We start from the raw sequence: 57,671 nt of genomic DNA, 5'->3' as shown, positions 1-57,671 counted from the left end.
TTCAGATCTACGTTGTAGAAAACGGTTGGTTCCGACGGTGTTAAACCCCATATAGTGGCCTCATTCTTTTGGATGTGCATGTAAGACAATGCAGTTTTTTTACATATCTACATTGCAGATTGGCATGAGGAGCAATCCACACCCAAGAAACGCACAATCTGAAAACTATTAAAGGGAGACATAGTCGTCGGCCTTCGCCGATTGTTTGTTGGACCAGCGCACTCTGAAAGAGTTGGTGTAATGTTATATTATTAAGTTATCGACAACGTTTTGGCCAATGCGAGGTGCAAATGTCAAAAGAATTACTAAAAGAATGGATTGAAGACGGTTGGCTCAAGGGCAACCAATCCACAATAGAAAAAATACTTCCCGCATACTTCTCCGTACCGGACTTTTCGAACAAAGAGAGTTTTCCTAAATCCGATTTTGCGGAACTCGTCAGTCTTTTTAGACGAATAACCGGGCCGGGTCAGATCAATCTAAAAAACCTGATTGAGGATCCTCCTTGGTTTGCAGCGAAGTTCCTTCTAACGTCCCGCTCCCCTGAAAACGCAGGCCCAATTAAGATCGACGTCATGCTTTTGGCCAAGTTCGAGGATGGTGTGATGACGGAACATCACACTGCATTTGACTACTTTTCCCTTTTTTCACAACTGGGGCAACTGCCACCTAACGCCATGGAACACTGCCTTGCTGGGGAACGCCTAACTTGGATTTGATTGGAAATCGGCGGCATCAAGACATGCGCAAATCGGGAAAACGGCATGAAAAACAATTGACTTGCGAAATTCAGCTTGAGAACCATTCCTTGGGCGCCAAGACTATGGACATAGGCGCTCATGGTGCATGCATCGAAGCCAGCCTCAATGTTCACAGAGCGGTCTTTCAGAGCGAAATTCGAATAATCCTCCCTGGGCCTATATCTCGAAAAGCAAAAATCGTTTGGAGTTCCGGCACGCGAATGGGGTTAAATTTTGCCATTCCCCTTAGGACGTCGCAGCTTGAGGCTCTCCTCAGAAAGTGATCCTTCGCAGCCACAACTCGTGTTGAAGCAAAGAAAATACAAAAAAGCCGCCCCTTTCAGGGCGGCTTCCTTGTTTCAACTTAGCGCGTCGGCCTTAGCCGATGATCGCGTTCAGGGTAGCGCTTGGGCGCATTACTTTGGCTTTCAGCTCCACCGATGGGCGGAAGTAACCGCCAATGTCGGCTGCTGGGCCTTGGGCCGCTGCGAGCTCGGCAAGGATGGCCTCTTCGCCCTCGGCCAATGCTTTGGCCACACCAGCGAATTCGGCTGCCAAATCATCGTCGTCAGACTGCGCTGCCACCGCGTCGGCCCAGTAGCGAGCAAACCAGTAGTGGCTGTCGCGGCTGTCTGGCTGACCAACTTTGCGCGATGGCGAACGGTTGTCGTCCAGAATGCCTTGCGTGGCGGCTTCGGCTGCAACACCCAGAACACCGGCTTTGGCGTTGCCATTGACGTCCGCGAGGAAGTTCAGGCTTTCCCCAAGGGCACAGAATTCACCCATGGAGTCCCAGCGCAGGTGGTTTTCTTCGACTAGCTGCTGCACGTGTTTCGGTGCGGAGCCACCGGCACCGGTTTCAAACAGGCCGCCACCTTTCATCAACTTCACGATGGAGAGCATTTTGGCAGAGGTGCCCAGCTCAAGGATCGGGAAGAGGTCGGTCAGGTAGTCGCGCAGCACGTTGCCGGTGATGGCGATGCTGTCGTTGCCTGCGGTGATGGTCTTCAAGGACTGAGCCGTGGCTTCACGCGGTGCGAGGGTCATGAACAGATCCGCTTTGCCAGCCGCTTCAAGCGCGGGCTGAACGTATTTGATCAGCTCCGCATCGTGGGCGCGGTTTGCGTCCAGCCAGAAGATCGCCTCGGAACCGGTCAAACGCTGACGGTCCAGTGCCAATTCGATCCAGTTCTCGATCGGCGCCTGCTTCACGGTGCACGACCGCCAGATGTCACCTGTTTCCACGTTGTGGCTGTGTAGCGTCTCACCATTGGCCAGAACGATGCGGATAGTGCCATTGGCAGGCGCTTCAAACGTCGTCGGATGAGAACCGTATTCCTCAGCTTTCTGCGCCATCAGGCCAACGTTGGCGACCGACCCGGCGGTGGTCACGTCAAGCGCGCCATTGGCTTTGAAGAAGTTGATGGATTCATCATAAACGGTGGCATAGCAGCGATCGGGGATCACACAGTTGGTGTCACCCTTGTTGCCAGCTGCGTCCCAGCCTTTGCCGCCTGCGCGGATCACGGCTGGCATCGAGGCGTCGATGATCACATCGGATGGTACGTGCAGGTTAGTGATACCTTTGTCGCTGTCGACCATGTACATGCCGGGACGGTCCGCGGTCACGGCGTCGATGGCGGCCATGATGTCGGCGTTGCCAGAGACCCGGTCCAACAAGTCACCCATGCCGGAATTGGGGTTCACACCCAGATCGGCCATTTCTGTGCCGAATTTTTCGAACACTGGCGCCAGCCATGCTTTGACAGCGTGACCAAAGATGATCGGGTCGGAGACCTTCATCATCGTGGCCTTCATGTGCAGCGAGAACATGGTGCCGTCGGCTTTGGTGTCTTCAATCGCGTCTGCCAGAAAGGCGCCCAGCGCTTTGGCGGACATGAAAGTCGCATCAGCAATGGTGCCAACTTCCAGCGGGTAGCTGTCTTTCAGAACCGTCACGGCGCCATCGGCGGCCACAAATTCGATCTTCGCGTCACCAGCTTGATCTGCCGAAATGGTGGCGGACACTTCGTTGGCGTAAAAATCATTACCCGGCATGGACGACACTTTGGTTTTGCTCGCGCTGTCCCATGTGCCCATCGAATGCGGGTTGTTCTGGGCAAAGTTTTTCACGGCACGGGCAGAACGACGATCAGAGTTGCCTTCGCGCAAAACAGGGTTCACAGCCGACCCTTTGATGGTGTCAAAACGGGCGCGGATCGCCTTTTCTTCGTCTGTCTTGGGCTCTTCTGGATAGGACGGAATGGCGTAACCCTGCGCCTGAAGCTCTTCAACCGCGCCAACCAACTGCGGCACCGATGCCGAGATGTTGGGCAGCTTGATGACGTTGGCGTCAGGTGTCTTCACCAATTCACCCAGCGCGGCCAGATCGTCGGACTGACGCTGCTCTGCGGTCAGGTTTTCTGGGAAGGTCGCGATGATGCGGCCGGCCAGCGAAATATCAGGGGTTCCGACAGTGATACCAGCTGCAGACACAAACTTGCGAATGATCGGCAAAAACGACGCCGAGGCCAGCTCGGGCGCTTCGTCTACAATGGTATACAATATGTCTGGGGTCTTGTTCTCTGCCATTTTCTCACAACCTTTTTTCGGGTTCGGGGTGTCTGGTATCGGGTCGTTCACAGGCGATGTCCGCCGGAATTCTCGTCAAATCCTTCTCCGCCACCGCAACAGAAAGCCCTGCACGGCAGCAACGTGCAGGGTTCCTATAGGCCTCAAAACGGCAAAGATCAATTCTTCGCGTCGCCTTCTTGGAGCGCATTTTGCCGCGCCGCCGCAACAAAGCTTTCCAAGGTCTCGATTTGAGACGTCGACAGGCGCAATCCGAGCTTGGAACGCCGCCAGACAATGTCCTCGGCGCTGGCCGCGTATTCCCGCTCTATCAGCCAAGTGACCTCGGCCTCCGTCAGGGTGGCGCCAAAACCAAGGCCCAGATCTTTTTCGCTCTGTGCCGCCCCCAAAATCTCGCGCGCCTCGATGCCGTAGGCACGAACCAACCGTTTGGCCCAAGCCGCGCTCAAAAATCCGTAGTCCGCTCGTAAAGACGCAATCACCAGGTCAACATCCGCAACCGCAAAATCGCCGCCGGGCATCGCAACCCCGGCGGTCCAAGCGCCCGACGCCTGCGCAAAAAACGGCGTAAGCTTCGCCATCGCTGCCTCAGCCAGTTTTCGATAGGTGGTGATTTTGCCGCCAAACACGTTCAGAACCGGCGCGCGGTCGCCGTCCAGCTTAAGCACATAGTCCCGCGTCGCGGCTGTGGCCGACGTGGCTCCATCATCATAAAGTGGCCGCACACCGCTATAGCGCCAGACCACATCATTCATTGTGACAGGGCGTTTGAAGTATTGCGATGCAAACTCGCAAAGATAGAGCGCCTCTTCATCTGTGCATTCCGGACGCACATCAGCATCAAGGTGCTCTTTGTCGGTGGTGCCAATCAGCGTGAAATCTTCCTGATACGGAATGGCAAAAATAATCCGGCCATCCGTGCCTTGGAAAAAATAGCAACGGTCATGATCAAAAAGGCGTTTCGTCACAATGTGGCTACCGCGCACAAGGCGAACACCGGCGCTGGCGTTCTGGCCCATCACGCCTTCGATCACATCCGCCACCCACGGCCCGGCCGCATTCACCAGCGCACGCGCATATCGTGTCGACCGCTCGGCGGTGTCCATATTTTCTGTCTCAACCCGCCATAGATCGCCTTCCCGCCGCGCCGAAACCACCTTGGTACGTGTGCGAATGGTGGCACCGCGCGCCTCCGCGTCCCGCGCGTTCAGGACCACAAGACGGCTGTCCTCGACCCAACAGTCGCTGTATTCAAAGGCGCGGCTGAACTTATCCTGCAACGGCACACCGGCCTCATCGTCAGACAAATCCACCGACCGTGTACCGGGCAAAATCTCACGCCCGCCCAAGTGGTCGTACATGAACAGCCCAAGCCGGATCAGCCATGCCGGCCTGCGCCCCTTCATCCACGGCATCACAACGCTCAGCAACCGCGAGGTCGGCGTTTCGTTGTCAAACCGCATCTCGCGGTGCATCGGCAAAACGAACCGCATTGGCCAGCTAATATGCGGCATCGCCCGCAACAGCGTCTCGCGCTCGATCAACGCCTCCCGCACAAGACGCACCTCAAAGTATTCTAGGTAGCGCAGCCCACCGTGAAACAATTTGGTGGATGCACTGGATGTGGCTGTCGCCAGATCGTGCATCTCCGCAAGTTCCACCGACAAACCACGGCCCGCTGCATCCCGCGCGATACCGCATCCGTTGATGCCGCCACCAATTACAAAAATATCTACTGTTTGTTGATTACCTGAAGCCATACGAACACTCACGAACATTATCGAGCACACTCGAATAGAGTTTTCCACTGCCAGTCAAGGGCTGAATGCCCAAAGGCCCTTATTCAGCGACCAGTCTCATCACCGGCTTCGACCGCTTTCGAAAGGACCCACGCCCAAAATCGTGAGCCCGCCCGCTCTTGGTTTCAATATGTGGCCCGTGACTGCCTGTTGACCGGATGACAGAGCGATATATGCAAATCGCCAAGGCTTTTTCGTTACGGAATGCCCCCATCGCTTTGACGCATTTCCCTTGCAAACCGTCGATGCTCTGGCAAACACTCATGCAATATTTCCGCACCCTAACAGGACCGCGCCTATGCACTCGTCATTTCGCGAACACGACATCCTCGAAATTGCCCGCACCCAGGGCAAAGTCACCGTTGACGCCCTGGCCCTGCATTTTGACGTCACTGTGCAAACCATTCGCCGCGATTTGACACAACTGGCCAATGCGGGGCTTTTGGAACGGGTGCACGGCGGCGCAATGCTGCCCTCGGGCGTGCGCAACATCGCCTATGAGGAACGCCGCCGCGTCAATGCCGAAGCCAAAGACGCTATGGCTGCTGCCGCCGCCCAAGACATTCCAAACGGCTCTTCGCTTTTTGTGAACATCGGCACCAGCACCGAGGCGCTCGCTCAGGCACTCTTGGGCCATGATGGCCTTCTGGTGGTGACGAACAATCTCAACGTGGCCCGCATTCTGTCCGCCAATGAGCGCTGCGAAGTGCTGCTAACCGGTGGACGCCCCCGCCCTGAGGACGGCGGCCTTGTCGGACAGGTCGCGGCACAAATGGTCAACGGGTTTGCGTTTGACTACGCCATTCTCGGATGCTCCGCATTGACCGAAACAGCAGAGGCGTTTGACTTCGACATTGACGAAATTACCGTCAGCCAAGCGGCCATGTCACGCGCCAACGCTGTTTGGTTGCTGGCGGATCAGTCCAAATATCAGCGCCACGCACCGGTCCGGATCGCAGGCCCCGAGGCCTTTGACCGATTGTATACGGATGCCATCTCCGAACCCCTCGCGACCCAATGTGCGCTTTGCGACACGAAAGTGTGCCTGTGCCCCTAGTCCCGCAGTCACCTACCCAAACGCGCGGGCAGGACTAAACTTCTCCGCAACATCGCGCGTGATTTCTTTGCGTATCAAGAACCGGCGCGCGGTGGGGCCGTAAACTTCCAACGCCCCAAGATTGGCCAAAAGCTCCGGAAACAGGGCCGCTACCTCTGCTCTTTCTGCCGGTGCCAGCGCATTTAAAGCCATCGGTCCGGGATAAAAGCTCTCGCTGGGTGCATTTTCCGCAATGATGATTTCATGGCTCTCAAACATCAGGTGATAGTACGTTACCGACTTGATGCCCCGCGCCACCCGAAACCCCGGCCCGCCATCTCGTGCCAGATGGATTGCGCGCGCCAAAGCTGGGCTTTCGCCGGAATGTGTCGTCACTATCCCGTGCTGTGGCGAAACGATCAGATCACGCTCGTTGCCAAGACTGCCCGCCCGAATACGCACCGGTTGCAGCTTCGGGTTTTCGGCCAAGTCGGCCTGCGTCAAATGCCGTCGTCCGACCCAAAGTACAGGCTGCATCCCATTGTCCAGCGTCTGCACCAGATCCCCGACATTCAAATTCTCGATGGGCACATCCCCCGAAGGCGTGCGAATGCGCGTACCCCCCGCAAAGCAAGGAATGCCCATGCTCACCAAAGTAGGTATGCTCAACGTGGCAGGAGCAATCCCGTTGAGCTGAATCCCCTCGCCGCCCGGAAAGGTCAAAACAGCGTTGCCGTTTCCATCGTCGAGGACGGTCACATCGCCCACAGTCACAGGATTCCCCGAAGCATTGGTCAGCCCGGTCACATCCAGTTGGTCATGCTCGGTGCCGTCCATCCGGAAATCATCAACAACGTCATATCCGCCGTTGTTGGCTATCACAAAAACGTCGTCCCCAGCGCCGCCCTTGAGAACATCACTCCCGGCACCACCGCCCAGCGTGTCATTGCCTGCATCCGCAATCAGAGTGTCGTCGCCACTCCCGCCACCAAGCACATCATCGCCATCACCGCCGTAAATCAGGTCCTGGCCACTGCCGCCGTCGACGGTGTCATGGCCGGCACCGGCATCGACCAAATCGTTGCCCTGGCCGGCGACTATGCTGTCCGCGCCCTCACCACCATAAATCGAGTCATGCCCGTCACCACCCAAAAGTGTATCGTCATCACTTTCGCCGTATATCTCGTCATCGCCTGCCCCTGCATCGACGTAATCTTGACCGTCCCCCGCCCACACCCGGTCATCACCGCCGCTGCCGAGAAACGTATCATCGCCGTCCAGCATCGAGGTAACAGCAGTCCAGTTGCTGGCGCTGGCATCAACGATATCGTCATTGCGTGTGGTTTCCGTCTGCTCGATGCTTGAAAAGTTGCCCGCCGCGCCGCCGATAGAATAGGTGCCATAGGTGTCACCTTCATAGGTAACAACCGCGCCTTCGCCGGTGCCTTCATCCTGAAACTGAATGATGTCCCACCAGCCTTCGCCATGCACATCGGTCGTTTCGTCCGAGTCATGCACGACAAACAGGTCGTTGCCGTCGCCGCCGACCAAAGTATCTGAGCCAAGGCCACCGGTCAGAGTATCTGCGCCCCGGCCACCACTGATATAGTCGTCGCCAGACCCGCCGATGATGGAGTCATCTCCGCCGCGCCCTTCGAGGGTTAAGCCGCGACTGTTGCCTGACGCGTCGATATTGTCCCCGTTGTCCGTACCTATGATATGTTCGATTTCTTGAAACACGCCCGAGGTCGACGTGTCTTGAAAAGCAAAACTACCAGCTTCATCGCCGGAAAACGTAACGTTTACGCCGCTGTTCGTGGCCCAGTTTCCAAACCCTACGATGTCCCAGTCGACAAAACCTTCACCGCCGGTGATATCGGCATAATCGTGGTCATCGGTGACCCAAAATTGGTCGTACCCGTCACCACCGTCCATGGTGTCCCGCCCACCGGCGCCTGCCATCCAGTCGTCGCCTTCACCACCGATGATCTGGTCGTCTCCGGACCCTCCGATTATCGAGTCATCACCGGCGCCGCCTTCAATGAGATTGTTTCCACTGCCGAAAGACCACGATCCTATCTGATCGTTGCCATCTTCGCCGCGGATCGTGTCATTGCCGTCGCCGAAAACCACAGTGTCGTCGCCGGAACCTGCAGAAATGCGGTCGTCGCCCGTCTGGTTGTACAGGTTCTGGTCTGAGTCATGGATGACGTCGCGATCGGTCGTGCCCGTCAGGTCGTCGTTTCCAGTTGAGCCTTTTATCGCCTCAGTGAAACTGGTGACCGTTCCGGCTTCCCATGGTGGAAACCCGGTATCATCGTCGGGCACAAAATAGGTATCTCCGGCGTATTCATAAAACACGCCACTTACTGTGCCCAAAGTGGTTGGATAATTTACCGACCCGCTTCCTAAGGGAAAATCTGAGTCCGTATAAATAGGACATGTCTCGGAACCGCCAGAGATACCATCGCTGGCCCCCAAGCCATCCCCGTTTTCGTCCCAATACAGGCTATAGCCGGTCAGTGTCGCCAATTGTCCCACTCCTTTTGGAACGCGGTAAAGCAACGACTGTTAACAAAGCCCCAAGGGCAATCCTCGGCACTCGAAATAGTGCAACGAATTCGATTCAAAGATAAATTGGCGATCCCTGAAGGACTCGAACCCTCAACCTGCTGATTAGAAGTCAGCTGCTCTATCCAGTTGAGCTAAGGGACCGCTTGGCCTGTTCCTAAATCAAGCTGTCAGTTTTGCCCAGAGGCTTTTGCCATACTGAGAACACGCAATGCCACCGCGTTGCTACGACCTCATCCGCACAGAATAAACGGAACGACTAGGGAACCCCGGCCAGATCACCATGCGCTCCCGATCACCATGCAGGTGGCGCTCTTGTCCATCGCGTGCCGGCCTAAACCGCAGCAATACCGGCCGAAACATCAAGAAATCCCATCATAGTTTTCAAACTGCCTTCTTGACGCGCGGAATTTTGTAGTCAACGCTTATTTTATGGTCAGTTTGAGAACAAACATCACAACACTGCTCATGCTCCTGCCCCTTTCGGGACCGGCCCATGCCGCGCAGGACATCACAAAAACCATTGCCGGCTGCACAGGGCGCTTTTCTGCCGAAATGGAGCATTCATGGCTAATAAGCGACGACCGCGCAGAGGCCTTTCAAGGTGAGCGCCAAACATTTGTCCACCTGCTGGACGCCGCCATGCAAACCGATCATCGCGCGATCCTTGGTCACAGAATTGACGTCAAACACGCACACGCGTCGCTGCTAACCGTGGCAAGCTTTAGCCACGACACTTCCCGCGCGCGGGCCGCGCGGCTTCTGGCTGACGGATATCTGGACAGCTGTCGCAGTTTGATTTTGGGCGGCTAACCCAGCCCCGGAGTCGCGATCCATTAAAATTTGAGCAAAATCTAGACTCTTGTCTGTTTTTTGGGCGCTAACTTCGATTTCCGGCCATTCATTTCGCCGCGATGTTTACGCAGTGCGCACCTCTGCCCCTATGGTGAGCACGGGATGAAAACCCACTAGAAAACGTGCGACGGATCCGGCCTAGGAACCATTGGTCCATCGCACGCCGCAATAAATTGCGTGGGCGGAATATGGGGGAGTTTGAAATGCTTCGCAAGACCGCTGCGCGTCGTAAGAAGGGATCTACGATGTCACTTAAACTACTTGGCGCCACGACCGCGTTGATGATGACCGCAGCCATGCCCGCTCTGGCTGATTGTCCAGTAAAAGTAGGTGTTTTGCACTCTCTGTCAGGCACTATGGCCATCTCCGAAACCACTCTGAAAGACACTATGGAGCTGCTGATCGAAGAGCAGAACGCCAAGGGTGGCGTTTTGGGTTGTGAGATCGAAGCTGTTGTTGTCGACCCGGCCTCAGACTGGCCGCTGTTCGCTGAAAAAGCGCGCGAGCTTCTGACAGTGCACGACGTTGACGTGATCTTCGGCAACTGGACGTCCGTGTCGCGCAAATCCGTGCTGCCAGTGATCGAAGAGCTCAACGGCCTGCTGTTCTACCCTGTGCAGTACGAAGGCGAGGAAAGCTCCAAAAACGTCTTCTATACCGGTGCCGCACCTAACCAACAGGCGATCCCGGCAACCGACTACTTCCTCGAAGAGCTGGAAGTTGAGAAATTCGCGCTGCTGGGTACCGACTATGTGTACCCACGGACAACAAACAACATTCTCGAAAGCTACCTGCAGCAAAAAGGTATCGCCGCTGACGATATCTTCGTGAACTACACCCCTTTTGGCCACTCTGACTGGTCCAAGATCGTTGCTGACGTTGTGGCGCTTGGCGCAGACGGCAAAAAAGTCGGCGTGATCTCCACGATCAACGGCGACGCAAACGTTGGCTTCTACAAAGAGCTGGCTGCTGCCGGTATCTCTGCGGACGACATTCCAGTTGTGGCCTTCTCGGTTGGTGAAGAAGAACTCTCCGGTCTGGACACCTCCAACCTCGTGGGTCACCTCGCAGCATGGAACTACTTCCAGTCTGCAGAATCCGACGCCAACGACACCTTCATCGCCGCTTGGAAAGCCAAGATGGGCGAAGAGCGCGTGACCAACGATCCAATGGAAGCCCACTTCATCGGCTTTAACATGTGGGTGAACGCCGCGACTGCAGCCGGTTCCACCGAAGTTGATGCAGTGCGCACCGCGATGTACGGCCAAGAGTACCCGAACCTGACCGGTGGCACCGCGACAATGCTGCCAAACCACCACCTGTCCAAGCCGGTTCTGATCGGTGAAATTCAGGAAGACGGTCAGTTCGACATCATCTCCCAAACCACCGAAGTTCCGGGCGATGCTTGGACAGACTTCCTGCCGGAATCTGCGGTTCTGGTCTCGGATTGGAAAGAACTGGGTTGCGGCATGTACAACACCGAAACCAAATCCTGCGTTCAGATCAAATCCAACTACTGATCTGACCAGCTGACATTTCCGGGCGCATCACTGCGGTGCGCCCGGACCCTGCCAAAGACCCTCTCAGGACATCAGAATATGCTGACCCTATGCCGCCTTCTGGTCGCTTGCATGGCGCTCTGCCTGCACGCTCTCCCGGCAACATCCCAGACTGCCGACGCCCCTATCCAGATGCTCTTGCAAGAGCACGGCGAGATCCTCAAAAAGTCCTCGCGCAAAACTATCGGGCCCGCCATCACCGCGCTTGCCGACAGCGGCCTTGAGGATGCACAAGTGGTTCTGGAACGCTGGCAAACCAAGGACATGTGGTTCAGCAAAGAAACCGGCCTCTTCGTCTTTGCACAAAAGGCAGACAGCAAGACGCTCACGCTTTTTGACGTCGCAGGCAACGCCGCCCTCGGCGACGCCCCCAAGAAAGAATTCAAACAACTCAAACCCAATTCCGGCATCCGCGGCCTGATTGGCGCAGCTCTGGTGCAGTTCCAACTCAACAGTCCCGACATCGCCACCCGCGCCACCGCGCTCACCGCGATCGAACGCGACGCCGAGGCCTCCCATTTGCTGGCCCTGCGCGGCTCGATCGAGGGCGAAACCGACGCGGATCTCAAAGGCCAGAAACAACGTCTCGAACGGCTTCTGACCATTCGCTTCTCTGAGGACGACGTCGACCGCATTGTCGCAATCAACGGCTTTGCCGGAGACCTTGGCGTCGACGTCCGCGCCGCGCTGAACCCGCTGGTTGCCACAGCCCTCGACGCAGCGGCCACCCTCCCCGAAGGCGCCATGCCGGTCGACCTGCCTCCGCAAGACGCCTATGCATTTCTCGTCGGCAAAGGCCTCGCGCCCGCGCACGTCTCGTCGGACACCATCCACGACACGCTGATCGCCAACATCAATGGCACCGAGGTCGCAGGCGTTCAGGTGGCCTCTCTGGACACAGACGCCGCCCGCCTCGCGGCCTACACAACGCTGGTCAAGCAGGGCGACGCCGCCCCTGCGGTCACCGACGCCGACATCACAGCAACCTTGGCGCAGTTCCAGTTCTTCCAGACCTACACCAACGCGCCGATCGCCGTGGCTTTGGCGGCACAGACCGTGCTGGACGGAATTGAAACCAGCGTGGCCTTGAACCAAGCCGCTGACCTCGCGCTCGACGCGATTTCTCTCGCGTCGATCTATTTTCTCGCCGCCATCGGCCTCGCCATCACCTTTGGCGTTATGGGCGTGATCAACATGGCGCACGGCGAATTCATCATGATGGGCGCCTATACAGGCTATGTGGTGCAGCTTGTTGTGCCCGACTACACGCTCTCCATCATCATCGCGATCCCCGCCGCCTTTGCTGTGACTTTCGCTGCCGGTGTCGCCATGGAACGGCTGGTGATCCGCTGGCTCTACCACCGCCCGCTGGAAACCCTTTTGGCCACGTTCGGCGTTTCTATCGCCCTGCAGCAACTGGCGAAAAACATCTTCGGCACGCAGGCGCGTCCGCTTACCGCTCCGGGATGGCTCGACGGGTCGTGGATCATCAACGACGTCGTTTCGATCAGCTACATCCGCATCGCGATCTTTGTGTTGGCTCTGCTGTTCCTCGGCATGTTCCTCTTCGTGATGAACCGCACCCGCCTCGGGCTAGAGGTCCGCGCCGTCACGCAGAACCCGCGCATGGCGTCCTCGATGGGCATCAACCCTGACCGCATCAACATGCTGACTTTTGGCTTCGGTTCCGGCATCGCCGGTATCGCGGGCGTCGCCATTGGCCTCTATGCCAAGGTCACCTCTGAAATGGGCACGGACTATATCGTGCAGTCCTTCATGACGGTGGTTGTTGGTGGCGTTGGCAACATCTGGGGCACGCTTCTTGGGGCCACAATGGTCGGCTCACTGCAAAAGGGCATCGAGTGGCTGAACCCGTCAAATACACTTGCGGCACAGACCTACATGATCCTCTTCATCATCTTCTTCATTCAGTTCCGGCCCCGAGGTATCATCGCCCTCAAAGGCCGCGCGGCGGAGGCTTAAATGTCTGATCTTGCACTCACCCCGCCTCGCAAGTCCTTTGTGGCCCGCTACCCGGCGGTGCTGATTTTCCTGGCAACACTTGCGATCTTTACGGTTGGAGTGACCGTGCTGGCCGAAGGCTTCGGCATCGGCGTCATCTCCACGTCTTTTGTGAAAACCTTGGGCAAAACGCTCTGCCTCTGCATGGTCGCACTCGCGATGGATCTTGTCTGGGGCTACTGCGGTATCTTGTCTCTCGGGCACATGGCGTTCTTTGGCATCGGCGGCTACGCCATCGGCATGTGGCTGATGTATGCGCGCACCGAAATCATCGTCACCGCCTCTCTCGCCAATGCCCCACTGCCGCCCACACCGGCCGAAGTCTCCGACGGCATTGCGTCGCAGATTTTTGGGGTCGTTGGCGCATCCGAGTTTCCGCCAATCTGGGCCCTCGCCCATTCGTTCCCGCTGCAACTCGCCGCCGTCGTGATTGTTCCCGGCCTTCTGGCCTTTGTGTTTGGCTGGCTCGCCTTCCGCAGCCGTGTCACTGGTGTCTACTTGTCCATTCTGACCCAAGCTATGACACTCGCCCTCTCGCTGTTCCTCTTTCAAAACGACAGCGGATTGCGTGGCAACAACGGCCTGTCGGGGCTGCAAAACCTGCCCGGACTGGACCACGTGCCGCAATCCACGATTTCCATTGTGTTCTTATGGGCATCCGCCCTCGCACTCGCGCTGGCCTTTGTTCTGTGCTCATGGGTCATTTCCGGCAAATTCGGCTCTGTGATCCGCGCCATCCGCGACGACGAGGCGCGCGTGCGTTTCCTTGGCTATTCGGTTGAGGCCTACAAGCTCTTCATATTCACCTTCACCGCGATCATCGCGGGCGTCGCAGGCGCGCTGTATTACCCACAAGCGGGCATCATCAACCCCGCCGAAATCGCGCCTATCGCCTCGATCTACCTCGCGGTTTGGGTCGCCATCGGCGGGCGCGGCAAGCTCTACGGCGCAGTTATCGGCGCAGCTTTTGTCTCGCTCTTGTCCACATGGTTCACCGGCGGCCAAGCCCCCGACATCAATCTCGGCATCTACACCATCCAATGGGTCAACTGGTGGACGATCCTTCTGGGCATCTCGTTCGTGGCCGTCACAATCTTTGCGCCACGCGGCATTGGCGGACTGTTTGATCTGATCTCCGAGCGTCGCGCGCCCGACCGCCACGGCGCAGCTCTCGGGCCAGGCGCAGGCGCGCTGCAGGAAAAGGAGGCCGACCAATGAGCACGCTTCTCGAAGTCTCTGGTGTTTCGGTGTCCTTTGACGGGTTCAAGGCCATCAACAACCTCGCCTTTCAGATCGGCCCTTCAGAAATGCGCGCCGTGATCGGCCCCAACGGGGCTGGCAAGACCACATTTATGGACATCATCACGGGCAAAACCAAACCGGACGAAGGTCGTGTCTTATGGGGCGAGAAATCGGTCTCACTCCTGTCCATGACCGAAAGCCGCATCGCGCAGGCAGGCGTTGGGCGCAAATTCCAACGCCCCACAGTTTTCGAAGACCAAACCGTCGCGGAAAACCTCATGCTCGCGCTAAAAAATGACCGTTCGCCGTTTGCGGTTCTGGGGTTTCGCCCGAAACAACACGATCACGACAAGGTCGCCGAAATCGCGGATCAGATCGGCCTCTCTGCCGCGCTCTACCGCAAATCCGGAGAGCTGTCTCACGGGCAAAAACAGTGGCTCGAAATTGGCATGTTGCTGTCGCAGGACCCCAAACTTCTGCTGGTGGACGAACCCGCCGCAGGCATGAGCCCGTCTGAGCGCGAACACACCACGGAGCTGCTTGTCGAAGCCGCCAAGACCCGCGCGGTGGTGGTTGTGGAACATGATATGGAATTTGTCCGTCGTCTGGATTGCCGGGTGACAGTGCTTCACGAAGGCTCGGTGCTGGCCGAAGGCTCGCTTGACCACGTGACCAGCGATGAACGCGTAATCGAGGTGTACCTTGGCCGATAATCTCCTTCAGATCGACGACTTGACGCTGCACTACGGCGGTAGTCAAATCCTCAACGGCGTCTCGCTTGCTGCCAACATCGGCGAGGTTGTCTGCGTCATGGGCACCAATGGCGTTGGCAAAACCAGCTTGCTTAAGGCGCTCTCGGGCACGCACGCCCACAGCGGCGGCGGCTACCAGTTTGACGGCGAAACCATCGCCAAAGCCTCCGCCCACGGACTTGCCCAAAACGGTGTCGCATACGTGCCGCAGGGGCGTGAAATCTTTCCGTTTCTGACCGTGAAGGAAAACTTGGAGACCGGTTTTGCCTGCCTGCCGCGTTCTGATCATAAAATTCCGGACGAAATCTTCGACCTTTTCCCGATCCTCAAGGATTTCCTCGCCCGCCGCGGCGGCGATCTGTCCGGCGGGCAGCAACAGCAACTCGCCATCGCCCGCGCGCTCATCACCCGCCCCAAACTCTTGCTGCTGGATGAACCAACCGAGGGCATCCAGCCCAACATCATCAAACAAATCGGTGACGTCATCCGCCACCTGCGCGGCCAAGGCGAGATGTGCATCATTCTGGTCGAACAGTTCTTTGATTTTGCCTACGACCTTGGCGACCGCTTTGTGGTGATGGATCGCGGCACAGTCAAACTCACCGGCACCGCGCAAACCATCGCCAAAGACGCTTTGCGTGACGCGGTCTCCGTCTAACGGTTTTTCACCCGCGCCCCCAACGAACCATCAATTGACCCGCTCAAATTTGGATGATGCGGGTCAACCTCTGTGGGCTTGGGCAGCTTGGCGAACGCCCTGTTCACCATGATCCAGCTCACAGCCGCAAAGATCATCCCGCCAGCGGCCTGCCCCAACAACACACCTGACGCTCCCGCTATCTGCCCGCCAAGCAGCGCAAACGGCCAGGTGCCCAACGTGTGTCGCCCCCAATTCACCCAGGTTGAATAAATCGGATACCCGAGGTTGTTGAAACTCGCATTGCCAACAAAAATCAAACCGTTGAACACCGACGCCAGCGCCAGTGGTCCACAAAACAAATAGATCAGCGTTCGCGTCTCGCCTTGCGCCTGAAACAGGTCCGCAATCGGCGCACGCAACGCAAACAAGACAACCGTCATCAGCACCACATAGATCGCCGTGAACTTTAGGCCCGCCAAATACGCCCCGCGAACGCGATCAGTTTTTCCAGCCCCAAAATTCTGCCCGATGATTGGACCAATCGCACCCGACAGTGCAAAGATCACCGAAAAGGCAACCGGCATCAGCCGCCCGATCACGGCCATGCCCGCCACGGCGTCGGTGCCGAATTGCGCGATTTCGCGGACAATAATCGCGTTGCCGACCGGTGTCGCCACATTGGTCAACACCGCCGGCACCGCAATGGCGCGAACCGCTTGAAAATCATCCCTGACCTGCCCCACCGAAGGCCGCGCGAACCCGCCATAGGTCCGGATGGCAGGCAAAAGCGCAAAGATCATCATCGCAATGCGCGCCACCACCGAAGCAATAGCCGCCCCGTCGAGCCCCAGACCAACCGCGAATATCAGGATCGGGTCCAGCACCGCATTGACCACGCCCCCATACAATGTCGCCTGCATCGCGCGCCGCGCATCGCCAAACGCGCGCAACACCGCCATACCGGTCATCGCAAGCGCCATCACCCACATGGTCGGCAGGATGAACCAGACGTAGCGCGCCGACAGCCGCAGGACTTCTCCTTGTGCGCCCAACGCCTCCAAGATGGCCTCGACGTTCCACAGGATCACGCCTGGCAGCAACAGCCCTACCACCACACCCACAGTCGCCACGCTTGTCGCGTATTTTCTGGCTTGACTGTCCCGCCCGGCACCGATTTCACGCGCCACCAAAGAGCCTGCCGCAATCGACAGCCCTACATTGATAGAATTGGTGAAAAACAACAGCGACGCCGCATACCCTACAGCCGCCGCCAATGCGTCGTTGCCCAGCATCGCAATGAACGCCATATCGACAAAATCGACGGCGAAAATGGCCATCAAGCCGATGCTGGTCGTCAACGACATACGCGTGACGTGCCGCATCAGGCTGCCTTCAAGGAAGACCGCCGACTTGCCGCCCTGCGCACTCACGTTTTGTCCGCTTCCTGCTCGGCGTCCAGATCTTCCCGCGACGGTGGCGTCCACCCCCGATCGGTCCGCACATGAAACGCTTTGCCATTGCCCGACAGAATATCGTCGCGCTGGCTGGCCACCTCTTTTAGTTTCTCCAGATACTCTTCGTTCTCATACGCCGGAATTTTCGGATCATATACCGACGCGAGCGTCAGAAGCGTGGCTTTGTCATCATCCACAAAAGCCTGCGCCAACATCTCTGCATCAAAGGCATGCATCCCCAGTTCCTCATATGCTGACCGACCGGCCCGCACCGCGCTATCGAACGTATCGCGTACAATGTGCGTGGCGCCTGCGGCATAAAGTTCATAGACATGGTGCCGGTCCACGGCCCGTGCCACGATGCCCAATTTGGGGTGCTCGTGGCGTACGTGCCGCACAAGTTCGGTTGCCGCATCCCGCTGGTCAATTGCAACGACCAGCAACCGCGCCTCACGAAGTCCCGCGGCATGCAGCAAATCCGGCCGCGTCGCGTCCCCAAAGAACACTTTCACACCAAAACGGCGCAACCTTTCCAACTGAACCGAGGAGTGGTCCAATACCGTTGTCGAATAACCGGCGGCCCGCATCATCCGGTTAACGACCCCGCCAAAACGGCCATGCCCTGCGATGATGATCTGGCCGGTTTCGTCAATTTCGTCCGGCTCCTGCTCCGTTTCCCCCGCCATGCGTGGCAGGATCACTTTTTCATGAAAAATGAACAGCAAAGGCGTCAGCATCATCGACAGTGCCACAACCAGCAACAGCTGGTCCGCGACCACGGGCGGCAGCACATTGTTGGCAACCGTAAAGGACAACAAGACAAACCCAAATTCACCCGCCTGCGCCAATCCGAGGCCAAACAGGTATTTGTCACCACCCTTCAATTTGAAAATCCGCGCCAACCCGAACAGCACGGCCGACTTTATCGCCATCAAACCAAGGGTCAGACCCAGAAAGGTGCCAAAACTGCCAAAGAGCAGACCAAAATTCACCGCCGCACCAACAGTCATAAAGAACAATCCCAGCAGCAGCCCCCTGAACGGGTCGATGTCGCTTTCAAGTTCATGCCGGTATTCGCTGTTGGCCAGAACAACGCCCGCAAGAAAAGTGCCCAATGCAGGCGACAATCCGACCAACGTCATCAACAGCGCGATGCCGATCACAAACAGCAATGCGGTGGCGACAAACAACTCTCGCAGATTGGCCATCTCCACGAAACGGAACACTGGTGTCGTAAGATAAGCCCCGCCCATGATCACTCCAGCAATTGCTGCTATCGTAGCCAGCGCCGCCTGCCATGCCGGCAAGTTTTCCACCAGATTGATGTTCATGCCATGACCGCCGCCATGGTCCTCCCCGTGTGTCTCTCCATGCGCGGCCTCGGCCACACTTTCGGCGCCATGTCCCGCCACAACATGCCCGCCGACATCCGCCAACTCCGGCAGCGCCAAAAGCGGGATCAACGCCAACATCGGAATGACAGCGATGTCCTGAAACAGCAGCACCGAGAAACTCGCCTGCCCACCGTCGGATTTCATCAGACCCTTTTCGTTGAGCGTCTGCAGCACGATCGCCGTCGAAGACAGCGCCAGCACCAGACCACAGGCTAACGCGACAGACCACGACAGGCCAAAGACCATCGCCACGCCCATCACCAGCGCTGTGGTCACGCCAACCTGCAAGCCCCCCAACCCCAACAGCCGATGGCGCATTTGCCAGAGCATTTTGGGTTCCAGTTCAAGCCCGACAAGAAACAGCATCATCACCACGCCAAACTCGGCAAAATGCTGGATTGCAACAACATCCACTTGTAGCGCGGCAAGGATCGGGCTGATGGCCACGCCGGCGATCAGATAGCCAAGCACGGATCCTAATCCCAAGCGCGACGCGATGGGGACAGCCACCACTCCGGCAGCCAGAAATACGAACGCAAGAACCAGAAAATCAGTCATTGAGCAGGGCTCCCTTCGGGCCGACGCGATACCGACGCGATACTGTCGTGATACAGACAGCCCTCAGCCTCGGCTTTGTCCAAATCAATCCGGTCATCGCGCAACCCGCTCAACAGGTCCGCAAACCCCTGCGCATGGGCCGCCGGATCTGCCCTCAAAGCATCGTAAAACACGTAAGGCGCCGCAAATCGCATCTTGCAAAGTCGTGCAGTTTGCTCGAACGGCGTCAGAAATGTGCGCAGCGGAAAGTGTTGATAGCCGCCCTCGGAATAAGCGTCCTGAGGTCCCGCGGCCGTCACCGCCAGCATCATCCATTTGCCGCAAAGCTTGTCGCCATCCTTGCCGTAAGCAAACCCATGTTCCAGCGTCAAATCGATCCACTCTTTCAGCAAAGACGGCGCTGAATACCAAAACACCGGAAACTGAAACAGGACCACATCGTGATCAATCAGGCGACGTTGCTCCCGATCAATGTTCACATTATGGCGCGGATATTCAGCGTAAAGGTCGACACGTGTCACCCCCTCAACCGGCTGTGACGCATCCCACATCGCCTTGTTTGTATGGGAGAACCTGTGCCCGGGATGGGCGTAATAGTGAATAACCTTAGCCATAAAACCTCCCAATGTTCACGTCGGGGCCATAGCCCCGCCCATTGGTCTCATGGCCCAACCACAAAACCTGCCCGCTTCTTTTTTGATAAGCGGCACGGGCTTTTGGAGCAAGCAAATCAGGTGCGCAGACCACCCTGCGCACCCGCATAGATCTGTCAGGCGTCGATGATATTGTGCTCGGGCCCATAGGGGAATCCGGTGATGTTTTCCGCACCACTGTCCCCGACCACCAAAATGTCATGCTCGCGATAACCGCCTGCCCCTGGCGTGCCTTCGGGCACCCAGATCATCGGCTCAATCGACACGACCATGCCCGGCTCGAGCGCTGTGTCGATGTCCTCGCGCAGCTCAAGTCCTGCCTCGCGGCCATAGTAATGGCTGAGAACACCAAACGAATGCCCATAGCCAAACGAGCGGTATTGCAGCAGACCTTCGCTTTCAAAGAACCGGTTAATCTCCTGCGTGATCCCCGAGCAGGTCGCACCGGGTTTGATCAGGCTCAGACCCAACTCATGCGCCGCCACGTTGGCCTCCCAGAGGCGCAAAGATGCAGCATCGGGAGCACCGCAAAACAAAGTACGCTCCAGCGCCGTATAGTAGCCGGAGATCATCGGAAACGTGTTCAGGGACAGGATATCGCCCTTTTCAAGCGCACGCTTTGTCACCGGATTGTGGGCGCCGTCAGTGTTGAGACCGGATTGAAACCAAACCCAGGTGTCACGGTATTCCGCATCAGGATAGGCCCGGGCAATCTCGACCTCCATCGCGTCACGCCCCGCCATTGCTATTTCGATTTCGGTTGCACCCTCGCGGATCGCCGCATGAATGGCCGCACCACCAACGTCAGCCGTCCGCGCGCCACCTTTGATCAACGTGATTTCCTCTTCGGACTTCACCATGCGGGCTTGCATGGTGGCAGGCGCGATGTCCACCAACTCAGGCGCACCAAGGAGATCTAGTGCAAGATCCCTCTGCGCAAGCGTCAGATGGTCATTCTCAACGCCAATCCGGCGCGCATTGCCAACCAAAGACGCCACAGCCCGCCAATAGTTATTCCGCTGCCAATCCGTGTAAATTACATTGTTTTCCACCGATCGCCGCCACGGTTGACCCGCGTCAATGTTGGCGGAAACCGTCGTGCAGTCGTCCATCGTAACGACGCAGCCATAAGGCCGTCCAAAAGAGCAATACAGAAAGCCCGAGTAGTAGGCGATATTGTGCATCGACGTCAGCAGAACAGCAGGAATGTCCCGCGCTTGCATGATCGCACGCAGCGCCGCCAAACGGCGGGCGTATTCCGCCTTGCTGAACGGCAAAGGCGCTTTGTCGCCATTGGGGCGGTTAAAAAACTCTGGGCGGTTTGAAAGGTCAGTCATCTTAGTCACTCCTGTCCGGGTAGAACAGGTCACCCGGCCACAAAGTCCCGGCGTTCAGGACAAGGCGGCCTCGGCAAGCGAGGACCCTGCAGCCCGTGTGTCCACGACGCCATCGCGGACGGCCTGCATATCAGAACGGCTAAAACATCACTCGCAGTTGGTCAAGTCGGGCTCATACCGCGCAACCGCTCAGACCGGCGGCGCAGAATTTCGACCGTCGCCAACAACAGGATTGAAATGCCCACAAGGATCGTCGCCACCGCAAGAATGGTTGGGCTGATCTGCTCGCGCAGGCCAGTAAACATCTGCCACGGCAGCGTCTTTTGGCTGGCCGACCCGACAAACAACACCACAACCACTTCGTCAAACGAGGTAATGAAAGCAAACAGCCCGCCCGAGATCACACCCGGCAAAATCAGCGGCATTTGCACGCGGAAGAACGTCGTGACCGGATTGGCGCCCATATTGGCCGCGGCCCGCGTCAGCGAATGGTCAAAGCCCACAAGCGTAGCTGTGACCGTGATGATCACAAAGGGAATGCCCAACACAGCATGCGCCAACACCACTTTGACATAGCCGACAAAGGTCTTTGGCAAACCCAGTGTGCCTTCCAGCCAATTGCCGATGTCGCTGTAGAAAAAGAACATACCGGTGGCCGAAATGATCAGCGGCACGATCATCGGTGAAATCAGAATGGCCATGATCGCCCGACGTCCGGGCACATGGCTCTGGCTCAGGCCGATTGCGGCCAAGGTACCAAGGCTGACCGAAATCACCGTCGCAATCGGCGCAATGATCAGCGAGTTTTTGAAACTGCGCTGCCATTCATTGTTGGTGAAGAAGTCACGATAGTGCTTGAGCGAATAGCCTTCGGGATCAAACCGCAGCATTTCCGGCGTAAAGGTAAAGAAATCTTCGGCATTGAACGACAGCGGCATCACAACAAGGATAGGCGTGATCAGGAAGACAAAAATCGACCCGCAAATCACACGGAACGTATAGTGCCACAGCACTTGTCGCCCTGACAGATAGGGCAACAGCTTGGCGCGATACCGTCCTTCGTAAAGCCAGTAGGTTATCCAATGAAAGAACCAACCTGACAGGGCACCGATGATTGCCCCGGGCAAGCCTGCGAAAAAGAATCCAAGGGCTGCGACGCCGACAATAGCAATCCATTTTGCCATCTGCTCATTCTTGAGACCCAGAATGAAGACAGCCCCCATCGCCGCCACAATCACGGCGCCGATCAGTATCCCAAGGGACGCAGAGCCGTTGGCCGTGCCAACGAACAGCCCCAGCAGCGCGCCGAAGGCCGCCGTGGTTGGCAAAACAAAAGACAAAGGTTTGCGGGAAATTGGAGTGAGTGATGCCATCTGTCTTATCCCAACTTCACATTGTCGATGCCGACGATCTTGTCGTAGGCCCAATAGAGGATCAGCACGACCGCAAGCAGGATCGTCCCCAACGCAGCCGCCAGACCCCAGTTCAACGAACTAGAGATGTGATAGGCAATGCGGTTCGAAATAAAGACACCTTTGGTGCCGCCCACGATTTCCGGCGTGATGTAATAGCCGATCGAGAGAATGAAAACGAGGATCGAACCCGCGCCGATGCCCGGCACCGAAAGCGGGAAATACACCCGCCAGAATGCGGTCCAGTTGGTCGCACCCATCGATTTGGCCGCCCGCAAATACGTCGGCTGGATGGTGCGCATTACCGAATACATCGGAAGGATCATGAAGGGCAACAGGATGTGCGTCATCGCAATGATCGTGCCGGTCTGGTTGTTGATCAACACAAGCCGCGAGGCGTCAGAAACCATTCCCAGCCACACAAGCACGTCATTGATCACGCCTTGTTGTTGCAGCATCACTTTCCACGCCGACGTCCGCACCAGAAGCGACGTCCAGAACGGCAACAAAACCAAGATCATCAGCATGTTGGCAGAGCGCGCGGGCAGGTTCGCCAGCAGCCACGCCGCCGGATAGGCCAGTGCGATACAGGAACAGGTGATGATCATCGACATGATCAACGTGCGCTTAAACAGCGTGATCAGAATGCGTTTGTCCTCAGGCTGCGCTTGCGCCCCGTCTGGCGTGCGCTGCATGTCGATGGCGTTCAGGAAATAGCCGTTGGTGATCGCGACCGAATGCGTTTTGATCACTGACCACGTTTCATGCTCGCCCCACTTCTTGTCGATCTCAATCAACTGGTCTTTGAACGGCCCGTCAGTTGCTGGATCAAGCTTTTTAATCTGTCGCCCGGATTTGCGAAACAGCGACGACATGCCCGTTTTTTCATAGTTCATTCGCGTCCCAAGACGCGTGTGCCTTTTGGCGTCGATGGCAATGACCATGTCCGCCACGAAGGCTGCATAAAGCGGCTCGTCCGGCAACTCTCCGGTCGACGCATCCCAGGCCTGCAGTTCGACAACCGTCAATGGGAGCGTTTGCTCAACCATGCCGTTTTCAACAGACCGAAACAGCATCGAGCCAATCGGAATAATAAAAGAGACGAGGACGAAAATCAGAAGCGGCGCAATCAGCGCCATCGCACGCATTTTTTGAACCCGCAAGGACCGCGCCAGGCTGCGTTTCAACGGTGTGCCATCTGCGGCCAACACCGGACCCGCCTTTGCCGTATCCGGCTGCGTTGCGTCGCTCATATTCCTGATCCCGTCGGTTGTTTGCTCGGTGGTTTTTCCACCGTTTTGGGGTCTGAGGGGGCGAGGCCCGCCCCCTCAGGAAGTCATAGACAGGCGATTATTTCGCCAACCACGCCTGGAATTTGGCGTCGATGTCGTCACGGTAGTCAGCCCAGAACTCGTAGTTGTAGAGGAACGTGTTCTTTGCGTTTTCCGGATCGGTTGGCATGTGTGGTGCCATTTCGATGCCCATGTCGGCGTGCTTGCCAACCAGCGGAGCAGACGACTTACGTGCAGGACCGTACGAGATGTACTTGGCCTGATCCGCCAGACGCTGGGTGTCTGTTGCAAACATGATGTAGTCCAGAGCCTGTGCTTTACGCTCATCGGACAGACCGGCAGGAATAATCCAACCATCAAGGTCAAACACCTGCGCGTCCCAAAGCATGGCAACTGGCTGTTTCTGCTCTTCGATGACCGAGAACAGACGACCGTTGTAGGTCGAGCCCATCACAACTTCACCATCAGCCAGCAGCTGAGGTGTGTCAGCACCAGCAGACCACCAGATCACGTCGTCTTTGATGGTGTCGAGTTTCGCCAGCGCTTTGTCCTGACCTTCTGGGGTCGCCAGAACGTCATAAACGTCGCTTTTTGCAACGCCGTCACACAGCAAAGCCCATTCCATGTTGTTGATTGGACGCTTTTCCAGCGAACGCTTGCCAGGATAGGCGTCGGTGTCAAAAACGGCACAGATTTCGGTCGGCGCAGTGTCACCCACCAGATCGGTGCGATAGCCAAACGCGGTCGAGTAAACGATCTGCGGAATGAAGCAATCAGAGACCAGCAGGTCACCGAAGTCTTCGGACGCAGGCGTGCCATCAGGTGCGGCCGCCAGCATTGTGTCGGCGTCGATTTCCATCGCCAGGCCTTCGTCACACAGACGGATCGCGTCCGCTGCAACAACGTCCACAACGTCCCATGTTACGTTGCCGGCTTCGTCCATCGCGCGCAGCTTGGCCACGGCTTCAGCGGAGCTGTCATCGTTGATGATGCTAACGCCGGTTTTTGCCGTATAGGGCTCGTGATACGCACGCAGCTGCGATTTGGAATATGCACCGCCCCAAGACACGATGGTCATTTCCTGGGCCATAGCGGCAGGGGCCACCAGTGCTGTTGTGACGACAAGAGCTGTCAGTTTGGTTTTCATTTCATACACTCCTTATTGAACTCTTTGATTGATTGATTGGTTTTTCCGGATCTTGCGCCCGGGTTTTCAAGTGCCAACGCCTTATGCGTCCAGCGCACGGCAATCCTGCGGCAACCAGCCGATTTCGATGTCTTGCCCAGCCTGAAGCTTGATGGCATCCGGCGCGTTTCGCGTTTTGACGACGAAGTCATCATTGCCGGCAACCGACAGGCGGAAACGGAAAATGTCGCCCATATAGATGAACTCAATCACCTTGGCCTTCAGCGTATGCGCTTTAGGGTTCAGGCGATCTTTGTTGAACTCAACACGCTCGGGGCGGATCGACACTTTGGTCCGTTCTCCCACCTTGGAAACGTTGATCGGCTTGGCGTCTATTTCATCGCCATTGTCCAGTTTAATCACACAGGTATCGCCGCTGATTGACGTCACCACGCCTTCGAGCGTGTTGTTTTCGCCAATGAACTGCGCAACGAAACTGTTTTCCGGCTCTTCATAAAGCTGATCAGGCGGTGCCAGCTGCTGAATGCGGCCATCGTCAAACACCGCCACGCGGTCCGACATGGTCAAAGCTTCGGTTTGATCGTGTGTCACATAAACTGTGGTGATGCCCAACTCATGCGCGAGACGCGTGATCTCAAACTGCATGTGTTCGCGCAGCTGTTTGTCCAGCGCGCCAAGCGGTTCGTCCATCAGAACCAGTTCGGGTTCAAACACCAACGCGCGCGCCAACGCGATCCGTTGCTGTTGCCCGCCCGAAAGCTGTGCCGGTCTACGCCCGCCAAATTCGCCCATCTGCACCATGTCCAGAGCGCGTTTAACTTTGGCTTCACGCTCAGACTTGCCCAGCTTGCGAACTTCCAATGGAAACGAAAGATTCTCTGCCACCGTCATGTGCGGGAACAAAGCATAGTTCTGAAAAACCATGCCAATTCCGCGCTTGTGTGGTGGGATGTTGTTGATGGACGTGCCACCCAACAGGATCTCTCCGTGAGTGGCAGTCTCAAAGCCGGCCAACATCATAAGGCAGGTGGTTTTGCCAGACCCCGACGGGCCCAACATTGTCAGAAACTCACCCCTCGGCAGGGAAAGGTTCAGGTCCTTCACAACGAGAATTTCGCCGTCGTATGATTTTTGCACACGTTTGAATTCGACAAACGCATCGTGGTTTCCCGTTTCGGCCACGGTATCTCCCTGTCTTCCCATATCGCAGCGAGTTGATCTCGCTGTCGCAGTTGACTGCCCCATTAGAAGGGACTGCAAACGACTTTAGCAAGGCCGAAAGCGACCAATGGGTAACAGAAACGCCATGTGGCCGTATATTGCTTTAGCCCCCAACCAGCTTCTGCATGTGCCACGCAAGGCTTTGATTACTGGACAAAACGGGTTTTCCCAACCTGTCCTGAACAGTTTTCAACGCCTCAAAAGTACGCAGGTTTGTGCAACTAATGAACACACCTTCAACACCAGAATCGCTACCCAAGCGGGTGGCGGCCTCCACAACAGATTCGTTTGAGATGCGCACAACCTTGGATTCTTCCGCCACGCCAAAACTGCCAAAGACCGGCATTTCGACTCCTTCGCCGGCAAAAGCGGCGCGCAATGGGGCGCTGACTTCCTCAATGTAAGGCGACAAAAGCGCCACTCTCGAAATGCCAAAATTCTGGGCGCAGGCCACTGCGGCCCGCAATGGATTCGTGACTGCAGCCGTGTCGCAACCCTGCCGAACCAACTCCTCGACTTTTTGCGACCCAATCACCGAGCTCGCGGAGGTGCATCCATACCCCACCACGCCAAACTGTCGCGCCTTCGGCAAGAGATCCGCCGCCACGCGCAGATCTGCGGCCATCGCCGACAAGTTTTCTGTTGTCACTTCCGCCGCACTCCGGATGCGCGATGCAAAAAGCGGGCTCTTGTGACCAGAAAAGTACCTCTGAAACTCCGGTTCGATTGTTTCGTCCGTTTGCAAGACGATCAATCCCATCGGCGGCGCGGAGGGATCATCATCTTCGAGCGTGTAAGGCAAATGACTCATAACTCTGGCAACTCCCGTTTGGCCCGCGGCGAAAGATACCGCGCGCCGGTGTTGGTGATCACAATGTCTTCTTCATGCACCAGGATCTTGTTGCCAACGGCAATGCCTGGTTCAAGCGTAAGCACCATACCGACCTCCAATACCGTGTGATCCGACGGGATCAAGGACGGCCACTCCGTCAATGACATACCAAGTCCATGCCCCAATCGCCCGGCGTCCGTGCCTCCACCGACCGCGACCACGTCGTTCATGGCGTGAAACACCTCCGCCGCCGTCACGCCGGGCTTGGCCATCGCAAACGCGGCATCCGAAGCATCAATCAATCGGGCATGTGCGTCTTTCACGGAAGGTGTTGCCGGTCCGATCGACCAATTGCGATCAAAGTCTGAAAAATACCCATCCCAGACCACGCCCGTGTCCAGCATCAACACATCGCCCGCTTGCAGTGGCGCATCTGTGGCCGGTGAAATGACATCGCCGTAGCCGCCCTGTTCTGCCCCGCCCGCAAGATAGGACACCCAATCGGCACCTTCCTCCAGACACAACATTTGAAACCGTCGGTAAACTTCTTCTAGCGGCACACCTGCCTGCGCAATCTCGGACACGCGGCCAAATGCCCGCCCGGCAATCGCGCAAGCGGTCTCGATCTTGCCAATCTCCGCATCAGATTTCACCATCCGCAAAGCACGCAAAACACCGCTGTCCCCGACAATGTCGCGCCCACCAATGTCGGATTGCATACGACGCAGATCCGCCAAGGGCATGCGCAAATGGGTTTCATGTCCGTCCGGCAAGCCAATTTGACCGCCCTCCGGCACCACTTCGCGCAAAGCTTCCGCAAGCAAACTCACTCCATCATCGCGCAAATCCGGCGCGGACCATGTTCTAATGTCGTCAATCCAAGTCTGCCCCATCAACGCCGCACCGATCGAGGGGATCACGGCAATCGGTTTACCGCTCGCGGGCACAATCAGGAACCAAGGGCGCGTCGGGCTCTCCCAAAACCGCGTGAGATAGCCGGTGAAATACCGCACCTCTGGCTCGCTGGTCACCAACAAAGCCGCAAGCCCGGCCTTGGCCATTTTGGCCTGTGCCTTTGCACAGCGGGCTTCGAATTCTGCTACTGGAAACCCCCGCCCGTTCAATCTGGCACCTCCGAGAGGAAACACAACACGCGGCTGGTGTCATCCAGCCCGATCAACGCCCGTGCGTCGGGGTCCAGAACCGCTGCCAAGCCAGCCCCGCCAGAAGCCGTAGTTTCAAGCTCCAATGCCGCCATTGCAGGCAGGTAGCCCGCCACCACGTCGTCGTCCAACGTAAGAAACCCATCTGCATCCCGCGCCAAGCCGTTCAACGCAATCAGCGACGGCTCCTTGCAATCCAGTCGTCCCATAATGCTGTCCGGCCCGTCTGCGATCACCGGCGCACCCGCTTCGATGCTGGCTTGCAATGCCGGCGCCGCCGAGGGCTCCACCACAACGATCTTTGGGCCTTCGCCCCAGACCTTGCGCACATAAGCGGCCACCGCTCCGGCCAAACCGCCAACACCAGCTTGGAGCATCACATGCGTCGGCACCTCAGGACATTGCCGCACGGCCTCTGCCGCCATCTGCAAATAGCCTTCCATCAGGATATGCGGCAACTCGGCATAGCCCTCCCATGAACTGTCCGACAAAAGGATCCAGCCGTTGTCCTGCGCCGCCTTTTGTGCTGCCACCATTGACGCCGCATAATCCGCACCCTCGCGCACCACGCGCGCGCCGCGATCCGCCAACCGAACCGCAAAACTTTCCGGCACTGTTTCAGCAATATACACCACGGATTGTGCACCAAACACCCGCGCTCCGGCCGCGACGCTCATGCCGTGGTTGCCCGCACTGGCCGTCACATACGTGCGCCCAACAAGGCTTTGCGCCCCGGGATTACCTTCACTCGCGTCCCATGCCTGCCGCGCAATCACATAAGCTGCGCCCAACGCCTTAAACGATCCAAGCCCCATGCGGGTGCGCTCATCTTTGACCCAAAACGCGCCCACAGGGGCCGCTGCGCTTGCGTCAACCAAAGGCGTTTCCGACGCAACGGGGCAGAGCCCCAACAACGCGGCAACCCTCTCTGCATCGTCGGACGGGTAAGGGAACCCCGCGCAAATTTTGCCTTGTCCCTTAAACGGATTTTCCGACAGTTTCATGATACGCATCGCTCCCAAGTTTTCGTTCAGCGCAGCCTAGCTTTGGCCACGGACCTTGCCCATCACTATTTTTTGCACATCCCTTGCGATTGCTTCCAATCGCGCAAAAAAAGGCGCTGTAATCCCTCGATCACAACGCCCCTTTTTTGACGCAAAAGATTGGCTTACTCGGACCACTCCCAAACCGGAATGAACCCCTTTAAGGCATCCTCGACTTTGGCGGCATCTGCCTCAATCTTGGGCGCTATCTGCGCCACGAGCCCGCGCTTTTTGTCGTCCACCACGGCTGACACGCGCTGCTCCGATCCGGCCTTGGCCAAGGCCGCGTCAAACACCCGCGTGATTGCCCGTTTGCGCAGCTCCGGCTTGAACACTTTGCCCACCAGCGTCAGCGGCATCTCGTCCACGATCTCAAGATGCTTCGGAGTCGCCGCCCGTTCCGAGATGTGTTGCTTGGCAAAAGCCAGCAACGCTTCCGAAGACAAGTTCGCGCCCTCAACCAACTCGACATAAGCACATGGCAGCTCGCCCGCGCTTTCGTCCGGCTGGCCGACAGCAGCCACAAATGACACGTCGTGGTGCGCCATCAATGCCTCTTCGATCACGGCCGGATCGATGTTGTGACCGCCACGAATGATCAGATCCTTCGCACGTCCCGTGATCCAGATATAGCCATCTGCATCCTTGCGTCCCAGATCGCCGGTCCGCAGGTATTTCTCCGCCGCATAGAGCCCGACATTTTTGTCAGCTTCGATATAAGTGGCCCCAACATTCACGCCCGGCGAATACACGCAGATCTCACCGATCTCATCGACACCACGTTCGGTTACGGTCCCGTCAGCCTTCACGTCCAGAACCTTCACGTCCGCAAACGGCACCGGAACCCCGACCGAGCCAACCTTGTCCGCGACACCAGGCGGTGTGATCGACGCCATACAGGTGTTCTCGGTCATACCGTAGCCTTCCATGACCGACAGGCCCGTCGCTTCGTTGAACTGGCGAAACAGGTCCATAGGCATCGGCGCGGAACCGGATGTTGCCAACCGCAACGAAGACACATCCGCGTCCACAGGCCGCTGCATCAACGCCGCTGCAGCCGTCGGCACGATGATAGCTGCTGTCGCTTTATAGCGCGCGACCAGCTTCCAATAGTTGTCAAATACACCCTCGCCGCGGAACCCCTGCGGCGTCGGCAAAATCAGATGCGCGCCGCCTTGCAAAGATTGGCCCAAAATCACGTGCCCCGCCATCACATGAAACAGAGGCAACGGGCACATGATAACGTCGTCCGTCGAGATCATGCCGTCGCTGAACATCCAGCCCTGATAGATGATTGCTGACACTTTATGCTGCGCCACTTTCGGCGTGCCTGTGGTGCCACCGGTATGAAAATAGGCGGCGTACCGGTCCTCTTTGACGTCTTCAAAATCAAGGGTGTCGGACGCTTGCCGTGCCAACTCTTTGCCAAAGCGCAGAACCCGCGCTTTGTGCCGGTTCGGGTTTTTGGGACGGATCAGACCCACAATGCCACGCTTCACTGGGCTCAGATAACTTGCAAGATCGATCTCCAGAATTGTCTGCACGCTCGGGGCATGTGCCACGGCCTCAGCGCATTTCTGTGCGATGTTAGTCTTGGGCATGCTGCGCAGAGTGATCACCACCTTGGCGTCGGTTTCGCGCAAAATGCCGCTGATTTGCTCGGCTTCCAACAGCGGGTTGATCGGGTTCACGATGCCAGCCGACATGGCCCCAAGCATCGCCACAACGGTCTCCGCACAGTTTGGCAAAACGAGCGCAACCACATCCGTTGGACCTACGCCCAGACCTCGTAGCATGTTGGCGCATTGCGTCACCTGTGCCCGCAAATCGCCATAGCTCAAGGTTCGCCCCGCATCACTGGGATCCGACGTCAGCTGAAACGTGATCGCAGGCTGATCCGGATGCTTTTCGCCCATGCTGGCAACCATCTCATGGATGCTGTGATAAGGCTGTGTCTCTTCCCATGTTGCGGTCCGAGCAAGCGCTTGCTTTGCGGCATAGGCGTCTTGCAACTGGCGAAGCAGCGCTTCGTCCGTTTGTGGTTGTGTCATTATTCCTCCCTTGCCCCTTCGGGCTCTTGCCGCAAGGTTGATCCAATTTTTCGTCGTTTGGCGACAAGTTTTTGCGCATGACGTGGCTGGAACCTGTTGCTGACCACCCCACGCCCCTCGCCTTCAAGCCATAAAAAACAGACCTCAAGGCATCGCCGGACCCACTGCAAACTTATCTTGACAACGCTAAGATTTCCGACCGATCTTATCGTTGATTAGATTGTTCTGCGGAGGGCGGGTTTTGAAAGACTACGATGCAATAGTTATTGGTGCGGGCAATGCGGGGCTATCAGCGGCGGCCACACTGCAACGGGGCGGCATGCGGACGCTCTTGCTGGAACGCCACAACATTCCGGGGGGCTGCGCCACATCTTTTGTGCGCGGCGACTACGAGTTTGAGGTCGCGCTTCATCAACTCTCAGGCCTCGGCACCGAAGACCAACCCGCGATCCTGCGCCATGTGTTTGACAGCATGGGCATCAGCGACAAGGTCGACTACGTCGAGGAACACCACCTTTATCGCTACGCCGTACCCGGCGTCATCGACATCACTTTGCCCGCCAGCGTCAAAGGCATCATCGCAGTTCTGAGCGAGGCTTTTCCGGCCGAAGCCGACAAGCTGAAACCTTTCTTGGACCTTTGCGAGGTGCTGACGCTTGAGGCCTATTTGGCCTACCCGCGGGCCAAGGCAACGGGGGATCCCGAGGTCATCAAAAAGAACTGCCGCAATTTTGTGAAATACGGCCTGCGCAACGCCAAAGACGTGCTGGACGAATTCTTTGATGATCCCGTGCTCAAAGCCGTCCTCGGCGGCTATTGGGGCTATATGGGCCTGCCGCTCAAAGAGTTGCCGTTCTCCGATCTCGGCGTGATGCTCTACGCCTATGCCGCAATGAAACCATGGCACGTCGTGGGTGGCTCACAGGCGCTGTCAAATGCGCTTTTGGACAGCTTTCTTGAGGCCGGCGGCGACGTTCGTTTCAACTGTGGCGCCGAACAGATCACCACCGACAACGGTGCTGTTGCCGCGGTGCGCACCGAACACGGTGAGATCTTCACCACCAATCAGGTGGTCTCAAACGCCAGTTCGATACTGACCTACAATCAGCTTCTTGACCGCCCGGAACTTGCTGGCGACGTGCGCGAAGACTTTAAGTCCCGCCGCATGGGCGTGTCGGGCTTTGTGCTCTACCTCGGGCTGGATTGCACGCCCAAAGACCTCGGCATTGAGGTCGCGACCAACTTTGTCGCCAACACCATCGACGACGAGGCGCAGCACGCCGAAGCCCTTACGCTGGATGGCGCGCCCAAAGGCTGTCTCTTCACATGCTACACCGTGGGCGACGAAACCCTCGCGCCAAAAGGCAAATCCGTGGTGGCGCTGATGTGCCTGCAATACGGCTCAGCATGGGACAATGTGAAACCCGAGGACTACGCCGCAACCAAATTCGCATACGCCGAAAAGCTGATTGATTTGGCCGAGACCGTCATTCCGTCGGTGCGCGACCACATCGAGGAAATCGAGGTCGCAACCCCGATGACCATGATGCGCTATCTCAACACACCCGGAGGCGCGATCTATGGCTTTAGCCAAGGCATCGCCGAACACGGCACCGTGCGCGATCGCGTGCGGCCGGTGCACGGACTGCATCTCGCCGGATCGTGGTCCGGTATGGGCGGCTTCCAACCCACCTATCAGGCCGGCGCCTCTGTTGGCGGATCCATCCTGTGCAAACAAAACAAAAAGGCGGGTTAATCCCATGACACTCAAAGACATCCGTTCCGTCATCGACGGCTTTGACGCAACCCGCGCCCAGATGGAAAACCTCGCCGAAACCGGTCAGGACTTTGCCAACGAAGGTGCACGTGTCCAAACTCGCGTCGCGTCTCTGCACCCCAAGCGCCTCGCGCTGACCGTGTCAGACCTGGTCGAGGAAACCGCGACCACCCGCACGCTGCGCCTCACGGGTGACGCTGGCACCCTTCCCCCGTTTCTAGCCGGACAATATGTAAACCTGTTCGTCACCGTGGACGGCGTCGAAACCGCACGCCCCTTCGCGATTTCTTCCGCCCCGCAAGAGCGCGGCCATTATGACCTGACGGTGCGCAAAATAGCTGGCGGCTTTGTCAGCCCTTGGCTCGTCGAGGGTCTGCAAGTTGGCGCCAAGGTCAGCTCATCTGGCCCGATGGGGTCTTTTTATGTGAACCCGATCCATCATGGAGACGATCTGGTGTTTCTTGCGGGCGGGTCCGGCGTGGCCCCCGCGATCAGCATGATCCGCGACATCGCCGCGCGGCGCTTGCCAGTGAAATTTCATCTAATTTACGGCTCCCGCCAAACAGATGACGTCATTTTTCAGCGCGAGCTTTCTGAATTGGACGCCGCCTGCGATTTCCTGACGCTAACGCAGGTCATCTCCGAGCCCAACGACGCCTTCCAAGGCCGCACCGGTTTCATCGACGCAGCCCTAATCAGCGAAGTCTGCGGCGAGATGGCAAACAAAACCGTCTATCTCTGCGGTCCTCCTGCGATGAACGCTGCCTGCGCAAAGGAGCTCAAAGACGTCGGCGTGACCAACAAGCGCCTGCACATCGAGGCCAATGGCCCACCCGTCGACCCGACCGCCCGCGGAGGGTGGCCGTCAGGCGTCGCGGCGCATCAAAACGTCACTGTGACAGTCAATGGCAAAGGCAGCTTTGAAACCACCGCTGGCGAACCGCTTCTCAACGCGCTCGAAAAGGCGGGCTATCAGGTGGAAAACGCCTGTCGCTCCGGCGAATGCAGCCTGTGCCGCATCAAAATACTCTCCGGAGACGTATTCAACCCGTCAGAAGCCAAATTGCGCCAATCCGACCGCCGTTTTGGCTGGGTTCATTCATGCGTGGCATATGCAACGTCGGATGTCGAAATCCTGCTCTGATCGGTTACCTTTTTCCGCCACCTGAGGTCTCATTGGGTGGCGGTAATCCTCAAGGGCGCTGCTGCGCCCGCATAAAGGTTCGCAAGATCTCTTCGACGCCCCCATTTGGCGGCACGATCAATCCCTCTCCCACCAGCGATGCCAAACCATGCACCATGCCCCAGGCGCCTTGCGACAGGGCCTTTGCACGGGTTGGTTCTGCCACCAAACGGTCAAATTCGGCATTTAGTATTGCATAGGGCTTGGTGGCCTCGGCCATCAGGTCTTGCCAGTACACATCGGCATCTCCACCTTCTGATCCCGGCGTCATCGTCGACAGCATCAGCCGATAAAGGTTCGGATTATCCAAAGCGAATTGAACATAGGCTGCACCGAACGCAAGTATCTGCTCGCGCGCGGGCTCGCCATCTTTCCGCCGGGCCTCCATCGCGCGCGACAACTGCCGAAATCCTTCGACGCTGATTGCCAATAGCAACGACCTTTTGTCTGGAAAATGCGCATAAGGCGCTGTCCGGCTGACCCCGACCCGTTCAGCCACCGCACGCAGCGACAGCTGTTCAGCACCGTGGTCCTGCAAAAAGGCGACCCCCGCCGACACCAAGGCCGAAGACAGGTTTCCGTGATGATAGGTGTTGGTTTTTTGCGCCATGCTGCCCGTATTGTACTGCCGTCGCCCGGTGTTCGGACCGCCCCCCAAATCAATACGCAATTTTGCTAAAACCGCCAGACCCTTCGCCTCATTTTGGCGCAGACGCCAGCGGTTCTAGAAAACCGTGACCGAGCGGGGTTGCTCTAGAACGCGCGGCAAAAAGCGGCGGGTCAGTCCCCGCACACTGCTTTGCGATAGGCCGCAATAGTGGCTTCCAGCTCGGACAAATAATCAGACAACTCGTTTTTCGAAATATTCCGCGCCTCGGGAACCGTAGGACGCCGGATCAACTCATCTACGGCTTCTTGCGAAAAGATATCTTTGTAAATCGCCGGCACTTTTGCCGCCACGGAATCGATTTGCCCATAGTAATAATCCCGCAGCATGGAATCGACGTTGAGCGGCTCGATGTCCCTCTCGCGAAGCATTGTTTCAAATTCCAGCGGACGCAACGCGTGCTTGGTTTTTTGCGGCATCTGAAGCGCCAACAACGTCCCAAAATCCAGCGACTTATTGACGGACTTACCGCTGGATTGCGGCGCGTAGGCCATTCCGGCAAATCGGTCAAAGAACGTGCTCACCAGATCCCTGTTATATACGATGAAGGCAATATTGGCGTTGTCGAAACCATTGCGCAAAGCTGTCAAAGCAACCGCCCGTTTTTTGTGATTGTTGGCACTCAAATACGGATCAGGCGTACAAAACATTGTGACCTTTCTACGCATCCGCTGGTTCAGTGCAGAAAACCCCATTTCGTAGATGCTGCGCACCACGTAAACGATTGTGACTTCGCGAAATTTCGGCAGGCAGGTCGGCAGCATTTCGGCTGCGCGCAGATTGCTGCCGCCCAGATACTCATCGCTCAGGATCACACGATCATGGGGCGATTGTGACGCGATCTCTGCCACTTCTCCGAACATCCTGGCCCGTGCTTCACTGTCGCCACCATTTTCACGGATCGTCCGGATCAGGACATCATGTGAGTGCCACCGTTTGGACAATCCGACTTCTGGATAGCAATATGTGGCCTCTCCGGTTTGCTGGGTTTCAAACAAGGCCCTTTGAATGGCGCTTGAGCCGGTTTTAGGGGGGCCAACATGAAGAATAAGATGTTTATCAATCATTTCTATATCGCCTTTCGGGCGCACAAATTGTTTTACCAGAATAAAAGTCCCCCTTTGCTGTACAAGCGAACTTTGGCTGTCATCAAGCGGCTATTTTGCCACTGCATCCGGACGCAAAATCAAAAGCCACGCCGCCAAGCCAGCACCGCCCGCATTCTGCGACGACCAATCTGACACGCGCGCCGGAATTATCGCCGCCCCAGACCTTACCGCACAAAACCTACGCGAATTACGATCGCAAAGTCGCCGACGTCTGCTCCGCACAACGCATACTCCTTTCACCTGAGGCCTACCGCCCGCGCCGCTTGACATTGCCACCATGCTGCCTGTGGTGTTTTGCCTTCGCCCCGCGACCGGGTCGCGACACAATTCAATACGCGATTTTATTCAAACCGCCAGACCTTCGCCCAATTTTAAAGCGACGTCCGGCGGTTCAGGAAATCTGTGCAGACGTGCAGTCGCGGAATGTCTGCACTTCGGGGGCGGCGCCTTCGAGGTCAATGGCTTCTCCGTCCGATTGCGTGCCTGCGAGCGCCATGGCGTTGAATTGCAGCCCGTCCAGCACGTTGGAAAAGCCGCTGTCCGCGACGTTGAGGGTTTGGCCATTGTCGCTGAGCGCGTGTTTGTCGGTGGAGATGGTGAGTTCACGCGGGCCGACAAAGCGGATGGCGAACCACGGATCGTCGGGCCAAGCTGCGCCCTTGCGGGTGATGGCGAGGGTGTAGAGCGGTTTGGTAGGGTCGTAGGTCAGGCGGATATGCGCGGTGTCGGTCTCATGCGTGAGGGTGCAGATGGGGGTGGTGGTGGCCTCCCAAGCGGTGGCGGAGGAGGCGAGCGCGGCGAGGAGGAGGGCGATGAGGGTGCGCATGGGGGGAGGGTAAAGGATTGGGTTTGTCTGCGTCGAGTGGGCGGTGGTCACAATTGCATGATGCCTTGCATCATGCCGCGACCGACCTCCCCCACGGGAGGGCGCGTTCGCTTCCTCCCGAGGTCGTGCGCGGTGGGGCCAGCGATAGTCTACCATGCCGATTTTGCAATTGAGCGTAGGAGTGGTGCCGAGGTTGCCGCTATGGCGCGGCTTTGTTTAGTCAAAGTCATATTCATTTTTCGAACCGTGGAGTCGTCCAGAAGGATAACATCTGGTATTCGGGACTTGGCCACAAAACCTACAGCAATTCTCGGTGTCATTGTCGTCCAAAGCTCCACCCCAGACGACCCAAGCTGTTCCCAAGGATAATCTTCAAATCTTGCAACAGGATTACTCGCAACAACAAAATTTTTGGTGAGGCGAGTTGGTGAGGCGATGACGATTTTCATGGACGCCAAACGACCAAGAATAGGCTCGGCTTGCTTGCTCAAGTTTTCTACACGAGCATTTCGGAGCGCCTTATTCTGAAATTGGTCACTGCGAACTAGCTGCCTTTCTTCTTCGGTTAGCGGTCGGAACTTGTCCTCCAGGTCGACGAGTGTCTTTTCATCGAAAGCTTCTTTTGCGACTTTCTCGACAATTGGATCAAGGAATTCGGGTGTTCGTTTTCGGTGGTTGAAGAAGAACTGAACGAAGCGGTCGCGCGATTGATTACCCCCGAAATCGAGCCTACCAGTTTTTGTTGCACTTTCAAAAAGCCTGACCCATTCAGGAATGTAGTTGTCTAGTTCTTCCGCGAAGAAGGTTTCTAATGAAGCGTTTTTGTTACCGTCCGGCTCTTCAAAAGAATTATAATGAATGCGGCGGAAAACACTTTCCTTGTTCCTTTGCTGGATCCCTTTATCAAGTTTATCCCGATCAACATAGTGTAGGGAGGCACCCTTGAAGCAGAAATAGCTTAGTATCGCTTGCGGAACGTAGTGGTGCTTCTTGGGGGGCTTGGAGGTATTGGCCAACTACCGCCCCCGCCGCTTCACATTCCCACCACGCTGCCCAGCACGCCCAGCCATGGAGCGGCCTTTGGATTTGGTGGCTTGCTCCTCGGCGGCTTTAACAGCGTATTGCCGCGCCATCGGGTCATCAGACACCGCCAGATCGACAGCTTCCAGCCGTTTGACCTCGTCACGCAAACGGGCGGCTTCTTCGAATTCCAAATTCTCCGCAGCTTTGCGCATGTCGTCGCGCAACCCATCCAACACGGTTTCGAGATTGCCACCATGGAGCGGATTTTCGATTTTGGCGGTGACACGGGACTGGTCTGTATCGCCCTTGTACAATCCGGCCAAAACGTCCTCGACGTTTTTCTTGACCGTCGCCGGCGTGATGCCATGTTTCTCGTTATAGGCCTTTTGCTTGCTGCGCCGCCGGTCGGTTTCGCCCAAGGCGCGCTCCATCGACCCGGTTATTCGGTCCGCATACATAATCACCCGGCCCTCGGCATTCCGCGCGGCACGACCAATGGTCTGCACCAGCGACGTCTCAGACCGCAAAAAGCCCTCTTTGTCTGCATCCAGAATGGCCACAAGACCACACTCAGGAATATCAAGCCCCTCACGCAACAGGTTGATACCGATCAACACATCAAACGCACCAAGCCGCAGATCACGCAGGATTTCGATGCGCTCAAGCGTGTCGATGTCGCTGTGCATATAGCGCACCTTGATGCCCTGTTCGTGCAGGTATTCCGTCAGGTCTTCCGCCATGCGCTTGGTCAACGTGGTCACCAGCGTTCGAAACCCATCCGCCGACACCTTGCGAATTTCATCAAGCAGGTCATCCACTTGCATCTCGACAGGACGGATTTCCACTTCTGGATCCAAAAGTCCCGTGGGGCGGATCACCTGTTCGGCAAACACGCCTCCGGCCTGCTCCATTTCCCATGCCGACGGAGTAGCGGATACAAAGACCGATTGCGGGCGCATCGCGTCCCACTCTTCGAACTTGAGAGGCCGGTTGTCCATGCAAGACGGCAACCGGAAACCATGTTCCGCCAGTGTGAATTTGCGCCGATAGTCGCCTCGGTACATGCCGCCGATCTGTGGCACAGACACGTGGCTTTCATCCGCAAAAACAATGGCGTTATCAGGTATGAATTCAAACAACGTGGGGGGCGGCTCTCCAGGTGCGCGCCCCGTAAGGTATCGCGAATAGTTCTCGATCCCGTTGCAGAACCCCTGCGCCTCCATCATCTCCAGATCAAAGGTGGTGCGCTGCTCCAACCGCTGCGCTTCCAACAGCTTTCCTTCATCAACCAGCTGATCAAGCCGCAGACGCAGCTCCTTTTTGATCTGGATAATGGCCTGTTGCAGTGTCGGCTTAGGGGTCACGTAATGGCTGTTCGCGTAAACCCGGATTTGCTCAAACGTATTGGTTCTCTCCCCTGTCAGCGGATCAAACTCGGTGATCGCTTCCAGTTCCTCGCCAAAAAATGACAACTTCCACGCGCGATCCTCAAGGTGGGCCGGAAAGATTTCAAGGCTGTCGCCCCGCACGCGGAAAGAGCCGCGCTGAAAAGCCTGATCATTACGCCGGTACTGCAACGCCACCAAATCCGCGATCACCGCACGTTGATCATACTCTCCACCGGCCTTCAAATCGAGCGTCATGGCGGAATAGGTTTCCACCGATCCGATACCATAAATGCAGCTGACCGAGGCCACGATGATCACATCGTCCCGCTCCAAAAGCGACCGCGTCGCAGAATGGCGCATCCGGTCGATCTGCTCGTTAATCTGGCTTTCTTTTTCAATGTATGTGTCGGACCGCGCGACATAGGCCTCAGGCTGGTAGTAATCATAGAAGCTGACAAAGTACTCGACGGAGTTTTCGGGAAAAAACCCTTTCATTTCGCCAAACAGCTGCGCTGCGAGGGTTTTGTTCGGGGCCAGGATAATCGCCGGACGCTGGGTCTGCTCGATGATTTTGGCCATGGTAAAAGTCTTACCGGTCCCCGTTGCCCCCAATAGCACCTGATTGCGTTCGCCCTCGTTCAGACCTGTGGCCAACTCGGCGATGGCAGTCGGCTGGTCACCTGCGGGTTCAAACTCAGTGTGCAGCACAATGCGACGGCCCCCCTCAAGCTTGGGACGGGTTTTCGGGTCTGCCGGAGCGGCACTTAAAAGCGGGGCCTCAACGGATCGGGACATAAACAGATTCCTTTTGGTTACCTTGCAGTTTGGTCTCTTTTTGTTCTTTCGCAAGAGAGAACTGACATGTCGCAAAGCTGCGCATCGGTTTGGCGCCTCAAGGCGGCGGCGTATTACAAATTGATCGCCCTCGCGCACGCAGAAAGTTTGCGCGCGATAAGAAACCGGTTGTCGCGAATTTCGAGAATAATGCGCGACATTCGCGCCACCATCAAAGACAGAATGGTAGAATTTTACGAACCAGATGGTAATTTCAGGAAATAATTCTCTGGTTTTGTGAAATATTCGACATGTTGCACTTGCCAAATATCCACATCGAGCCGTAAGCTTCCCTTAGCAAGCAGCCGCCAAATTTTGCTTTGGATGCCACATTACACCCCTCGCTCCCCGTGGTTGGTCCGGCGCAAAGGGCTGCTTGCAAGCTTTCTCCAATTTTCCAAACGATACTCCTGTGTGTTCGCACCGGTTGCGGCAACTCGGCTCTTGCCGGATCGCATGGAATCCGAGATAAAGCGCAGTAACCAAGGAGTTTTCGATGATTGCGCGCATCTACCAACCCGCCCGTACAGCAATGTCTTCGGGGGCCGCCAATACCAAGGATTGGATCCTTGAATACGGCCCCTCTGAATCGCGTGAAATTGATCCCTTGATGGGTTGGACCGGATCCGGCGACACCCAAAGCCAGGTGCGCCTGCGGTTTGACAGCAAAGACGCAGCTCTCGCTTACGCCGATGACCACGGCATCGAGGTGCAAGTGAGCCAGCCACACAAACGCAAAGTCAACATTCGCGCCGGTGGTTACGGCGAAAATTTCGCAACCAACCGCCGCGGTCCCTGGACACACTAAGTGTGTTTGCACATCGATAGAGAACTTCAATTCATGATCGCTCAAAGCGACAATGGATACCCCGCTCAAGCGGTTCCTTCAACTGACGTGCCCTGTTCTCGCCGCACAAAAATGTACCCGCTAGGCGTATTGTCTTGCAGATGATATTGAGAACGCAAATGCTCAAATACCAATGCGTAATTGATGTCAAAACGCAGGTCCTTTCTACCATCGATCATGCCGTTTGAAATGATGGCGACAGGAGGATCTGATGCCTTTAGATCTTCGAGCATACGCGTTTGAGCAGCCTCACTTGCCGGATAGACGGGAAAGGTATCGTATACTGCGGATCGTCTATGAAACAGGGCGAGTAAGGCCGGAGCGGCAGGCGCAACAAAGAGCGTGTCTTGCGAGTTGCTGCATGCCTCTACCACATCGCGCTGTTGAGTCAGCGCCTTGTGCAATTCTTCAGTGATACGAAACGTGTCGGCCCCATTGACCCAAGTCACAGGGTGGTTGTTTTGAAAGGACCAACTCTCTGAAAAAGCGGGGGTTTTCCATAGCAGCGCGGCACTCGCGACACCGATCAAAAGCATCGCTGCGGGAGCCACCGAAATGGGCAATAACCCGGCAAGCCCCGCGGCGACAGTCACCAAAAAGGGCTGGATGACCTGATGGATATGGTTGAGGTCAGCACGCGACAAAGCATGATGGTAGTAGATTAATCCGACCAGGCTCGACGCAAGTACAAGCTGTGCGGCACGGTCTGCATCGGCGGTGACCAGTAAGAACCCGGTATTGGCCAAATAAACCACGGGCAGCAGCGTAAACAGCGCTTGCAATACCAGACGGCGGAGCCTCGAAAACCCGGCGAACTGTCGAGGGGCGGCGTTCCAGATCCACGGTTTCGGCAGCGCAAGGTTTGTTGTTTTCCGCCGAAAAAGCGCAAGGACTTTCAAATCCAGATAACATCGCAAAAAACCGGGAACCAACGCGTAACAAAGGACCAGAAACGAGATGCTGGCTCCCAATCCGAGTGCAAAAACTGGCAGTGCAATCAGGCCAGAAGTCCCGTACAAAAGCCCAATCGCCAAAAATGTCAGCGTTGCGGATCCGACGAAATAGGCCAGAATATTGAGCCCAAACGCCGCGCCGAGCGCGCCCGTCGCACCCAGCCAGAAAGGCTGTCCGGTCCCTGATAACAACGAGAACATGACCGCGCAGCAGCCAAGGCTAAAGAAATGTTCGATCTGCTTGTGGCGTGGAAACATCCACAACAACGCCGTTGCCGCAACCACAGCGCTGAGCCATGGATTGCCCGAAGCGGAGAAGACCATCCAAGAAACAAGACACAGAGACAATCCAGACATGAACGCCATCGAAATCCGGATGGCGATGAATTCAGAGCCGATCAAGCGGCACCACAGGGCGCACCAATAGTATCGCGCGGGGTCATATGCCCGAAAATCCCTGATGGGAATCTTCCCGCGCAAAACCTCTTGTGTGCCGTAAGCCAAGTAGCCTTCGTCGGCGAGGTTGATACCACGATGCAGGCTAACTCTTGTTGAGACCAACAATAGCACAAGAGGCGACAAGCAGATCAGGACATCCAACATACCGTCTAAATGCCATTTTCCGGCAACTCAGCGCTGATCAGTTGAAAAGCGTTGACGGGATTTAACAGCGAAACCCGTTCAAACCCCCTCTCAATCGTGGCGGCGCCTGACCGGTTTCGCAGAAAAGGCGGCAAAATACCAAACCTGTGCAACTGTGGGTTCACAAAACCCGCGTCTGTTAGCTTACGGGCCGTGGATTTGGGCGTAAGGTCCAGAATACCGCGCTCAGCCTTCCATGACATGCCGGGTGAGAGTGTGATCTGCAGATAGAACAATGGGCAGAAGGGGTTGGGCTCCAGAAAAATCACCCGCCCCTTTGGTTTCAAGAGCCGCGCGCAACTGGCAAAGGCTTGGTCCAGATCGAACAGATGATGCAAAACAAAGAACCCAATCACGTGATCATATTGACCGATCATGTCCGACGGCGGCGCCAAAAGATCGGCCTGATGGGTTGCAATATCCGCCCGCCCCCGCGCCTGATTTTGGAATTCTTCCAGCAATTGGCCCGAAAGCTCCAAGCCTTCGACATCATAACCGCGTTCGGCAAGTGGAATGGTGTATTTGCCCATGCCACATCCCACATCCAGAATGCGATCGCCCGATTTGATATGGCTTTCGTCCAGCAGCCGGTCCAACTGGTTGATGACATAGGGCGTCGAGCGCACCAAAATACGATGGTTGCCCCCTTGTTTGCGGGTTTCATAATACGCGCGCTGCAGCTTGTTGTGCATATCGCGGTTGGCTTCAGAGCGCGCCACGGCGGAACCTTTCTTCAAGAACACAGACAAAATTCGACAGTGCCACCACCAACCGCATTCGCTGCGAATAGGCCGAGTTACCCACCTGACGATAGTTTCGCTCAACACTGACGGCCTTAAGCAAACCCGCATGACATCCAATCATGCCGGCAAGGTGAAACCGCGAGTTACGTGAGGCGGCCAACCGCTTGGCAAGGTTTGCGCGCAGCGCGACAAACCCACCCGCGCCCGGCGGGATTGAAGCAAACCGGGACATAAGGGAGCGGTAAAGTTTGGAAGTCGCCATGCGGAAGCCTGATTGATAGGCCCCAACCCGAGCGGCAAAAACCGCATCGGCTCCACTTGACCAGAGGGTTTCCAGCAGCATTGGGATCGCTTCAGGTGGATCCTGCAAATCGGCATCCATCACAACCACATCGCGGTCGCCGACAAATTCCAGAGCCTTTCGGATCGAAGCCTGTTGCCCCAAATTATGTTGGTTGGTGATCAGCGTAACTCGCGGGTCAGATTGGCTCATTTCTTTGAGCAAGCCCAGAGACGCATCCCCGCCCGCATCTTCAACAAATACGAAATGCGGCACAGCATTCACGTGAGCCAACGCGTCACAGATCCGATTGTGGAGCGCGCGGAGTGTCTCGGCATTGCGGAAAACAGGAATCACGATTGCGACGTGTTCAGGCGGCATTGGCAGCCCCCCAATTGGCGACAAGATCGGCCAGCCCCTGCTGGAGTGTGATCTGCGGTTCCCAGCCAAGCAGATTCCGTGCTGGCGCCAGATCGGTGTTCCAGTCTGGTCTGTCCCAAGACCGGGTCATGGCTGGGTCAGCACGTGTCGGTATCGGCCTTCCGGTCAGGTTTTCCAACAAGCAGACGACGTCTTGCACAGACCATTGCTGCCCGGTCGCGATATCGGCCTCGGTGTAGGGTGGGCTGTCGCTCACTACCGCCGCAAAACAAGCGCGGACAACGTCGCTGACGTACACATAATCCTTTCTAAAGTTGTTCTGTGCCAGAGGCAGCGACTCTGATGTCTCAGCGGCCCGTAGCGCCGAGGGGATCAGTTTACCTTCGTCTTGCAAGGGGCCGTATACATAATAAGTCCGCAAGTGGGTCAAGGGTATGTCCAGTTGCTTGGCCAACACCCGTAGCTTGGTGGCTGCCGCAGCCCGGCTACGCGCATAGGCGGTTGCCGTCTGGTCTTCTGCCTGCTGCTCAAGTGAACTCCCAATGGACACAAACCTGCGAAACCCGGCATGGGTGCAAGCCGACAACAGGGACTCCGCCGCCGTTTCGTTTGTTTGGCGCAAACTGCGCGGACACTCCGTCGCGCGACAGACGGCAAGGTTGAAAACAACATCCGGCCGCAGACGGTCAACAAGGTCTGCCGTTTCGTCCACTTTGGTCACGTCAACATGATGGATTATCGGACGCAATTTCAGCGTCTGAAACCGCACCGCCGGTGATCCTGGCCGCAGTACTGCGTGTACTGTTGCACCGCGCGCTAAGAGGGCGGCAATCAAGTGACTTCCGATGAACCCGCCGGCTCCTGTAACCAAAACGGAGGCGTTTCTGACATCAAATTGCATGCCGGAACTCCGACAGTGCTTGGACCACGCGCGCGGTTTCTGCGAAATCAAGCTCGACTTTTGCGCCTGAGCGGTTGCGATAGCGCAGGATTTCACTCTGAATTGAAGCCAGTGCTTGACCCAAATCCAGTTTCTCTACGTCGCGATAGAATGATCGGCGCAGAAAGGTAAAACCGCAGCCAAGGCGCGCCATTTCAGCGTAAAGATGGCTCCCCGGAAGCGGCGCGCCCTTCCCGGGTAGTGTTAAGCCGCCGAACCCGAAAGAAACATCGTCACAGCTGTTGCGCAGCCGGTCCAGCAGCCCATCCGCCATCGGCGCGAAGATTGTGCTGGTGCCGCGCTCAATTCGCAGGTCATTCAACCCCACATAGATGCGGTTCACTGGCAATGCGGTAATCTTTTTGCTGTCTGCAACGGCGCCACAGGTTTCGATCATCAACGTCACTTTGCAAGCTCCGTCAATTCGGCTCAGAAGTCGCTCCGCCTGATCCGCGCTGGTCAACATGGGCACGATGACCTCATTTACCCCCGCCCCGATCACGGCGGCCAGTTCCTGATCATCGGGGTCCGGTTGGCTGAGACGACACAGTAAAGCGCCGTCGGTTCTGCGGCGCAGGGCTGTTAGGTCGGCAATGCTGTGGCTATTGATTTCAGTATCGTACCCCAATTGCCGCTGCCGCTTGTTACCGCTTTCCAGATCCACGATAATTCCGGCTACACCTGACTGCAGGCATGCAATTGAAGTTTCGATTTCACGGTGAAACAACAGCAGATCAAAACGCTCATCAGATATTGGCATTGGCCTCACCGTAGCTTTTCCGGGCAATCACAAAGATCGAAGATCCAACAGGCATATTCACGCCCAGGGTTGCAAGTTTGACCTCAAACAAATTTATGCCTCGAAGCATTTTATTCACCCATCCCCGCGGATTGTCCTCCAAGTCTCGAACCCGGGGGCCACGCTTGCCCAGAACGCGCGCCGCCACCACCAATGGGAACAAGAAAAACTGATACCACCGAATGCACTCCACAGTTAGCCCGGCGCCTTCAACCAGCTTGCGGACACTGCGCTTGGTATATCTTCGCAGGTGTCCGGCATCGTCATCCCGATAGCTCCAGAGCCATTGAAAGGCCGGAACGGCCACAACCACTGTGCCGCCGGGCCGCAGAATTCGGTGAGCCTCCTGCAGGGCCTGCGTGTCCGGTACATGCTCCAAAACATCCAGAGCGAGAACGAGGTCAGCACATGCATCCGGCAACGGCAGGTCTGTGACATCCGCAGCAATTGTTGACACCGCCGGATCAAGGTACACATCCGCAATCAAATCGGCGTGGCCATCGATCCCGATGACTTTGGTGGCAAATTTCTTCCATTCTATCAAAGCGTCGCCCGCCCCACAGCCCAAATCAACCGCGAGATCGGTGGTCTTACTCAAGCTTTTTGAAAGGATGTAATCGATCAGCCTGCGCCGCCCTTCAAACCAAAAATGATTAGGTGCAATCTCTTGCATTACTTCGAATCTATCGACGGAAAAGTTTTGCACCTAGACATCCAAATCACTGGCGGAGCGGCGACTATAGGAGGCCAAATTGAAGTTTCCAAGCCTGAAAAGGCGCGCGCATGACCTCATGGACGAACGCGCTGGAAACCACTGAAACCAACGTCAGTTTTGTTAAGCGGGCGTCTTCATCAGCCCAAAGGGACAAGTGTTTCATTCGCCGGTTTTCTGTGCTGTCGGCCGCCACGGTTTTGATGTTCATAGCCTTATATCGTAGGGTTATTGCACCGGGTGAACACAAAACTGACGTCCAAAGCTTCGTTGACGCCTTGAGCCACTTGACTGGATCCGTTTCACGCATCGCCTTCCACGGCAGAGGCATGATTTAGGACACGTACACACCCGGTGGGACAACTCGCGGTCCTTTGAGCGAAAACCCACCGTAAGAAGCAAGTATCTAACCGGTAACATACTGCATGATGCGCGAATGACAGCCACGCAAAAGCCGCAAGGCGGTGTTCAAACAGCCGACGCACCGAGGTATGTCGCGATAAGCGGTTTGTCCACATTCTCTGCAGACATCCTGTTTTACGCGCGCACCCGTCAATCTGACTATGCATTCTGGCTTGCGACGCAAGAAAATCTGTCACTTGAGATTTTGCGGGTGACCGAGGAAGTCGGTTGTTCTCTGGCCTACCCCACTCAATCCATACAGATCGACGACCTTTCGGAAAGCAGCTAAAGCGCTGCCCTTTCGTCTCTTTTGCCATCTAGATCCGGGCAAAGCGCAGCTGTGCCGCAAATGCGGACACTCTCAGTCGATTTCGATCTCCACACCGGTCGGGCCTTTGTGGATTTTCTCCCGAATGTCCTGGATTATCTTGAAGAAAACCGGTCCAAAAATAGACCCGAATACAGCCGCCGCAATGCTTCCGCCGAACACGGCAATGCCCAAGGAAGACCGCGCCGCAGAGCCTGCGCCAGACGCAATCACGAGTGGATAGACGCCAACGGCGAAGGCCAGCACTGTCATCATAACAGGGCGGAAACGCAGCTTTGCAGCCATCATCGCCGCTTCATGCAGCTCCAATTTCGCGACCTCTCGTTGCTGTTTGGCAAACTCGACAATCAGAATGGCGGTCTTGGCGGCCAATGCCATGAGCATCAGCAATCCAATTTGTCCATAAAGGCTTAAGGATTCGCCTGCGATCGTCAAAGCCACCAGCGCCCCAAGGATCGCAAACGGTACCGCAAGCAAAACCGAGATCGGCGTCAGGAAAGACTCATAAAGTGCAGCCAGAAACAGGAAGGTGAACACCAGCGACAAGGCCAATGCGATCGGCACTGCGTTGCCGGAGGCGCGCTCTTCAAAACTGGAGTCCGTCCATTCGTATTTGTAACCCGGCGGCAATGTGTTGTCCGCAACCTCCTCCATCTGGTCCATAGCGTTGCCGGAGCTGAAACCCTCAGCCGTGTTCGGAACCCCGTTGATCGTTGCGGAATTAAAGCCGTTGTAGCGATACATAACATCAGGACCGAGGTCCGGCTTGACCGTCAGAACCGTGCTCATTGGCACAAGCTCGCCTTTGTTGTTTCGTACATAGAGGTCGTTCAACGCCGATTCATTCTGTCGGAAAGGAGCATCAGCCTGCAGCATCACTTTGTATGTCTGCCCAAAAAGGCTGAAGTCATTCACATAAAGACCACCCAATTGGGTTTGCAATGTCAGGAAAACATCGCTGACTTTCACGCCAAGCGTTTTGGCGCGCAGCCGGTCAAAATCCAATCGCAACTGGGGAGAATCTGTCTTGTACGTGCTGAACGCGCGCGCAATAGGCGGCGTCGCATTTGCTTCGGCAATAATGCCATCGACAGCCTCTTTCAATTCAAGCGGCGATCTGCCCTGAGTATCTTGTAAAACGAAACTGAAGCCGGAAATCGCCCCGAGCCCTGGTATGGCCGGCGCCCCAAATACAATCATTTGGGCTTCCGGTATCTGAGCGAAGGCTGCTTGATATTTCTTTTGAAGTGCAAATTGATGAGACTCCGCGGTCTTTCGGTCGTGCCATGGCTTGAGCTTGGCGATGATCATGCCCGCGTTTGATTGAAGGGCCGTGTTGAGCAAGCTGTAGCCGTTAACAGAAAGCACGTTTTCGATACTTTCGTCTTCGCCAAGCATCTCCGTGACTTTGTCCATCACAAGCTCTGTGCGGTTTAGGGATGCACCGCCAGGCAGTTGCACATCGACAATAAAGAACCCCTTATCCTCATTGGGGATGAAGCTCGTCGGGATGCTGGTGTAAAGCGTGTAAAGCGACGCCATGAAGACTGCGACAAGACCTACAGTCAGCCAGACTTTTCGGCATAGAAAGTCGACCAAGGAAACGTAGCCCTTGGTGATAAAATCAAACCCTTTGTTAAAGACGCGGATCACGGCGTTCGGCTTGTGATGGGAAGTCATAAGAACACTCGCCAAAGCAGGGCTAAGGGTCAACGCATTGATCATGGAAATCAAAACCGACACCGTCAACGTGGCGCCAAATTGACTGAACATGCGCCCCGTGATGCCGGGCAAAAACAACGTTGGCCCAAAGACAGCCACCAGCACCAAAGACGTGGCCACAATCGGGGCTGTCACCTCTTCCATTGCCATGCGCGTGGCCACGGGGGCACTCAATTCGGGGTTTTCGTGCATAATGCGCTCAACGTTTTCGACCACGATGATGGCGTCATCCACCACAATGGCGATCGCCAGAATAAGTGCAAAAAGCGTGACTGTGTTGATCGTCATTCCCGCCGCGTAAAGCACGGCCAGTGTGCCAATAATCGATACCGGGACAGCAATCGTAGGGATCAGCGTCGCACGGACTGTTCCAAGGAAGAAATACGTCACCAAAACCACCAGAACGATGGTGAATATCATGGTAAGCACAGTCTCTTCCAGGGACGCCTCGATAAAGAGCGTTGTGTCGTGGCCTATCGTGAAATCCACGCCTTCCGGGAACAGCCCCCTAAGCTCTTCCATCTTGTGTTTGACGGCCTCGGCCACCTCCAGACTGTTGGCCTCGCCTAATTTGTAGATGGCAAGAAGCACCCCGGGCCCATTGTCGACCTCGCCATAGCCTTTGTAGACCTCGGCACCGAGTTCGATCCGCGCCACATCTCTTAGATGCACGACAGAGCCTGCGTCGTCGGCCCGAAGGATCACGTTGCCAAAATCCTCCTCGCTCTCCACAAGGCCTTTGGCGGTCAGCACATATTGAAATTGTGTTTCGTCCGGTGACGGCGCCGCGCCAAGCTGGCCGACGGCCGCTTGAATGTTCTGCTCTTTAAGGGCCGCAATAACATCCGTCACCGAGATGTTGCGATTGGACATCTCAATCGGATCCAGCCACGCCCTCAGGCCATAATCCAACGCCCCCAGAATACTGGCCTCGCCGACCCCCGGTATTCGGGCCAATTCTCCGGCGACGTTGATCGTGGTGAAGTTGGAAAGAAACACGCGATCAAACCGGTCGTCCGGCGAGATGACATTGACCATCATCAGGATGTCAGGATTACGTTTTTTGACTTTTACCCCGCGCTGCCGCACCTCAGCCGGCAGCCCCGGTTCTGCCAATGCAACCCGATTTTGCACATCCACCTGCGCCAAATCCGGATCCACGCCAATTTCGAACGTAATGGTGAGCGTATAGCTGCCGTCACTCGCCGCTTTGGAGGACATGTAAACCATGCCTTCCGCGCCATTGACCTCATCTTCGATGGGCGCACCAACGGCCTTAAGTACGGTATCGGCACTTGCGCCTGGATAAAGTGCCCTTACCACGACCTTGGGCGATGAAATTCTTGGAAACTGATCGATCGGCATGACCACCATGGCCAACAAGCCGAAAAGCGTGATCAGAATGGAAATGACAAAAGCAAACTTTGGCTTTCGTATGAAAAAGCTTGGTCCCATGGTTTTTCCTCCGCAGAAAAATTGCGTTCCGGACGATTATCCCTGCACAGGTTTTGCCGTTACGGGCGCGCCTTCGCGCGCTTTTTGCAGACCTTCGACAATCACGGTCTGCCCGGGTTCCAGCCCAACCGGAACAGACCAGTCAGCGCCATTGCGAATGCCAATTTCGATGTTCTGTCGGCGCGCCAAACCGTCGTCGTCAACGATCCAGACGTAGTGCCCCTGTTGATCGAAACTCACAGCTTTTTGCGGCACCAGTACAGCGTTGATTGGCTTAATTAGCGATCCGACAACTGTGACGTTCTCACCCGGTAAAAGCGTGCCTCTGGGATTGTCGAAAATGACCCGACCCGCGATGGTGCCAGTGCTGGAAACAGCCGTGTTGTCCCAGTTTTCAAAGGTGCCAGGAATTGGATAGATCGTACCACCGGGTAAAACCAGTTCGAGCTCCAGCGGTGGCAGGCTCACACCTGCCTCCTCAAGATCCAGCCGCCGTGCGAGAAACTGAAAGTAATTTGCCTGATCTACCAAAGCCGTTGCATAGATTGGATCAAGCGCAACGATATCGGCAACCGACCCCGGCTGCGTTGGATCGCCCGGTGAAAACAGATCTCCCTTGGCATAGTTCGCCGCGCTAATACGCCCGTCGAATGGCGCGCGCACTTCGGTGTCACTAAGGTTTTTCCGAGCCTTTTCCAACCTTGCCTCAGAAATCTTCACTTGCGCATGCGCAACTTTTTGATCGGCCAAAGCGATGTCCAAATCGCGCTCCGAGATCGTTCCGCGGTCTACCAGTTGTTTGGCGCGCTCAAAATCGGCGTCGGCTTTTACGGCATTTGCTTCGGCCTGAAGCAGATTGGCTTCCGCTTCGGCAAGCGCAATTTCATAGTCACTCTTGTCCAGAGTAATCAGAAGATCACCCTCTTTAACAAGATCGCCTGCCTTGATGAAAATATCAGATATCTGAGCCGCAATGATAGGCCGCACAGACGCCGTTCGCAGAGCTTCAAGTTTTGCGGGATGCTGAAAAGAAGGGCGGATTTCCTGCATTGCAACATCTTGCACCAGCACAACCGGCCCTTGTTCACTTTGCGCAATAACAGGCACAGAGGATACTGTGATTGCAATAGACGTCGCCAAGAAGGACAGAATGACAAGGACAGATACGCGCTTTAGCGTTCGGTGGATCTTCAACACAAATACACTCCTTTCAAAATTTTCCGCCGACCGCCTCACCGGGGTCGTACAGCAATTCACCAGCTCAAGTTCTTCAAATCGGACTCGGACCAGGAACAATCTGGTCTTCTATGAACTCGTGTTGGTGGCACCGTCGTGGCAATTGTGGCCGCCCATGGCGCATTAAATCAATTCGGAATATCAAGTAGGCTTCCTTTAGAGCTTAGTCCTGCCCAGCCGGATTAAGGAAGGACTTTCTTGGTTCCCCACATCCTTGCGGATTGACTGGACGGCGCGAGGCGCCGAAGAGCGGTGGCTCGGCACCAACGTCAAAACCGCAAAACGCTCGGGATGATGGTCGCCAGATGGAGGCACATTTTGAATTCCGCTATGGCGAATTAGGATTAGGCGTGCTCTCATTAATCGGTGCCACCTATTGCCGCGACGCCGCGTGATCGATCAAAACCTGACTGGCGGGGTGGCGAACCCAAAGGATGTCCGGTCGTTGATCGACAGAAATGGACAGCAAATAACCCCTTGAATCCAAAGGTTTTATCAAGACCCTAAGAGACACCTGTCTCCCGACTTTCAAAGAGTTCCGGTTGATCGATGCTTTTGCCGCGTATCCTGATATTGGTTGCAAAGCGCCCTCGCGCGCCTTTTCTGTGGCAGGAGCAGTATGACTGAGATTGATTTTCTGATTGAGGACGGCGGGCCGACGGCGCCGACCTTTCTGTTTTCACATGGGGCTGGCGCCACGATGGATGCGCCCTTTATGACGTCGATCGCCCAAGGTCTTGCGCGCCGCGGCATACGTGTGGCGCGGTTTGACTTCGCCTATATGGCCGCGCGACGTGTTGGGGGCCCAAAGCGGCCTCCGCCGAAGGTCGAAGTATTGCAGGAGGAATTCCACAAGGTGATCAAAGTGCTCGCCAGTGACGGCCCACTGGTGATCGGAGGCAAGTCGATGGGTGGACGCATCGCAAGCCTCGTGGCTGATGACCTGTTTGCAAATAGGCATGTCAGCGGGCTTTTGTGCCTTGGCTACCCGTTTCACCCTCAGGGAAAGCCTGAAAAGCAACGCACCGCGCACTTGTCGCAGTTACAGACGCCAACATTGATATGTCAGGGCACCCGCGATCCATTTGGGACACGTGAGGATGTGGCCGGCTACACGCTATCTGAACAGATCAAACTGTCTTGGGTCGAAGATGGCGATCATGACCTAAAACCACGCAAGCGCGTGACAGGTGTGGATCATGCGACGCAGCTGGAACAGGTTTGTGAACTGGCGGCGGCGTGGCTCACAGAGCGTCTCTAGCTCTCCGTTTCCCAAGATATCATCGGCTCCGCGGCGTTCAAAGTGTCGCGCGCAAACCCCGCTGCGGCCTTGTATTTTGCCATAAAGTCGTCGCGCTCTTCTTTGGAGATAACATTTTCGATGTCGTCGAACTCGCCGCCGCAGCGATCATTTACCATATTCAGAAGTCCAAACGGACCCGCCCCGCGGTTGCGCAAAATCAGGTCAGAAACCGGCCCACACAGCGCATCGTTATAGGCCGCGAGCGCCTGCACCCCGACACCGTGATCCAGAAACATCGCGCCAAGGGTTCTTGCGTCAATAATCGCCTGACTGGCCCCGTTTGATCCCGTCGGATACATCGCGTGCGCCCCATCCCCCATCAAAGCCACTGGTCCGTCTATCCACGTGGACACCGGATCGCGGTCGATCATGGGGTTTTCATACGCCACATCTGCCCCCCGTATCATCGCGGGAACATCCAACCAGTCAAACGTCCAATTCTCAAAATGATGGATGAAATCCTGCAAGTCGACTTGCTTGAACCAGCCTTTGGTTCTTCGGGACTCAGGATCTTCTTCAACGACTTCCGCAATCCAATTGACCAACGCCAGGCCGGTGTTTGGATCAGGGGGCGAAATCGGATAAATCACCATGCGTTGTGCATGGGTTCCAAGACCGACGAACGACGATCCGGTCCTCACCGGCTTTGCCAAAGACGTGCCCCGCCACATCACCGCGCCGCCCCAATGGATGTCCGGCTGATCAGGATGCATATGCGCACGAATGGCAGAATGGATGCCGTCTGCGCCAATCACCACAGTGCCGGTTTCCCGCACTTCCTGTCCGTCTTTTTGCAAAACAAGCGTTGCCCGCCCGTCATCTTCGATCTCATAGCCCGTTGCGCGGTGGCCCAGCCGAACCGCGTCAGGGCCAGCAAGCTCTACAAACCGCCGATAAAGCGCCATGTGGAATTCACCGCGATGAACGGCGTATTGCGGCCAGTGATAGCCCGCCTGCGTGCCGCGAGGTTCCGCATAGATCTCCTGACCGTTCTGACCGACCAACGCCCATTCTTTCACAGGCACGCCAATTTGATCCAGATCCGCCGCGCCAAAGCCCAGATCATAAAGCTCGCGCACCGCATTTGGTTGCAAATTGATCCCGACGCCAAGTGGTTTCAAATCGCGCACCGCTTCAAACACAACGCATTCAACGCCAATCTGATGCAGGGTCAACGCGAGCGATAACCCCCCGATACCACCGCCTGCGATAAGAACTTTTTGCCGGGTCATTTGAAACTCCTGTTGGGGTTACCCCTTTACCATAAATGGCAGATAGGTCGACAAGACAGGAGCGCGCAGTTTGACACACTCAATCGGCCACCTGACAAAGCGCGCCAACTTGGCCTTAGTCGTCAAACCCCAAAAAACGCGCTGCGTTCTCGACCGGACGGCGGCGGGACACCACAGAGTTGGCGACAAAATCCTTGTCCGGCCAACCCAGCGCCACGCACGTCAGGATGACCTGATCCTCAGGAATTTGTGCCACGTCTCGCACAACAGGGCTTTGCATAATGCCCTGCCCGTTGATCACCGCACCAAGTCCGCGATTCCACGCGGCCAGTACCAACCCATAGGTCATGGCGCCGGTGTCAAAATGCGCAATCGTGTTGCTCAGAAGACTGCGGTCAAAACAGACCACAATCGACACCGGCGCATCAAACTGGCGAAAACCACGCATGACCCAATCCTGACGGCGCTCCTTGTCGTTGCGCTCAATGCCCATCGCCTCAAAAAGCTGCACGGCGATTTCGATTTGTCGCGCGCGATGCTCGCCTTCATAGGCAGCATAATCCTCGATATCCCGCGTTGGCGTGACCCCACCCAGCATGCGTTCCGTGTTGCCCTGCCGCACCCGCTCAAGCAGTTCTCCGGTCAGCACATGCAAATGCCAGGGCTGGGTGTTCATTGACGACGGCGCCCGGTTTGCCAACGCAATCACCTCCTCCAACAGCTCCCGCGACACCGGCTCATCCGTAAACCCCCGAATGGAGCGGCGCTCCTGTATTGCCTGATCAACTTCCATGTCCGCGCCTTTTTGTTGCTGCTGTGCTTCCGGCCTCCGCCGGTCTTGCAGATGGAACCGCGGATTCGGCCCTTACACAATGCAAACGCATCCATGTGCCGCCCCGTCACAGCCTGAACCGGTCCTCGCGCAAAAGAACCGGCGGCCTCCCCAAGGAAAGCCGCCGGCCAAACGTTCCTAGCAAGCTTGGCGAATGCGCCGTCAGTCCGACACGCCACGTCCAATCGGAACCGGTGCAATCAGATATTCATCCGCGCGATGGCCGAACTCCGCCGCATCTTTGGCCGCATAGAAATTCGTCAAAGAAATCGCCACCTGAAAGCTAAAATCGGTCGAGTAGGCCGAAGCGTTGCTTGATGTCGCCGCTGGAATGTTCTGGAACCAGAACATCCACTCGTCCATATCTTTGATGTCAGGCGGGTTGGGGCCACCATCCGGCACCGATCCCGGAGGCACCAACGACGTCAGAGCCGGATACTGCGCCATGATGTGACAGGCCAGACAAGACGTTGTGTTCAAATCCGCCGGCCCGTTCAAGCGCCCGTTCCATCCCAAATGCTGCGCCGGAAGATTGGCGCTGTCGGTGATGATGGTTTCCTTCAAATCAGGATTGATCATGGTTTTGGTGGGCGGGAATGGTGTGGTCGTATTGGTGGTGTCTTGCGGATCGTTGCCCCACATCAACCCGACCGGGATCAGGTTGTGATGCAGCTTCTCGGCGTCGCTGCGATCGGCTGGCGCAGGCGCGCCTTTGACATCCGCTTGACCGTTATAGGCAAACGTTCCCAGCACCCAATTGGTCACCGGTGCCGTGCTGTCGCGCACCATAATGTCCATCTGCAACAGATTGACCTGATGCACTTCACGCGTGACTGGCCCGTCGCCAACCGGATCAAAGGTCGGTGTGATATAGCCAAACCAGGAATAGGGGTTCTCAAGGAACGGAATGTTGCCCTTGTCGCTGCCCCGTGGCGCATCTGTGAACAACAGCTTGGCAAACACCGCGCCGTCCTTGAACCCGCCACCATAGCGCGCATCTGTGACACGCGGATCTGGTCCTTCGGGGTTCTTCCACATCTCATGCAGCGTATAGGCGGCAATGTCGTTCACCAACGTGATCGCATAGACGGAATAGTTCCCGTCCTGTCCGTCCTGCCCCGCCGAAATCTGATGCGGGCTCATCGGTGCTTCTTTGATCAGGCCGCGAAACCCCTCGGTGCCGCCATTGGGCGGATAGGCCGTCGGAGAGCTGTGCAGCCAGGGAATGTGATACCAATTGGCTTCGGTGTTCTCAAACGGGTTCCAGTTCGGCGTGTTGCCCGTCAGGGAATAGCGTTTCACCTTCTCCAGATACTCTGCCGCCGTGCTCGGATCCATAAACTCACCGGTGCCCACAAAATCCGGCACCGTGTCGGGCAACGTGTTGGGGAAATCAGTCTTCAGGCGGAAAATCGGCTGATCGGACCAGCAGTAAAAATACTCTTGTTGGCTGACCATAAAGCCAAAATCGGGATAGGGGCTGTTGTGGAAATCAAACGCCGCCGGATCGGTTTGTGGATCAACCGGCCTGTCCGCATTGGGCGGCAAAGGTGCACTGGCATTGTTTGGGCACAGCGGATTGATGTCGCTTGGCTTGGCCTCAGCCAACGCCGCCGCCGGTATCGCAAATGCAACCACGCCTGCTAGGAAAATATGTCTATGTCTCAAGGGTCTGTCCTCCCATTTTAGAAAAATTCAGGATATTGAAAATTGCTCTGGTGTAACTTCAAGCGCGTCGCTGACCGCATCCACTGTGGCGGGCGCATCCAGCACAAAGAATGGATCAAGTCCGCGCTCCACCCGGCTCGCCCGCACGGCGTTGCGCACCGCGAGGAAAACGCTGGTGGCCAATACCAACGGCGGCTCGCCAACCTCTTTGGACGACAACACACCTTCGGTCGGGCTCAATTCGAACGGCACCTTGCTGCGCGGGAACAAATGCGTGTCCAGTCGCAGCGGAATGGTGGTTGTGGCCGGAATTTTGTAGCGCCACGTGTTGACTGTGTTCAGGCGACCCTCGTCGTCCGCCCCTTTGGGCTGGAACGCCAACTTCTCGGTCAACATCAACCCGACACCTTGCACAAAGGCACCCTCGACCTGCCCGATATCCACCGCCGGATTGAGGCTCATGCCCATGTCATACGCCAGATCCGCCGACAGGACCTTGGTCTCCCCGGTCAACACATCCACTTCGACAACCGCGCAGGCTGCCGAATAGGTCCACCCACAGAACTCCGTGAATGCCCCCGGAATGGGCGTATCACTCACTTTGTAGCCCGGAATGGACGGCTGATCTGCCGGGTTGGAGGACTTGTAGGTGATGTTTGGCATGTCATCCAAACCACCCTCGATCTGGGCATTGTGCGTCGCCGTAAGGTTCACCCGGTCGCCATAGGCCTGCGTAATCAGGGTCGGCCAGATCTGTTTGCCGGTAACAGGGCTCGTCGCCTGCCAGCCTTCACGTTTGTAGTTCCAGTAGTCCACACCGAGATTGACACACCACTGCTCGCCGTTCTGATCGCGCAGATCATCGGCATAGGCCATCAACCGTTTGCGCATCTCCTGACACAGCTGTTTGACCGCCTCTGCGTTGTAAGACGTACCAGTTGAACCGCCTGTCGATGTCGGGTTCGGCGTGACCGAGGTGTGGGCGTTTTCCACCCGCACCATGTCCATCGGAATGTTCAGGATC

General features: G+C 56.6%; 46 protein-coding genes and 1 tRNA gene (1 of these 47 cut by a window edge). 14 read left to right on the top strand and 33 right to left on the bottom strand.

From position 1 onward, the window contains the following. Positions 1 to 290: 290 nt before the first annotated feature. Entirely contained in the window at positions 291 to 719 is a 429-nt protein-coding gene (locus SHIM_RS10570; protein WP_054002613.1) for a hypothetical protein, read from the top strand. 23 nt (positions 720 to 742) lie between these two features. Next, a complete protein-coding gene (locus SHIM_RS20720; protein WP_054002612.1) occupies positions 743 to 1,024 on the top strand; it encodes a PilZ domain-containing protein in 282 nt (93 codons plus the stop codon). A gap of 94 nt (positions 1,025 to 1,118) precedes the next feature. Here SHIM_RS20720 and SHIM_RS10560 read toward each other — a convergent pair whose 3' ends face one another. After that, the gene (locus SHIM_RS10560; RefSeq protein ID WP_054002939.1) at positions 1,119 to 3,332 is read right to left on the bottom strand and encodes an NADP-dependent isocitrate dehydrogenase; all 2,214 of its coding nucleotides are present in this window, start codon (positions 3,330 to 3,332) and stop codon (positions 1,119 to 1,121) included. 158 nt (positions 3,333 to 3,490) lie between these two features. After that, entirely contained in the window at positions 3,491 to 5,092 is a 1,602-nt protein-coding gene (gene glpD, locus SHIM_RS10555) for a glycerol-3-phosphate dehydrogenase (RefSeq protein WP_054002611.1), read from the bottom strand. 337 nt (positions 5,093 to 5,429) lie between these two features. On the opposite strand from glpD, the gene SHIM_RS10550 reads away from it, so the two are divergent. Continuing rightward, the gene (locus SHIM_RS10550) at positions 5,430 to 6,188 is read left to right on the top strand and encodes a DeoR/GlpR family DNA-binding transcription regulator (protein WP_054002610.1); all 759 of its coding nucleotides are present in this window, start codon (positions 5,430 to 5,432) and stop codon (positions 6,186 to 6,188) included. A gap of 12 nt (positions 6,189 to 6,200) precedes the next feature. On the opposite strand, the gene SHIM_RS20630 is transcribed toward SHIM_RS10550, so the two are convergent. After that, a complete protein-coding gene (locus tag SHIM_RS20630) occupies positions 6,201 to 8,699 on the bottom strand; it encodes a Hint domain-containing protein (protein WP_193749907.1) in 2,499 nt (832 codons plus the stop codon). Positions 8,700 to 8,805: 106 nt separating this feature from the next. Beyond that, positions 8,806 to 8,882 (bottom strand) — tRNA-Arg (locus tag SHIM_RS10540). A gap of 324 nt (positions 8,883 to 9,206) precedes the next feature. Between SHIM_RS10540 and SHIM_RS10535 the strand changes: the two genes are divergently transcribed. From SHIM_RS10535 to urtE, 6 genes are all read left to right on the top strand, one after another. Then, entirely contained in the window at positions 9,207 to 9,551 is a 345-nt protein-coding gene (locus tag SHIM_RS10535) for a hypothetical protein (protein WP_152926520.1), read from the top strand. A gap of 287 nt (positions 9,552 to 9,838) precedes the next feature. Beyond that, positions 9,839 to 11,113 carry an urea ABC transporter substrate-binding protein gene (gene urtA / locus SHIM_RS10530; protein WP_054002938.1) on the top strand — a complete coding sequence of 425 codons (1,275 nt, stop codon included), beginning with the start codon at positions 9,839 to 9,841 and terminating at the stop codon, positions 11,111 to 11,113. A 78-nt stretch (positions 11,114 to 11,191) separates the two neighbouring features. After that, complete coding sequence (gene urtB / locus SHIM_RS10525; RefSeq protein WP_054002607.1) at positions 11,192 to 13,135, top strand: urea ABC transporter permease subunit UrtB; 1,944 nt, start codon at positions 11,192 to 11,194, stop codon at positions 13,133 to 13,135. Beyond that, complete coding sequence (urtC, locus tag SHIM_RS10520; RefSeq protein ID WP_054002606.1) at positions 13,136 to 14,392, top strand: urea ABC transporter permease subunit UrtC; 1,257 nt, start codon at positions 13,136 to 13,138, stop codon at positions 14,390 to 14,392. Then, a complete protein-coding gene (gene urtD, locus SHIM_RS10515) occupies positions 14,389 to 15,129 on the top strand; it encodes an urea ABC transporter ATP-binding protein UrtD (protein ID WP_054002605.1) in 741 nt (246 codons plus the stop codon). Before urtC ends, urtD begins: the two co-directional genes overlap by 4 nt. Next, positions 15,119 to 15,826: an urea ABC transporter ATP-binding subunit UrtE gene (urtE, locus tag SHIM_RS10510; protein ID WP_054002604.1), complete on the top strand. Its 708-nt coding sequence runs from the start codon at positions 15,119 to 15,121 to the stop codon at positions 15,824 to 15,826. The genes urtD and urtE overlap by 11 nt, the downstream gene beginning before the upstream one ends. On the opposite strand, the gene SHIM_RS10505 is transcribed toward urtE, so the two are convergent. From SHIM_RS10505 to SHIM_RS10450, 12 genes are all read right to left on the bottom strand, one after another. Next, on the bottom strand, positions 15,823 to 17,238 hold the full coding sequence (locus SHIM_RS10505) for an MATE family efflux transporter (RefSeq protein WP_241488834.1): 1,416 nt from the start codon (positions 17,236 to 17,238) through the stop codon (positions 15,823 to 15,825). The genes urtE and SHIM_RS10505 overlap by 4 nt on opposite strands. Further along, entirely contained in the window at positions 17,235 to 19,214 is a 1,980-nt protein-coding gene (locus SHIM_RS10500) for a cation:proton antiporter domain-containing protein (protein WP_054002603.1), read from the bottom strand. Before SHIM_RS10500 ends, SHIM_RS10505 begins: the two co-directional genes overlap by 4 nt. Further along, the gene (locus SHIM_RS10495) at positions 19,211 to 19,828 is read right to left on the bottom strand and encodes an NAD(P)H-dependent oxidoreductase (protein WP_082358363.1); all 618 of its coding nucleotides are present in this window, start codon (positions 19,826 to 19,828) and stop codon (positions 19,211 to 19,213) included. The genes SHIM_RS10500 and SHIM_RS10495 overlap by 4 nt, the downstream gene beginning before the upstream one ends. A gap of 155 nt (positions 19,829 to 19,983) precedes the next feature. Further along, positions 19,984 to 21,204 (bottom strand): aminopeptidase P family protein, encoded by a 1,221-nt coding sequence (locus tag SHIM_RS10490; protein WP_054002602.1) that lies wholly within the window; start codon positions 21,202 to 21,204, stop codon positions 19,984 to 19,986. A 161-nt stretch (positions 21,205 to 21,365) separates the two neighbouring features. Beyond that, on the bottom strand, positions 21,366 to 22,577 hold the full coding sequence (locus tag SHIM_RS10485) for an ABC transporter permease subunit (RefSeq protein WP_054002601.1): 1,212 nt from the start codon (positions 22,575 to 22,577) through the stop codon (positions 21,366 to 21,368). Positions 22,578 to 22,582: 5 nt separating this feature from the next. Further along, on the bottom strand, positions 22,583 to 23,869 hold the full coding sequence (locus SHIM_RS10480) for an ABC transporter permease (protein ID WP_054002600.1): 1,287 nt from the start codon (positions 23,867 to 23,869) through the stop codon (positions 22,583 to 22,585). Positions 23,870 to 23,966: 97 nt separating this feature from the next. Beyond that, positions 23,967 to 25,055: an extracellular solute-binding protein gene (locus SHIM_RS10475; protein ID WP_054002599.1), complete on the bottom strand. Its 1,089-nt coding sequence runs from the start codon at positions 25,053 to 25,055 to the stop codon at positions 23,967 to 23,969. Between the two features lie 81 nt (positions 25,056 to 25,136). Further along, positions 25,137 to 26,237: an ABC transporter ATP-binding protein gene (locus tag SHIM_RS10470; protein ID WP_054002937.1), complete on the bottom strand. Its 1,101-nt coding sequence runs from the start codon at positions 26,235 to 26,237 to the stop codon at positions 25,137 to 25,139. 142 nt (positions 26,238 to 26,379) lie between these two features. Next, positions 26,380 to 27,087 carry a maleate cis-trans isomerase family protein gene (locus tag SHIM_RS10465; RefSeq protein ID WP_054002598.1) on the bottom strand — a complete coding sequence of 236 codons (708 nt, stop codon included), beginning with the start codon at positions 27,085 to 27,087 and terminating at the stop codon, positions 26,380 to 26,382. Further along, positions 27,084 to 28,232, bottom strand: coding sequence for a M24 family metallopeptidase (locus tag SHIM_RS10460; protein WP_054002597.1), 1,149 nt, complete (start codon positions 28,230 to 28,232; stop codon positions 27,084 to 27,086). The genes SHIM_RS10465 and SHIM_RS10460 overlap by 4 nt, the downstream gene beginning before the upstream one ends. Then, positions 28,229 to 29,275: a pyridoxal-phosphate dependent enzyme gene (locus SHIM_RS10455; protein WP_054002596.1), complete on the bottom strand. Its 1,047-nt coding sequence runs from the start codon at positions 29,273 to 29,275 to the stop codon at positions 28,229 to 28,231. The genes SHIM_RS10460 and SHIM_RS10455 overlap by 4 nt, the downstream gene beginning before the upstream one ends. A gap of 164 nt (positions 29,276 to 29,439) precedes the next feature. Then, positions 29,440 to 31,365 carry an acyl-CoA synthetase gene (locus SHIM_RS10450; RefSeq protein ID WP_082358362.1) on the bottom strand — a complete coding sequence of 642 codons (1,926 nt, stop codon included), beginning with the start codon at positions 31,363 to 31,365 and terminating at the stop codon, positions 29,440 to 29,442. 241 nt (positions 31,366 to 31,606) lie between these two features. On the opposite strand from SHIM_RS10450, the gene SHIM_RS10445 reads away from it, so the two are divergent. Then, entirely contained in the window at positions 31,607 to 33,121 is a 1,515-nt protein-coding gene (locus tag SHIM_RS10445) for a phytoene desaturase family protein (RefSeq protein ID WP_054002595.1), read from the top strand. Between the two features lie 4 nt (positions 33,122 to 33,125). Next, positions 33,126 to 34,286 carry an FAD-binding oxidoreductase gene (locus SHIM_RS10440; RefSeq protein WP_054002594.1) on the top strand — a complete coding sequence of 387 codons (1,161 nt, stop codon included), beginning with the start codon at positions 33,126 to 33,128 and terminating at the stop codon, positions 34,284 to 34,286. A 49-nt stretch (positions 34,287 to 34,335) separates the two neighbouring features. Here the strand turns inward: SHIM_RS10440 and SHIM_RS10435 are convergent, their stop codons facing one another. The 5 genes from SHIM_RS10435 to uvrB all read right to left on the bottom strand — a co-directional run bounded on the left by SHIM_RS10435 (position 34,336) and on the right by uvrB (position 40,133). Next, positions 34,336 to 34,935: a TetR/AcrR family transcriptional regulator gene (locus SHIM_RS10435; RefSeq protein WP_054002593.1), complete on the bottom strand. Its 600-nt coding sequence runs from the start codon at positions 34,933 to 34,935 to the stop codon at positions 34,336 to 34,338. A gap of 170 nt (positions 34,936 to 35,105) precedes the next feature. Then, positions 35,106 to 36,059 carry a hypothetical protein gene (locus SHIM_RS10430; protein WP_054002592.1) on the bottom strand — a complete coding sequence of 318 codons (954 nt, stop codon included), beginning with the start codon at positions 36,057 to 36,059 and terminating at the stop codon, positions 35,106 to 35,108. Between the two features lie 433 nt (positions 36,060 to 36,492). Beyond that, the gene (locus SHIM_RS10425) at positions 36,493 to 36,927 is read right to left on the bottom strand and encodes a hypothetical protein (protein ID WP_054002591.1); all 435 of its coding nucleotides are present in this window, start codon (positions 36,925 to 36,927) and stop codon (positions 36,493 to 36,495) included. Positions 36,928 to 37,076: 149 nt separating this feature from the next. After that, positions 37,077 to 37,943 carry a DUF4238 domain-containing protein gene (locus tag SHIM_RS10420; protein ID WP_054002590.1) on the bottom strand — a complete coding sequence of 289 codons (867 nt, stop codon included), beginning with the start codon at positions 37,941 to 37,943 and terminating at the stop codon, positions 37,077 to 37,079. Continuing rightward, complete coding sequence (uvrB, locus tag SHIM_RS10415; protein ID WP_054002589.1) at positions 37,944 to 40,133, bottom strand: excinuclease ABC subunit UvrB; 2,190 nt, start codon at positions 40,131 to 40,133, stop codon at positions 37,944 to 37,946. A 535-nt stretch (positions 40,134 to 40,668) separates the two neighbouring features. On the opposite strand from uvrB, the gene SHIM_RS10410 reads away from it, so the two are divergent. Then, complete coding sequence (locus SHIM_RS10410; RefSeq protein WP_054002588.1) at positions 40,669 to 40,980, top strand: ETC complex I subunit; 312 nt, start codon at positions 40,669 to 40,671, stop codon at positions 40,978 to 40,980. 65 nt (positions 40,981 to 41,045) lie between these two features. Here the strand turns inward: SHIM_RS10410 and SHIM_RS10405 are convergent, their stop codons facing one another. The 6 genes from SHIM_RS10405 to SHIM_RS10380 are packed head-to-tail and all read right to left on the bottom strand — an operon-like array spanning position 41,046 to position 46,355. After that, positions 41,046 to 42,572, bottom strand: coding sequence for a hypothetical protein (locus tag SHIM_RS10405; RefSeq protein WP_193749906.1), 1,527 nt, complete (start codon positions 42,570 to 42,572; stop codon positions 41,046 to 41,048). An 8-nt stretch (positions 42,573 to 42,580) separates the two neighbouring features. Continuing rightward, positions 42,581 to 43,333: a class I SAM-dependent methyltransferase gene (locus SHIM_RS10400; protein WP_054002586.1), complete on the bottom strand. Its 753-nt coding sequence runs from the start codon at positions 43,331 to 43,333 to the stop codon at positions 42,581 to 42,583. Further along, positions 43,320 to 44,018 (bottom strand): glycosyltransferase, encoded by a 699-nt coding sequence (locus SHIM_RS10395; protein WP_054002585.1) that lies wholly within the window; start codon positions 44,016 to 44,018, stop codon positions 43,320 to 43,322. Before SHIM_RS10395 ends, SHIM_RS10400 begins: the two co-directional genes overlap by 14 nt. Then, positions 44,008 to 44,919, bottom strand: a complete 912-nt coding sequence (locus SHIM_RS10390) for an NAD-dependent epimerase/dehydratase family protein (protein ID WP_054002584.1) — start codon at positions 44,917 to 44,919, stop codon at positions 44,008 to 44,010. Before SHIM_RS10390 ends, SHIM_RS10395 begins: the two co-directional genes overlap by 11 nt. Then, positions 44,909 to 45,718, bottom strand: coding sequence for a hypothetical protein (locus SHIM_RS10385; RefSeq protein WP_054002583.1), 810 nt, complete (start codon positions 45,716 to 45,718; stop codon positions 44,909 to 44,911). The genes SHIM_RS10390 and SHIM_RS10385 overlap by 11 nt, the downstream gene beginning before the upstream one ends. Then, positions 45,705 to 46,355 (bottom strand): class I SAM-dependent methyltransferase, encoded by a 651-nt coding sequence (locus tag SHIM_RS10380; protein WP_193749905.1) that lies wholly within the window; start codon positions 46,353 to 46,355, stop codon positions 45,705 to 45,707. Before SHIM_RS10380 ends, SHIM_RS10385 begins: the two co-directional genes overlap by 14 nt. 550 nt (positions 46,356 to 46,905) lie before the next feature. Here SHIM_RS10380 and SHIM_RS10370 point away from each other — a divergent pair. After that, a complete protein-coding gene (locus tag SHIM_RS10370) occupies positions 46,906 to 47,160 on the top strand; it encodes a hypothetical protein (RefSeq protein WP_054002580.1) in 255 nt (84 codons plus the stop codon). Between the two features lie 72 nt (positions 47,161 to 47,232). On the opposite strand, the gene SHIM_RS10365 is transcribed toward SHIM_RS10370, so the two are convergent. Beyond that, positions 47,233 to 50,376, bottom strand: coding sequence for an efflux RND transporter permease subunit (locus SHIM_RS10365; protein WP_054002579.1), 3,144 nt, complete (start codon positions 50,374 to 50,376; stop codon positions 47,233 to 47,235). A gap of 36 nt (positions 50,377 to 50,412) precedes the next feature. Then, complete coding sequence (locus tag SHIM_RS10360) at positions 50,413 to 51,573, bottom strand: efflux RND transporter periplasmic adaptor subunit (RefSeq protein ID WP_054002578.1); 1,161 nt, start codon at positions 51,571 to 51,573, stop codon at positions 50,413 to 50,415. 658 nt (positions 51,574 to 52,231) lie between these two features. Between SHIM_RS10360 and SHIM_RS10355 the strand changes: the two genes are divergently transcribed. Then, entirely contained in the window at positions 52,232 to 52,873 is a 642-nt protein-coding gene (locus SHIM_RS10355; protein ID WP_054002577.1) for an alpha/beta family hydrolase, read from the top strand. Here SHIM_RS10355 and SHIM_RS10350 read toward each other — a convergent pair. The 4 genes from SHIM_RS10350 to SHIM_RS10335 form a co-directional block, all read right to left on the bottom strand. Beyond that, positions 52,870 to 54,147, bottom strand: coding sequence for a flavin-dependent oxidoreductase (locus SHIM_RS10350; RefSeq protein ID WP_054002576.1), 1,278 nt, complete (start codon positions 54,145 to 54,147; stop codon positions 52,870 to 52,872). The genes SHIM_RS10355 and SHIM_RS10350 overlap by 4 nt on opposite strands. A 115-nt stretch (positions 54,148 to 54,262) precedes the next feature. Further along, positions 54,263 to 54,940, bottom strand: a complete 678-nt coding sequence (locus tag SHIM_RS10345; protein ID WP_054002575.1) for a nitroreductase — start codon at positions 54,938 to 54,940, stop codon at positions 54,263 to 54,265. A 201-nt stretch (positions 54,941 to 55,141) separates the two neighbouring features. After that, complete coding sequence (locus SHIM_RS10340; RefSeq protein ID WP_152926517.1) at positions 55,142 to 56,647, bottom strand: hypothetical protein; 1,506 nt, start codon at positions 56,645 to 56,647, stop codon at positions 55,142 to 55,144. Between the two features lie 27 nt (positions 56,648 to 56,674). Then, positions 56,675 to 57,671 carry the 3' portion of a molybdopterin cofactor-binding domain-containing protein gene (locus tag SHIM_RS10335; protein WP_054002573.1) on the bottom strand. The gene runs 3,608 nt beyond the window's last position, so the window shows 997 of its 4,605 coding nt (coding positions 3,609-4,605); its start codon lies beyond the right edge, outside the window — the gene reads right to left on this strand; it ends in the stop codon at positions 56,675 to 56,677.

Origin of the sequence: Shimia sp. SK013 (genome assembly GCF_001292625.1) — a bacterium.
GTDB lineage: Bacteria > Pseudomonadota > Alphaproteobacteria > Rhodobacterales > Rhodobacteraceae > Shimia.
The sequence above is the reverse complement of the archived record's forward strand: the minus strand, read 5'-3'. Positions and strand labels throughout refer to the sequence as shown.

Coding starts and splice junctions, on each gene's coding strand:
- SHIM_RS10430 (WP_054002592.1), bottom strand. CDS start 36,059: ATGATTGATAAACATCTTATTCTTCATGTTGGCCCCCCTAAAACCGGC.
- glpD (WP_054002611.1), bottom strand. CDS start 5,092: ATGGCTTCAGGTAATCAACAAACAGTAGATATTTTTGTAATTGGTGGC.
- SHIM_RS10490 (WP_054002602.1), bottom strand. CDS start 21,204: ATGACTGACCTTTCAAACCGCCCAGAGTTTTTTAACCGCCCCAATGGC.
- SHIM_RS10495 (WP_082358363.1), bottom strand. CDS start 19,828: ATGGCTAAGGTTATTCACTATTACGCCCATCCCGGGCACAGGTTCTCC.
- SHIM_RS10385 (WP_054002583.1), bottom strand. CDS start 45,718: ATGCCAATATCTGATGAGCGTTTTGATCTGCTGTTGTTTCACCGTGAA.
- SHIM_RS10365 (WP_054002579.1), bottom strand. CDS start 50,376: ATGGGACCAAGCTTTTTCATACGAAAGCCAAAGTTTGCTTTTGTCATT.
- SHIM_RS10550 (WP_054002610.1), top strand. CDS start 5,430: ATGCACTCGTCATTTCGCGAACACGACATCCTCGAAATTGCCCGCACC.
- uvrB (WP_054002589.1), bottom strand. CDS start 40,133: ATGTCCCGATCCGTTGAGGCCCCGCTTTTAAGTGCCGCTCCGGCAGAC.
- SHIM_RS10485 (WP_054002601.1), bottom strand. CDS start 22,577: ATGGCATCACTCACTCCAATTTCCCGCAAACCTTTGTCTTTTGTTTTG.
- SHIM_RS10535 (WP_152926520.1), top strand. CDS start 9,207: ATGCTCCTGCCCCTTTCGGGACCGGCCCATGCCGCGCAGGACATCACA.
- urtD (WP_054002605.1), top strand. CDS start 14,389: ATGAGCACGCTTCTCGAAGTCTCTGGTGTTTCGGTGTCCTTTGACGGG.
- SHIM_RS10390 (WP_054002584.1), bottom strand. CDS start 44,919: ATGCAATTTGATGTCAGAAACGCCTCCGTTTTGGTTACAGGAGCCGGC.
- SHIM_RS10355 (WP_054002577.1), top strand. CDS start 52,232: ATGACTGAGATTGATTTTCTGATTGAGGACGGCGGGCCGACGGCGCCG.
- SHIM_RS10480 (WP_054002600.1), bottom strand. CDS start 23,869: ATGAGCGACGCAACGCAGCCGGATACGGCAAAGGCGGGTCCGGTGTTG.
- SHIM_RS10450 (WP_082358362.1), bottom strand. CDS start 31,365: ATGACACAACCACAAACGGACGAAGCGCTGCTTCGCCAGTTGCAAGAC.
- SHIM_RS10435 (WP_054002593.1), bottom strand. CDS start 34,935: ATGGCGCAAAAAACCAACACCTATCATCACGGAAACCTGTCTTCGGCC.
- SHIM_RS20720 (WP_054002612.1), top strand. CDS start 743: ATGCGCAAATCGGGAAAACGGCATGAAAAACAATTGACTTGCGAAATT.
- SHIM_RS10500 (WP_054002603.1), bottom strand. CDS start 19,214: ATGACTGATTTTCTGGTTCTTGCGTTCGTATTTCTGGCTGCCGGAGTG.
- SHIM_RS10570 (WP_054002613.1), top strand. CDS start 291: ATGTCAAAAGAATTACTAAAAGAATGGATTGAAGACGGTTGGCTCAAG.
- SHIM_RS10440 (WP_054002594.1), top strand. CDS start 33,126: ATGACACTCAAAGACATCCGTTCCGTCATCGACGGCTTTGACGCAACC.
- urtA (WP_054002938.1), top strand. CDS start 9,839: ATGTCACTTAAACTACTTGGCGCCACGACCGCGTTGATGATGACCGCA.
- SHIM_RS10350 (WP_054002576.1), bottom strand. CDS start 54,147: ATGACCCGGCAAAAAGTTCTTATCGCAGGCGGTGGTATCGGGGGGTTA.
- SHIM_RS10395 (WP_054002585.1), bottom strand. CDS start 44,018: ATGCCGCCTGAACACGTCGCAATCGTGATTCCTGTTTTCCGCAATGCC.
- urtC (WP_054002606.1), top strand. CDS start 13,136: ATGTCTGATCTTGCACTCACCCCGCCTCGCAAGTCCTTTGTGGCCCGC.
- SHIM_RS10560 (WP_054002939.1), bottom strand. CDS start 3,332: ATGGCAGAGAACAAGACCCCAGACATATTGTATACCATTGTAGACGAA.
- SHIM_RS10425 (WP_054002591.1), bottom strand. CDS start 36,927: ATGCGCACCCTCATCGCCCTCCTCCTCGCCGCGCTCGCCTCCTCCGCC.
- SHIM_RS10475 (WP_054002599.1), bottom strand. CDS start 25,055: ATGAAAACCAAACTGACAGCTCTTGTCGTCACAACAGCACTGGTGGCC.
- urtB (WP_054002607.1), top strand. CDS start 11,192: ATGCTGACCCTATGCCGCCTTCTGGTCGCTTGCATGGCGCTCTGCCTG.
- SHIM_RS10465 (WP_054002598.1), bottom strand. CDS start 27,087: ATGAGTCATTTGCCTTACACGCTCGAAGATGATGATCCCTCCGCGCCG.
- SHIM_RS10345 (WP_054002575.1), bottom strand. CDS start 54,940: ATGGAAGTTGATCAGGCAATACAGGAGCGCCGCTCCATTCGGGGGTTT.
- SHIM_RS10410 (WP_054002588.1), top strand. CDS start 40,669: ATGATTGCGCGCATCTACCAACCCGCCCGTACAGCAATGTCTTCGGGG.
- SHIM_RS10370 (WP_054002580.1), top strand. CDS start 46,906: ATGACAGCCACGCAAAAGCCGCAAGGCGGTGTTCAAACAGCCGACGCA.
- SHIM_RS10455 (WP_054002596.1), bottom strand. CDS start 29,275: ATGAAACTGTCGGAAAATCCGTTTAAGGGACAAGGCAAAATTTGCGCG.